We start from the raw sequence: 57,671 nt of genomic DNA, 5'->3' as shown, positions 1-57,671 counted from the left end.
CTGGCCGCGCCATCCGTCAAGACGATGGAAAGCTCGAAGGGGCAGGTTCTGGCAGGCGCCAAGGATATGACGCTCTATACTTTCGACAAGGATAGCAAGGGCGAATCCAGCTGCTATGATACTTGCGCCAAGAACTGGCCGCCCTTCATGGCGATGAAGGGAGCAAAGGCTTCCGGCGCATATACGCTGGTCAAGCGCAAGGATGGCAGCGAGCAATGGGCAAAAGACGGAATGCCGCTCTATTACTGGGTGAAGGACAAGAAGCCCGGCGATGTCACCGGAGACGGCGTTAATGGGGTCTGGCACGCCGCAAAGCCATGAGGCCGATGTGAGCCATCCTGCTCCCGAAAGTTTCGAGGGCCAGCTTCTGGCCCTCCTGCCGGTGATGCGGCGCTATTCTCGCAGCCTTGCGAAGTCCGATGCCGAAGGCGAGGACCTTTTGCAGGACTGCGTGGCGAAGGCGCTGTCGCGGCGCGGCCAGTGGCGTGGCCTTAATCTGCGTGGGTGGATACTCACGATGATGACCAACCTCTATCGCAATGGCTATAAAAGCCGCGCCCGGACCCGACATGAAACGCTGGATGCTGCGGAAAATGTCAGTGTCGCGGCGACGGAAACCGATCCGTTCCAGTTGCAGCAGCTTGAAGAGGCGATCAACTCCCTGCCGGAAGATAACCGCGCGGTGCTGATGCTTATCGTTGTTGAAGGCTACAGCTATGGCGAAGCGGCTGAAATGCTGGGCATACCTGTCGGAACCGTCATGTCGCGGCTTTCACGGGCGAGACATCGCCTTGCCGAACATATGAGCGGTTCGAATATCGTAACGCTTCGGAGAAACCGATGACAGAACGCAATTCTCCCATAACCGAAGCGGAACTGCTTGGCTTTGTCGATGGGCAATTGTCCGATGCGGAACATGCGCGTATTGCCGGGCTTCTTGAGAACAACCCCGAGCAGGCGGCGCTGGCTGCCGAGTGGCGCAGTCAGAACGACGGTATCAGGCAACTCTTTTCCGGTTATGCCAAGGCGAAGAATGACGATCCCGCATTGATCCGCTCAGCGGGGATACGCCAGTCGCGAACCTATCGCGGGGCCGTTGCAGCAGCGGTTCTGGCAGCGTTATTGATCGGTGGCGCAGGCGGCTTTGCAGGTTCGCGCCTGCTTGCGGAAGCCGAGCCGCAAATAGCGAGTGCGCAAACCCTGCCGCAGCAATCCCAGGCGGCTTATCTCATCTATGCCAGCGAAGTGCGGCATCCGGTCGAGGTGTTTTCCAATGAAGAGGCGCATCTGGCGACATGGCTCGGCAAACGGCTTGATATACCCGATCTCCGCGTTCCCGATCTCCGTTCGCTCGGTTTCCAGCTTGTCGGTGGGCGTCTGTTGCCGGTTGACGGCAAGGCGGGCGCCTTTTTCATGTATGAGGACGAGGCTGGAAAACGGCTTTCGGTGATCGTCGGCCGCAATCCGGATAACCGCGACACGAGCTTCCGGTTCGCCTCAAGCGACGGTGTCGAAACCTTCTACTGGATCGACAACGATCTTGGTTATGCGGTGAGCGGAGAGATCTCGCGCGAGCGGCTGCGGCAGGTGGCGGAAGAATGCTACCACCAGTTTCCGGGTTGACCCGCTTATCGGTCGTCGCTGAAAGCGTGGATCATCGCATCCTTGGAACTACCGCTGGCGATCAATGCAGCAAGCAGGATGCGGGCCTGACCAGGGCGAAGCGTATGTGCGTGAATGGCTCCGGCTTCGCCAAGATCATATCCGCCGCCGCCTCCGCCATAGCCGGGTGCCAACAGGCCTTCCGGCACGCGGCTTGAAACTGCAACGGGAATATTGCGGCGCGAGCATTCGCGGACAGCTTCGACAACGCAGGGCGTAGTGTTGCCGGAACCCAGTGCAGCAAGAACGATGCCGCTGGCACCGGCTGCAATGCTCGCTTCGATGTGGAGGGCGTCGCAGCCCGGATAAATGGCAATCGTGTCGATCCGGCGGTCACCGACGGGCGCTGGAAGCACCGGGCTCTGGCTGTGGATCATACGGGCAGAGCGGAAGGCGTCGGCACTGTCGCTGCTGAACTTGTATGCACCCCAGGCCGGAACGATCCGCCCGCCGAAGACAATAAGGACACCTTTGTCGGCATTGGCCGGATCGCAGGCAAGACGAATGGCGGTAGCTAGATTTTCCGGCCCATCGGCCTGCGGATGATCGGCGGTAAACTGCGCGCCGGTGAAGATCACCGGCTTGCCGATGTGGCGCTGCAGATGCACCAGCAGCGCCGTTTCTTCCATGGCATCCGTGCCGTGCAGGACGACGATGCCATCGACTTCGCTATCCTTGAGACCGGAGGCGACGGCATCGCTGATGCGTTGCATGTCGGAAAGGGTGAGGCTTGCGGAATCCTTCGCCATCAGGTCGACCGGGCGAAGCTCCGCTTCAAGGCCCGGCACGAAGCCGAGCAAATCCTCACCGGACAGGACCGGTGTGCTTGCTCCGTCTTCCCCGCGCTTGCTGGCGATGGTGCCGCCAGTGGCGATCACCGCTATGGAAGGCTTTGCAAGCGTCATATTTCCGAATCCTCTCACTTACCGGGAATGCTGGCGTCTACAGCACGTTCGGCAGCAAGTCGATGGATGCGTTCACGCATCATATACCAGCCAAGGATGAGGGCAGGGCCGATGATCGCCAGCGAAGCAATCGTCCAGGTGCCGACTGGATAGTCGAGCGCCATCAGGACAAGTACGCCGAGCAGGAATGCGAGTGTGAGGATGCCGGTGTAAGGCGCACCGAACATGCGGAAATCCGGACGCACGATTTCGCCGCGACGTGCGAGATGCCACAGTTTCAACTGGCAGAGGACAATGACGCCCCAAGCCGTGATGATGCCAAGCGCGGAGAGATTGAGCGCGATTTCAAAGGCTGCCGCAGGCACGACCGCATTGAGAACGACACCGATGACAGTGACCACGGCGGTAACTGCAATACCCATATAAGGAACGCCGTTCTTGTTCATCTTGGCCAGCGAAGCAGGTGCAGAACCGGATACAGCCATGGAATGCAGGATGCGTCCGGTGGAATAAAGCCCGGCATTCAATGACGACAGAACTGCCGTCAGGACGACGAGGTTCATGATGACATCCGCGCCCTCGACGCCGATCTTGCCGAAGAAGGTCACAAACGGGCTCTCGCCAGCCGAATAGGCGGTGTAGGGGAGAAGCAGCGAGAGCAGCAGAACCGAACCCACATAAAAGACGAGCAGGCGGAAGACCACGGTGCGGATTGCACGGGGCATGACCTTGCGCGGGTCTTCGGTTTCTCCCGCTGTGGTGCCCAGCAATTCGATGGATGCATAGGCGAAAACCACGCCCTGTATGATGATGAAGGCCGGCAATATACCGTTCGGGAACAGACCTCCGCTATCCGTGATGATGCTGAAGCCAGCAGGATGACCGTCAATAGGCGTGCCGGAGACGACAAAGTAAATGCCGACCACCAGAAAGGTCACGAGCGCGATCACCTTGACGAGGCTGAACCAGAATTCCAGCTCGCCGAAAACTTTCACCGACATGAGGTTCATCGCCAGCACGATAACAAGCGCCGTCAGGGCGAATACCCATTGGTCGATACCTTGCAGCCAGGGCACATAATGCTTGAAGAAATTCATGTAGAGCGCAACAGCCGTTACGTCTGCCACCGATGTCATCGCCCAGTTGAGCCAGTACATCCAGCCTGCCACGAAAGCCAGCTTTTCGCCGTAGAACTCGCGGGCATAGGAGACGAAGGAACCGGAGCTGGGACGATGCATGATGAGTTCGCCCAGTGCACGCAGTACCAGAAACGCAAAGAAGCCGCACAAGGCATAGACGAAGACCAGAGCCGGACCTGCCAGTGCCAGACGTCCGCCTGCGCCGAGAAAGAGCCCGGTTCCGATTGCGCCGCCAATCGCGATCATCTGAATCTGGCGCGGTTTCAGGGCTTTGTGATAACCGCGGTCCTCTTCAATGAACACTTCGCGTTCGGCCGGGGTGGCTTTCATGGTTTTGATCGGCATTGCTCCTCCCTGAGAGCGCGGTTTCTACAGGCGACCGTTCGGCGTGAAAGGCCAATTAGGGCGCACCGCCGGTCATTCAATGAGGGTATGGAATTCATCCCTATTTGATGGGTATTCTGTAAAGCTGCATGACAGATTTTAGAGGCGGTTTTAACGCATATCGCAGAACGCACGTCAAGTATTCGGCTTCAAATGAGAAGCTCGACACCCAATTTCAGAAAAGGCTGGTAGGGAAAAAATCAGCAGGAAGAAAGTGTTACGGGCTTGTGCTTATTCGGCAGGAAAATGCTGCGCCAAGGCGGATTGGCACGAATAATCTGCGCGAATCCTGTGCAAAGCCACCGCCTTGTGGCGTCAGACTTCATCCTTGCCGATGATCGTCGTCACGGCTGTCTTGACCTTGCTCAGATGGGCTTCCATCGCGGCACGGGCTTCGGCTTCCGATCCAGCCTCAATGGCCTCGACAATACGGCGATGCTCGACATTTGACGCTTCACGGCGACCAGACATCAGATTGACGAGTTCGGATTGCTGGATCAGTGCTTCGCGGGCATCGGCGACGATCTTGGAGAAGACTGTGTTTCCGGAAGCCTCAGCAATAGCGCAATGAAATTCGGAATCGAGCAATTCCCATTTCTGTGGGTCCGTCTGGCGGTCCATCTTGTCGCAAAGCTCAAGCAGGTGGGCGAGTTGCCCGGCGCTGCGGCGCAGTGCTGCCCAGCCCGCCGCCGGTACTTCGATGAACGGGCGCGCCTCGATCAGATCACGCGCCGAATAGCCGCCATAACTCAGTTCGCTCACGGGGGAAGTATTCAGGACATAAGTGCCACTACCTGTCCGGGTCTGGGTTAGCCCTAGCGTCTGTAGCGACCGCAGCGCCTCGCGCACGATTGGGCGGCTGACGCCGAACCGACCAGCAAGCTGGGCTTCTGAGGGCAGGCGGGTTCCAACTGCAAGGCGACCGGACGTGATGGCCGAGCGAATATCGTCGAACACAACTTCTGCCGCATTCTTTCGTGTGATCGGATGGGTGTCCGATAGCCAGTCGGCCAATTCGCTCATGTCCGAACCTCAGTCAATTGCCTCGCTCCTGTCAAGCAGCTAGGCAATTTTCGGAAGGATATCAATCCCAAAGCGGTTCAAAAAGGTTCGACCAACAGATACAAAAAGCCCTGCGCTCTAACCGGAGTGCAGGGCTTTCCGAATGGCAATTATCAGGCCGCCGTGGCGGACGTATTCAACTTGTTGGCCGACAGGATGCTGATGAACGCTGCACCATAAGCCGTGAGCGGCGCCATCTTGGCAAGCGCGCTCGCAATGGCGTCATGGTGGCTCAGTTCTTCCTCTGAATTGTGGCGGAAGGATACGCAAACAGTTTCGCCATCTTCACCGATGAATTCTACCAGATAGGAATTTTCCTTGTCGCATCTTTTGACCAGAGCATCGACAACTTGCATGCAATCATTCTCCTTCCGAGCCGCATGAACGTGCTGGAATGGATATGGTTCCATAAAATTTTATCTTTTTTCCAATGTCAGTCCCGGTTTGACAGGCGGGCTGCACCCAATGCCGCCGCGAACGCAATGGCAAGCATGACAAAGGTGAATTCGGCAACCGCAGACCATCCATCCGCAACCCAGAAATAGCCACCTGCTGCACCGGCGACACTGGAGCCGAGATAATAGGCGAGCAGATAGAGTGATGATGCATGTCCCTTTGTGTGGAGTGCCAGTCGTCCGACCAGAGCGCTGGCGACCGAATGGCTGACGAAGAAGCCGACAGTCACGAGGATGATGCCTGCGATGATGACTGGCAGCGGCGCAAACAGGGTCAGAAGGCAGCCCGCCGCCTGTATCGCAAGGCCGATGGGAAGAACGGTGAAATAGCCGAGCCTGTCGCCCATCCTGCCAGCAAGCCATGAAGCGGCAATGCCGAACAGATAGACCGTGAAAATGGCGCCGAGCGCTGTCTGGCTGAGGCTGTAAGGCGCTGCGACAAGACGGAAACCGATATAGTTGTAGATGGTGACGAAGGAACCCATCACGAGAAAGCCAATGGCAAAGAGCAGCGGCAGGGCCGGGTTGCGGATGTGGCCGATCCATGCGCCGAGGTGAAACCGTGCATTGAAGCCTGGACGCGGGACGAAGTTCTGCGAGGCGGGCAGCAGAAAGAGGAAGCCAATGGATGCGGAAAGTCCAAGCAGTCCCATGCCTGCCAGACCGACGCGCCAGGAGAAATACTCTGCGAGCGTTCCGGCAATGACACGGCCCGCCATGCCGCCGAATGCATTGCCAGCAATATAAAGCCCCATTGAAGCGCCAAGGCCGCGCGGGTCGATTTCTTCCGCCAGATAGGTCATGGCGACTGCCGGAACCCCGCCCAGCAACAGGCCCTGCAGGGCGCGGATGACGAGCAGCATATGCCAGTCCGGCACCAAAGCACTGGCTATCGTGCAAAGTGCTGAGCCGAGGAGCGAGACGAACATCAGTGTCCTGCGTCCGAAGCGTTCAGATACGGCGGCGGCACCGAAAATTGCAAAGGCGAGAAAGCCTGTCGAAACGGAAAGCGATAAGGAACTGGCCGCAGGCGTGATGTTAAAATCATGCGCGAAAAGCGGCATCAGCGGCTGGACACAGTAAAGCAGGGAGAAGGTTGCGAAGCCGGAGAGGAACAGTGCAATGCTCGCATTGCGAAATGCCGGCGTGCCCTTGACGAGATACTGCTTTTGTTCGGTTGCCGTGGGAGCTGAAACGAGCTTGAGCTGGCTTTCCGGTGTTCTTACGCTGTCGAGGCTGCGTTCTGCGAGGCGTGACATGACTTTGCCTTTTCAAATCCTCCCGCTTTTTGATCTAGTCAAATGCCCTTCATTTGTCCAATATATGGAAGTGACGATTGCAATAGCTTTTGGATATAGCGATGGAACTACGTCATCTGCGTTATTTTCTGGCCGTGGCCGAAGAGGGCAATTTTACCCGCGCGGCTGCGAAACTCGGTATCGGCCAGCCGCCGCTCAGCCAGCAGATACGCGACCTCGAGAACGAGATCGGGGTGGCGCTGTTTCATCGCGTGCCCCATGGAGCCGAACTAACGGCAGCCGGCACGGCTTTTCTTGGTGAAGCGAAGGCCTCCCTTGCCGCCGCCGAGAAAGCGAAGCTTGCAGCGCAGGGCGCGGCGCGTGGAGAAACCGGCAGGCTCGCGCTGGGTTTCACTGCATCGTCCGCGTTCAACCCGACCGTCAGCGGTACGATCCGCAAGTTTCGGGCCAGATGGCCCGATGTCCGGCTGACCCTGACGGAGATGAACAGTCATTTGCTGATGGAACAACTGGTCAGGGGAGAAGTGGACGCTGCCTTCATCCGGCCCGGATTGGAAAATCCCAAGGACGTACGCATGAAGCGGCTGGCTGATGAGCCGATGCTGATCGCCCTGCCGAGCCATCATCCGCTTGCCGTTCATCCCAAGCTGCCGATTTCAGCTCTGGCAAATGAGGCATTCGTGCTTTTCCCGCGCATTGTGGGGCTTAGCCTTTACGACGATGTGGTTGAGGCTTGCCGGAATGCGGGCTTTGAAATGATCGTCGCGCAGGAAGCGCCGCAGATGCCGTCCGTGGTCAATCTGGTCGCAGCCGATCTGGGCGTCTCGATTGTTCCAGCCGCCATTGCGCAGATCAAGCTGGCCGGGGTGACTTATCGTCCAATCGAAGGCGAGCCCCTTCTGGCGCGATTGGGGCTGGTTTCGATGAAGAACAACCGGTCGCCGCTTATCGATAATCTGATAAGCCTGTTGCCGGATCAGTAAGGACGATCCCGGAATATCCTTTGTGTCCTCACAGCGGAGCCTGCGAGCTCATATGCAAGAGCCTTGCATGAACAGGGCTTCTCCGGTTTGATGATGGGATAGAATGCATATTTTGCTTTACGTACCTCAAAACGAAAGCTAAGCTTTTTATCGTGGCGCTTTGGGAGGAGTTCACGTGCAGCCAGAACTATCGGCAAAGAGCATATTAAAGACGCACCAAATGCGGCAGCCCGCCATGGGCGGTTGCCTATGAGTGCGCAGGAAAAAAATGGCAGGCCTGCACTGCTGGAGGCTGTGTCGCTTTCCAAATCATTCGGTCCTGTCCAGGTTCTGAAGAATATCGATCTGCGCATCTTCGGTGGCGAAGTTCATGCGATTATCGGCGAGAACGGCGCCGGAAAATCGACGCTGATGAAGCTGCTCGCGGGCAACGAACGCCCGACGAGCGGGGAAATCCGCATTGACGGCAAGCCTGTTGCTTTCTCGGGGCCGGTGGAAGCCGAAGCGCAGGGCATTGTGCTGGTGCATCAGGAAATTCTCCTCGCACCCGATCTGACCGTCGCGCAGAATATCTATCTTGGTCGCGAGCTTAACCGTGGGCTGGTCGTCGATGACAAGTCGATGCGCGAAGGTGCGCGCAAGGCCATCCGTGATCTTGGTGCCGATATCGATCCGGATGCAGTTGTCGGCTCCCTGTCGATCGCACAGCGCCAGCTCGTGCAGATTGCGCGCGTGTTGCTGGTGCCGCATCGTGTGGTGATTTTCGACGAACCGACCGCCTCGCTGACGCCGTTCGAGACGGAGGCGCTGCTGAAAGTGATCCGGGATATTCGTGCGAAGGGTGTCGCGGTCCTCTACATCTCGCATCGTCTGCCGGAAGTGAAGGAAATATCCGATCGCGTGACTGTGCTTCGCGATGGCAAGCTTGTTTCAGCGCATTTGTCTTCGGAATTGCAGCCATCGGACATGGCTCGGCTAATGGTCGGTCGTGACGTTTCAAAGCTTTATCCTGACCGCGCAAGCCAGCATGACAACGCTGCCATTCTTGAAGTCCAGAACTTCAGCGTGCCGGGCTATGTGCAGAATGCGAGCTTTCATCTGAACCGGGGCGAGATACTTGGCTTTGCCGGTCTGGTCGGCGCGGGACGCACGGAACTGATGGAAGGTATTGTCGGACTGCGCCCCGGCAAGGGGGATGCGCGTCACAATGGCAAGCCGGTCCATTTCCGCAACGCGCATGAAAGCCAGAAGGCTGGGATCGTTTATCTCAGCGAGGACCGGAAGGGCAAAGGGCTGCTTCTGTCCAAGGACCTGGGTGTAAATCTGACACTCGCCTCGCTGACGAAATTCGTGAGCGGTTTGCAGATCGACCGCAACAGGGAACGCACTGCACTCGATGATGCGATCCGCGAGTTCGATATTCGCACAGGCCGCAAGGACATTCTGGCAGGTCAGCTTTCGGGCGGGAACCAGCAGAAGCTTTTGCTTGCCAAGATGATGATGCTCGATCCGTCCATCGTCATCATTGATGAACCGACACGCGGTATCGACGTTGGCACAAAGGAGCAAATCTACCAGTTCATTGCCAATCTGGCGGATGAAGGAAAATCGATCATCGTCGTTTCGTCGGAAATGCCGGAACTGATCGGTATCTGCGACCGCATCGTCGTGATGCGGGAAGGGCGGGTTGCCGGTGAGGTGACAGGCGACCGTATGACGGAACATGACATCGTCGTGCTTGCAACCGGCGTTGAAGCCGAAAATGCCGCATAAAAACAATAAAGTGGAAAGTAGATGACACAGGTTGCGACCGATAAAAGCTCAGTGGCGAGGACGTCCAAGGATTGGGATCTGCGGGCAATTGCCCCGTTCATCGCGCTCGCCCTGCTGCTTGTTCTGGGCACGATTGCCAATCCGAACTTCATCAGCATCGACAATCTTCTCAATGTCGCAACGCGCAGCGCTTTCATCGCCATTATCGCTCTCGGCGCCACCTATGTGATTTCATCGGGCGGGCTCGACCTTTCCGTGGGCGCAATGGTGGCTTTCGTCGCCAGTATCATGATCCTGTTCATGAATAGCGGGGTGATTGCCGATCCGGTGATGATGCTGATTGCGGCCGTGATGCTGGCGCTGATTGTTGGGGCAGCCTGCGGCCTGTTGAACGGGCTGATAACGACGGTAGGCGGCATCGAGCCTTTTATCGCCACGCTTGGCACCATGGGCATCTATCGTGGTCTCACCACATGGCTGTCGCAAGGGGGGGCGATCACCTTGCGCAACCCGGACATTCAGGCGCTTTATCGTCCGGCTTATTTTGGTTCCATTCTTGGCGTGCCAGTGCCGGTTATCGTGATTTTCGTGACGGCAGCGCTTGCCGCATTCGTCCTTTACCGGACCCGGTATGGCCGCCATGTCATTGCCGTGGGATCGAACGAGGATGTGGCGCGCTATTCCGGCATTTCAGTCAAGAAAGTGCGCACTATCGCCTTCGTCATTCAGGGCCTTTGCGTCGCTGTGGCTGTGCTCCTCTATGTGCCGCGTCTGGGTTCTACGTCGGCGACGACCGGCCTGATGTGGGAATTGCAGGCGATCACCGCCGTCGTTGTCGGCGGTACAGCTTTGCGCGGCGGCGTGGGCCGTATCTGGGGCACGATCTGCGGCGCGTTCATTCTGGAGATCATCGGCAACATCATGATCCTGTCGAACTTCGTCAGCGAGTATCTGCTCGGGGCAATTCAGGGCGCGATCATCATTATCGCCATGCTGGTGCAGCGTTCGCTGTCGCGAAGATAGGTCTAATGCATGTCTGCCAAAAGCTGGAAGCGGTTTTGGGATAAAGACATGCATGAAAACAAAAGCTTAAAGCGTGTCTTATGAGTACGATGAGATGCGGCACGCTTTAAGGATTGGCGGAATTGTTGGGGCGATTCCAGCCTGAGAGGAATGAGAGCCCCGTGTTTACTGGGAGGAAGACTATGCGAGGGAATTTGATGAAGCTTGCTTTCGCCGCTTTGACGGCGGGCGCGCTTGCCTTTGGCAGCGCAGCAAGCGCACAGGACAAGAAAGTGACGATCGGCGTGTCGATCCCGGCTGCCGATCACGGCTGGACGGCAGGTGTCGTCTATCACGCCGAACGCGTTGCGAAGCTTCTGATGGCTGAGCATCCGGGCCTCAACGTCATCGTCAAGACGTCGCCCGATGCGGCATCGCAGGCCAATGCGTTGCAGGATCTGGCCGTACAGGGCCTCGACGGGCTCGTTGTTCTGCCAACCGATCCAGATCCGCTTGTCAACGCCATCAAGGAAATCAAGGACAAGGGAACCTTTGTCGCTCTGGTCGACCGTGCGCCGAGCAGCAACGACAACTCCATCCGCGATCTTTACGTGGCGGGTAACAACCCGGCGCTCGGACAGGTGGCTGGCGAATATATCAAGAAGACCACGCCCGATGCGCAGGTCGTCGTCATTCGCGGTCTGCCGATCCCGATCGATCAACAGCGTCAGGACGGTTTCGACAAGGGCATTGAAGGCTCCAACGTGAAGGTTCTGGACCGCCAGTATGGCAACTGGAACCGCGACGATGCTTTCCGCGTCATGCAGGACTTCCTGACCAAATATCCGAAGATCGATGTGGTCTGGGCACAGGATGACGACATGCTTGTCGGCGTTCTCGAAGCCATCAAGCAGGCCAACCGCAGTGACATTCAGTATGTCGTGGGCGGTGCAGGCTCCAAGGACATGATCAAGAAGGTGATGGATGGCGACAAGCTTGTGCCGGTTGATGTTCTCTATCCGCCGGCAATGGTTTCGACGGCCATGGAACTCGCCGCCGGTCATTTCTATGACCAGATTCCGGTGAGCGGCAGCTACATCCTCGATGCTACGCTCGTTACCAAGGACAATGCGAAGGATTTCTATTTCCCGGATTCGCCGTTCTAAGGTGCTTGAATACCGTGCGCCTGTCTGAGCAGGCGCACGGCTTTTCTTTTCATTCCCGATATGCAGCGCGAAGCGCGCTCTCAAATTGCTCGATGCCGGTTGATGGCGGGGTTCGAGCATATTCAGGAGAAATTTGATGAAGACGATCAAGGGTCCCGGGATTTTTCTTGGGCAGTTCGCAGGCGATGAAGCGCCGTTCAACACATGGGATGGCATCACCAAATGGGCTGCCGAAAAAGGCTATGCCGGGGTGCAGGTTCCCACATGGGCCAGCCAGTTGATCGATCTGAAAAAGGCTTCTGAATCGAAGGATTATTGCGACGAATTCGCCGGAGTGGCTCGCCAGAACGGTGTCGAAGTCACGGAGCTCTCGACCCACTTGCAGGGCCAGCTCGTTGCGGTGCATCCCGCCTATGACGAAGCTTTCGATGGTTTCGCGGTGCCGGAAGTGCGTGGCAATCCCAAGGCGCGTCAGGCCTGGGCGGTCGAACAGGTAAAGATGGCAATCCGCGCCTCACGCAATCTCGGCATTGGCGCGCATGCGACCTTTTCCGGCGCACTGGCCTGGCCGTTTGTCTATCCATGGCCGCAGCGTCCTGCCGGTCTGGTCGAAACCGCATTTGAGGAACTCGCCCGACGCTGGACGCCGATCCTCGATCATGCTGACGAACACGGCGTCGATATATGCTATGAAATCCATCCCGGCGAAGACCTGCACGACGGCGTGACCTTCGAGATGTTTCTGGAGCAGGTCAAAAATCACCCGCGGGCCAACATGCTTTATGACCCGTCGCATTATGTCCTGCAGTGCCTCGATTATCTCGACAATATCGACATCTACAAGGACCGCATCAAGATGTTCCACGTCAAGGATGCGGAGTTCAATCCGACCGGGCGACAGGGCGTCTATGGCGGCTATCAGGGCTGGGTCAACCGTGCAGGCCGCTTCCGCTCGCTCGGTGACGGGCAGGTGGATTTCGGCGCGGTCTTCTCCAAGATGGCCGCGAACGACTTTGACGGCTGGGCCGTGGTTGAATGGGAATGCGCGCTGAAGCATCCTGAAGACGGAGCGCGTGAAGGCGCGGAGTTCGTCAAGGCGCACATCATCCGCGTCACCGACAAGGCATTTGACGATTTCGCAGCCGGCGGCACCGATGACACTGCCAATCGCCGCATGCTTGGATTATGAGGACGCAATGACCATCGAAGCTAAAACTACGGAAACTGCTGCTCCCCGTATCCGCCTCGGCATGGTGGGCGGTGGGGCTGGCGCGTTTATCGGCGGCGTGCACCGCATGGCGGCGCGTCTCGACAACCGGTTTGAACTGGTGGCAGGCGCTTTGTCGTCATCGGCGGAAAAGGCGCAGGCCTCGGGGCGCGAGCTGGGGCTGGCCGAAGATCGCATTTATTCCAGCTACAAGGACATGGCCATTCGTGAGGCGCGGCTGAAAAACGGCATTGAGGCCGTTTCCATCGTAACGCCGAACCACGTTCACTATGAAGCTGCCAAGGAGTTTCTGCGGCGCGGCATTCACGTCATCTGCGACAAGCCGCTGACCTCGACGCTTGCCGATGCGAAGAAGTTGAAAAAGGTCGCCGATGAAAGCGGTGCCTTGTTTGTTCTGACTCATAATTACACGGGCTATCCGATGGTGCGGCAGGCGCGCGAGATGATCGCTAATGGCGATCTTGGCGATCTTCGTGTCGTACAGGTGGAATATGCGCAGGACTGGCTGACCGAAGCGGTGGAAGCGACAGGTGCCAAGGGCGCTGTCTGGCGCACCGATCCGGCACAATCGGGGCTAGGCGGCGCGACCGGCGATATCGGCACGCACGCGTTCAATCTCGCCTCCTTCGTAACCGGCTTGACGCTCGACAGCCTTGCCGCCGATCTCGACAGTTTTGTCGAGGGACGTCGCCTGGACGATAATGCGCATGTGATGCTGCGTTTTGCGGGTGGTGCCAAGGGCATGCTCTGGTGCAGTCAGGTTGCGCCCGGCAATGAAAATGCGCTGCGCCTGCGCGTCTATGGCACAAAGGGTGGCATTGAATGGGCGCAGGAAGACCCGAACTATCTCTGGTTCACGCCTTTTGGCGAACAGAAGCGGCTCATCACGCGGGGCGGTGCTGGTGTCGGCTCTGCGAGCGCCCGCGTGACCCGCGTACCGGCTGGGCATCCTGAAGGTTATCTGGAAGCTTTTGCCACGATCTATTCGGAAGCGGCCAATGCTATCGAAGCCCACCGCAACGGCAAAAAGCCGGATAGTGCCGTGATTTATCCGACCGTTGATGACGGCTTGAAGGGCGTTGCTTTCATTGATGCCTGCGTGCGCTCGGCACAGAAAAACGGTGGCTGGGTCAAGCTTTAGAAGTCGATATGTTATAGAAGAAAGGGCGCCGGAGGCGCCCTTTTTTATCCGTCGATTTAATGGCTTCAAACGTAACGATTGACGACGTTTTCGAGATATTCCTGACGGCCGGATTTCGGCTGCGGATTGATGTCCTTCGCTTCGACTTCAGCCGTGATCTGGTCCAGCGAGAGACCTGTCAAAAGCTTCTTGCCGAAATCGCCATTCCAGCCTGCATAACGTTCATCGAGCGGCTTGGACAATGCGCCGTCTTCAAGCATTCCAGCGGCTGCTTTCAACCCGCGCGCACAGCAATCCATGCCACCAATATGGCCGATCAGCAGGTCCTGCGGATCGAGCGACTGGCGGCGCAGCTTGGCGTCGAAATTCGTGCCGCCGGTGGTGAAGCCGCCTGCAAGCAGGACCTGATAATAGGCGAGCGCCATTTCCGGCACATTGTTCGGGAACTGGTCTGTATCCCATCCTGACTGATAGTCATTGCGGTTCATGTCGATGGAACCGAAAATGCCAAGCGCACGGGCAAGCGCCAGTTCATGCTCGAAGGAGTGACCGGCGAGAATGGCATGGCCCTGCTCGATATTGACCTTTACCTCGTTTTCGAGGCCGTAGCGCTTCAGGAAGCCATAGACAGTCGCGACGTCGTAATCATATTGATGCTTGGTCGGCTCCTGCGGCTTTGGTTCGATCAGGATCGTGCCCTTGAAGCCGATCTTGTGCTTGTATTCGACCACCAGATTAAGGAACCGTCCCATCTGATCGAGTTCGCGTCCAAGATCGGTGTTGAGCAGCGTTTCATAGCCTTCGCGACCGCCCCAGAGCACGTAATTCTCGCCACCGAGCCGTTTCGTCGCGTCGATGCAGCTTTTCACAGTTGCTGCCGCAAAGGCGAACACATCCGGATCGGGATTGGTTGCGGCACCGCCCATATAGCGGCGATTGGAGAACAGGTTGGCTGTGCCCCAAAGAAGCTTTACGCCGGTTTCGGCTTGCTTCTTCTCGAAAATATCAACGATTTCGTTGAGATATCGCGTGTTTTCCGCAAAGTTGCGTCCTTCGGGCCGCACATCGGCATCGTGGAAGCAATAATAGGGCGCGCCAAGCAGGGAGAAGAACTCGAAAGCCACGTCGGCCTTGAGTTTTGCCGCATCCAGCTCGTTGGAATACCAGGGACGGTCGAAGGTGCGTCCGCCGAACGGGTCGCCACCCTCCCAGGCAAAACTGTGCCAGTAGGCGACCGCAAAGCGCAGATGGTCTTCCATGCGCTTTCCCAGCACAATTTCATCCGGATTATAGTGGCGGAATGCCAGCGGGTTGTCGCTGTCCGGTCCTTCATATTTAACCTTTTGAATGTCGCCGAAAAATCCGGTGCTCATTGTGTCCTCCCGTTCGAATGTCGTCATGTCTGGTTGTTTGCGGCAGCGTCACTAACCGGCGAGGGCGTGAAGTGCCGGATAAAGGGCGTGATAACGCTGATAGGCTTCCTCATAGGCCGGGAGCAGGGCGGCTTCCGGCTCTATCGTGCGTTCCGTGCGCGGCGGCGTGCAGACGGCAAATGGATCAGCGCCGGTGGCCGCAATGAGACCCAGTCGCGCGGCGCCAAAAGCGCCGCCGAAGTCGCCTTCTTCCGGCAAGGCAATCGGTACATTCAACGCGGTCGCGATTGCCTTCAGCCAATAAGTGGAACGCGAGCCGCCGCCGACGGCGGTAAGCGACTTGATATCTGTACCAGCCGATTGCAGCGCGGCGAGATTGTCGCGGATCGCAAAGGCAACGCCTTCCAGAACGGCTTGCGTCAATGCACGCTGATCGGATTCATGTTCCAGACCTGAAAACACGCCGCGTATCTTCGCATCATTATACGGGGTGCGTTCGCCGGAAAGATAAGGCAGGAATGTCGCGCTGCCCGGTGCATTCACCGTGTCGCCGAGCTCCCTATCAAGCTCATGTGCCGTTTTGCCGACAAGCCGTGCATACCAGTCGAGTGCGCTTGCCGCGGACAGGATGACACCCATCTGGTGCCAGGTGTCCGGCAGGGCGTGGCAGAAGGCATGAACTGCACTTTCAGGCTTTGGCTGATAGGCGCCGTTTGCTGCAAAGAGCACGCCTGATGTGCCGAGCGAAACGAAGGCATGGCCGGGCTTGACCGTGCCCATACCGCAGGCGGAAGCCGCGTTGTCGCCAGCGCCCCCCGCCACGACCGGCTGACCGGCAATGCCCCATTCTGCGGCAAGTTCAGCTCGCAGCCGTCCGGTTGCGTCCGTGCCTTCGGCAAGACGCGGCATCTGGTTTTCATCGAGACCAGTCTTGTCCAGCAGTTCTTGAGACCAGCGGCGTGCACCGGTATCGAGCCAGCTCGTGCCTGCTGAATCCGACATATCGGAGACATATTCACCGGTCAGCCAGAGGCGAAGGTAGTCCTTCGGCAACAGCACCTTGCGGATGCGCGCAAAAATCTCCGGTTCATTATTGGCAACCCAAACCAGCTTTGGTGCGGTAAAACCGGGAAAGACAATATTGCCGGTGATGGCGCGAAAAGCCGGATCGGCATCGAGCTTCGCCGCTTCGCGATAGCTGCGCGTATCGTTCCAGAGGATGCAGGGACGCAAAACCTGATCCTGTTCGTCCAGCAGGGTAGCGCCATGCATCTGGCCAGAAAGGCCAATACCGGCAATAGCTGAAAACTCCTTTGGGTGGGCAGTGCGCAAGCCATCGATTGCAGTGCGACAAGCCTCGATCCAATGTGCCGGCTCCTGTTCACTCCAGCCCGGATGGGGACGGGAAACATCCAGTTCACCATGGGCCGAACCGATCACTGTCTGCGCGTCGTCGATCAACAGCGCCTTGACACCGGATGTTCCTAGATCGAGCCCGAGATACATATTTGCTCCTGTTGGAAAGGCATTGTTGCCCGCGCATCAAACGAAATGCGGCAGGTTGTCTTTAAGGAAAATTTCGATGCGGATGTGTTCCTGTCCCGGAACAATGGCCAGACGATCCGCAGATGCTTTGAGAACCCGGATGGCGCTGCGGATTTCATGGCCTGCATCCTGCGCCAGCACCGCATGGATGATGCCGTCTGTCAGTGCTTTCGAGGTCACGTTATCGCGTTCATGCGCGATGACGAGCGGTCGATAGGAGCTGTGTTTGGCGAGTGCCTTCACCAGACCGCTATTGCCAGCACCAAGACTGTAAATTCCCGCGATGTCACTACGCTCGTCAAGCAGCTTGTCGACAAGGTTTTCCACACGCGGGCCTTCATCGAAGCCTTCCAGAACAGGCAATATCTCGCGGCCCGGAAAGTCTGCTTTCATGGCCGCCGTAAAACCGTCGAAACGTTCCCGATGATCGCGAACCTTCAACGAACCGGCGACGACCGCTAGCGCGCCTTCTGTCCCATTCGCGAAAAGCCCCAGAAGCCGCGCTGCCGTGCGCCCGGCTGCACCATTGTCGACGCCGACATAATGCGTTCGCGTTGATTGTCCGAGATCGGATACGAGCGTGACGGCGTGAATGCCTTGTTCATCCAATCGGGCGCAGGCTTCACGTACAGGATCGGTGTCGACCGCCACAAATGCAACGCCGTCAGGCTTGCGCGTGGCGCAATCGTCCAGCGCTGCGACAAGGGCTGCCTCATCGAAGGCGGGGACAAGCACGACATTGACCAGCACGCGCTCGGCCAAAGCCCGTTCAGTCGCGGATTGCAGTTCCGCGCGCAGGCTCAGCATGAAGGTATTTTCATTGTCCGGCAAAATAAAATCGAACTGATAAAGCTTGCCGCGCGCGAGGTTGGCAGCACCCACATCGCGCACATAGCCGAGCGTGTTCATTGCGGCCATAACTCGGTCGCGCGTCTTCGCTCTCACACCCGGACGTTCGTTCAGCACACGGTCTACCGTGGCGAGACTGACGCCCGCTGTTCTGGCTATATCATGGACTGTAGGTTTCATCCTCGCTCCTCGACGCGGACCATAAGATCAAAAATGAGGTACGTAAATCAAAAAATGCTTGCTATTCATTTTTCTTCACGTATCAATGGTCTCCGAGGATGGGGCGGTGTGCCTTTTGCATGCTGTCCCGATGGAGTGATCTTGGCGTAGAACGCCTTTGGGAGGATCAGCCATTCAAGGAATAAGCAGCTCCAAAGTGGGCTGTTTTGTCGTGCCAAACTCCGGGGGCGGAATACGTTCGGGGGCGCGGATTAGTATCAGCCGGTAGCAAGCCGGTGTTGTTTGGAGGAGATTTGCATGAAACGTCGTAATTTTCTGACCGGCGCGCTGGTTGCCGCAGCTTTGGGCATTGGCGCCATGGCGTCCACGCCGGTCTATGCTTCGCCGGAAAATCCGGTCATCGGCTTTTCCATCGACGATCTTCGCGTCGAGCGCTGGGCGCGTGACCGCGATTATTTCATTGAGGCTGCAGAAAAGCTGGGCGCCAAGGTCAATGTGCAGTCGGCTGACGGTAACGAGGAAAAGCAGGTCAAGCAGGTTGAAAACCTGATTGCGCAGGGCGTTGACGCCATCGTCATCGTGCCGATGAACTCCAAGGTCTTCGACGCAGTTGTGGCTGATGCCAAGGCATCCGGCATCAAGGTTTTGTCCTATGATCGTCTGATCCTCAATGCGGATATTGATGCCTATATCTCGTTCGACAATGAGCGCGTCGGTTTCATGCAGGCGGAAGCCGTCCTGAAGGCCAAGCCGGAAGGCAATTATTATCTCCTTGGCGGCTCGCCGACGGATAACAACGCCAAGCTTCTCCGGGCCGGTCAGGAAAAGGCGCTCAAGGAAGCTGTCGATTCCGGTAAGGTGAAGGTCATTGGCTCGCAATGGGTGAAGGAATGGAGCCCGACTGAAGCGCTCTCCATCATGGAAAACGCTCTGACGGCTGCGCAGAACAAGATCGATGCGGTTGTCGCTTCGAACGACGGCACCGCCGGTGGCGCTATTCAGGCACTTGCCGCACAGGGGCTGGCTGGAAAGACTGCCGTTTCCGGACAGGACAGCGACCTTGCCGCCGTCAAGCGTTTGATCGACGGTACGCAGACCGTGACGGTCTACAAGCCGCTGAAACTTATTGCTTCGGAAGCTGCCAAGCTGACCGTCCAGATGGTCAAGGGCGAAAAGCCTGAATTCAATTCCAAGCTCGACAACGGTGGCAAGCAGGTCGACACGCTTCTGCTGACGCCGACTGCCGTGACCAAGGACAATATCGACATCTACGTTCAGGACGGCTTCTACACCAAGGAGCAGATCTACGGGAAGTAAGCCTTTCCGATGGGTATCGCCGGAATTGGTTCCGGCGATTTAAGCCTGTGTGAATAGTGGGGCCGGAAGTCTGGAAACCATGATCCAGCTTCTGGCCCCACCGAGTTGTCGATGCTGTCTTTGACAGCGTTGTCCGGACTATTTCCGCCAGAAAATGGTGTGGTTTGAAACCGGGCGGCTCATTCTGCTGTGTTACTGCAAGGTCATATGCGATGTCCGAATATCTTCTAGAAATGCGCAATATAGGTAAGGACTTCAACGGCGTGAAAGCGCTTGACGGTATCTACCTGAAAGTGCGCGCGGGCGAGTGTGTCGGCCTTTGCGGTGAGAATGGCGCGGGCAAATCCACGTTGATGAAAGTGCTTTCCGGCGTTTATCCCCATGGCACCTGGACCGGGGAAATTTTCTGGGAAGGTCAGGAACTGAAGGCGACGGGCATCCGTGATACGGAAGCCGCGGGTATCGTCATCATCCATCAGGAACTTATGATGGTGCCGCATCTTTCGGTTGCGGAAAACATCTTTCTGGGATCGGAGCCGACAAGCGGCGGTTTCATCGATTATGACCAGATGAATGCGCGTGCGACGGAACTTCTGGCGCGCCTCAATATCCATGACATCAATGTCGCGCTTCCGGTCTATCATTATCCGGGCGGCAAGCAGCAACTGATCGAGATCGCAAAGGCGATCAACAAGAATGCGAAGCTGCTCATTCTGGATGAACCGACATCGGCGCTGACGGCATCCGAAACGCGCGTCCTTCTCGATCTCATCAAGGACTTCAAGGCGCAAGGCATGGCCTGCGTCTATATCTCCCACAAGCTGGATGAAGTGGCCGAAATTTCCGACACGGTGACGGTCATTCGCGACGGAACGCATATAGCGACCAAGCCGATGGCGGAACTCACCACGCCAGCCATCATCACCATGATGGTGGGGCGCGAGATGAAGAACCTGTTTCCGCGCGAGCCGCACGATATTGGCGAGGTCATTTTCGAGGCGCGCAACATCGATTGCTGGGATGTGACCAATCCCGATCGCAAGGTGGTCGACAATGTCTCGTTTGCGCTTCGGCGCGGGGAAATCCTCGGCATTGCCGGGCTTGTGGGCGCGGGGCGGACGGAACTGGTGTCCAGCCTGTTCGGCGTCTGGCCCGGAGCGCATGAGGGGCAGGTCTTTCTGGAAGGCCGGGAACTGAAAATCCGCACACCGCGCGATGCGGTTCGACAAGGCATCTGCATGGTGCCGGAGGACCGCAAGAAGGATGGCATCCTGCCGATCATGCCGGTGGGCTATAATATGACGGTCTCGGTGCTGGATCGGTTCTCCTTGCGCGGATTGCTCGACAAGGAAGCGGAACTGGCCACGATCCAGCGCGAAATTCTGCGCCTCAAGGTGAAGACGGCCGATCCAATGCTGGAAATCGCATCCTTGTCCGGTGGAAACCAGCAGAAGGCGGTGCTGTCGAAGATGATGCTGCCGGACCCCAAGGTGCTCATTCTGGACGAGCCGACGCGGGGCGTCGATGTCGGCGCGAAATATGAAATCTACAAACTGATCTTCGCGCTCGCGAAACAGGGTGTCGCAGTGCTGATGGTCTCTTCCGAAATGCCGGAAGTTCTCGGCATCAGCGACCGTGTTCTCGTGATCGGCGAGGGCAGGCTGCGTGGTGATTTCCCCAATGAAAATCTTACCCAGGAGAAGGTGCTTGCCGCCGCAATCGGCAAACCGACAACCAATGCGGCCTGATCCTCGAATAACTCTTTGTTTTCACGCATTTTCCTTATGCAAAACCGTTTCACATCTTTGCTGGAAATGCTCAAATTTGACCGGTGCATGATATGACATTGACGGGCAAAAGCCTTCGGAAGTTTCTGGCGGATTATAAGATTGTCGCGCTGCTGATAGTGGTTGCGCTCATCTGGGCATTATTTGCGATCCTCACCTATGATCCCGAGATGGGGCGTTCGCAGTTCCTGACTGCACGCAACTTCTCCAATCTCCTGCGCCAGATGGCCATTACCGGAATGCTCGCATCTGCGATGGTTTTCGTCATCGTTGCTGGCGAAATCGATCTTTCGGTCGGCGCGCTGTTAGGGCTTTTGGGCGGCGTCGCCGCTGTCCTCGACGTGATCTACGGATGGCCATTATGGGCGACGATCAGCACGGTTCTGGTTCTCGGTGTGGCGCTTGGCGCCTTTAACGGCTGGCTGACTGCCTATCTCGGCATACCGTCCTTCATCGTCACGCTTGGCGGCCAGCTTGTGTTTCGCGGTATCGTGCTTGGCATCATGGGTGGCGTCACCATTGCGCCGATCTCGCCGGAGTTCAAATATATCGGGCAGGGTTATCTACCGGGCTGGCTTGGCAATCTCTGCGCCATTGCGCTGTTCGGTGTGCTGATCCTGATGACGCTGCGCACGCGGGCCAGCAAGCGCAAGCACAATCTCCAGACGCTTACTTCCGGGATGGAAGTCGCAAGGCTTCTGGGTATCGGTGTCCTGATCCTTGGCTTCATCCTGATCCTCAACAGCTATCAGGGTGTGCCGGTTCCGGTCTTGATCCTGCTGGTGATCCTCGGTGTCTTCACCGTGATCGCAAAACAGACCGTGTTCGGTCGTCACATCTATGCGGTCGGCTCCAACACAGAAGCGACACGCTTTTCCGGCGTGAACGTCAATTTCGTCAAGATGGCGGTCTTCGCTCTGATGGGACTGATGGCGGCGGTGGCTGGTCTGACAACAACCTCGCGCCTCGCAGCGGGCACGCCTTCGGCGGGCATGGGCGGCGAGCTCGACGCCATTGCGTCATGCTTTATCGGCGGCACCTCTATGCGCGGCGGGGTTGGCTCGGTGCTTGGCGCACTGGTCGGCGCGCTCATCATGTCGAGCCTCGATAACGGCATGTCCATGCTCGGTGTCGATACGTTCTGGCAGCAGATCATCAAGGGCAGCATTCTTGTTCTTGCCGTCTATCTCGACATTGTATCTTCCGGCACGCGGCGCGGATGAGTGTCGGTCTATATATTAGGCAAATAAAATATATTGAGCCCTACCAATCAGCTTGCTAAATTGCGGCCATGACGATGCTCAAGGATATCGGCGGTCTGCTCGCTCTGACAGCCCGTCTTCTGGCTCGGTTCTGGCCCCAGCTGTTGCTTATCGGTACGCTGGGCTATATCGCGCGCGACCTGCTGCTCGATGCTGCGGTGAGCGCGGGCGGATATTTTCCGCTCGCCGGAATGGTCGTTCTTTCGCTGGTCGTGCTGGTCAAGTTGCTTGTGGTGGTGACGATGTTCGCCACGCTGCGGCCTGGATTACCTGCGCTCGCTTCGTTGCGTCAGACGGCGACCGTAGGAGATACCGCATCTTCGCCCGACAATCGCAGGGCAGACCGCATGCTGATGGTGACGGCGGCTGTCATCTTGCCGTTCTTCGCCTATTACGCCGCATGGGGTTTTCTCGGCGATACGGTTCGCGAATATTCCCGGCTTGCTTTTGAGCGCACTGCCTTTGGCGAGAAGATGCACATATTCGACCTGGTGCGCTCCGGCAGCCTGATAGCGGCAATTTTCGTCTGCTGGCTGATCCGCTGGATTGCCAAACGCGCCAATGAAAAAGTTCAATCGCCATGGTTGCGACTGCTCATTGTCGCTGCGGATGCAAGCTGGATATTCATCGGTCTGTTTGCACTCGACAAGTGGAAAGACGATCTCATTCATTGGATCGGGGCCGGGTCTCTGCTCGACAGTTTCGATGTCAGTGCGGCATGGTTTTCGATGAGCGCATACGCCGCCGAAAATTTCGTGCCTGTGGAGTTCCAGCAACCGAGCTTCTGGGTACAGGCGCAAAATCTGTTCTTCTACGCGCTCTTGCCGATGGTCTGGCTGGTTATGGCCGCTATCATCTACGGCTATGATCTGTCCGCCAAGAAAGCGCCTGTGCCGCCAGCCCCATCTCGCGGAACAACCTTCCGGAAGTGGCTGAGCGACTTCGCCGCGCATTATCTGGGCGGTTATCGCAGCCGTTACCGGCCCGTCTGGACCTGCCTGAAACTGGTCGCCGGGGCGGGGCTCGGAACCCTGCTGTCGTTTGTCGTTCTTTATCGTGCGATAAGCTGGATCGGTGCGTGGATCTGGTACAGCACGACCCATTATCTCGGACCATACGATATCGAAATCTGGCAACGTATTGCCAATGTTCTGGTTATTTTTATCGGCAGCCCGACGGAGCTTGATGGCGGCATTCTGCTTGATGCAATACGTATTGCGCTTCTGGCCGCAGTTCTCGAATATGCGTTGGTAAGCCAGAAGAGCAGGGCTATTTCAGAACCAGATGCTCAGGTTGTTTCCCAAGCATAGTGAGCAATAGCGAAAGCTCTCCAGCATCTGCAGGTACAAGAAAGCTCTCGACGATACGAACTGGGGCGCTGCCGTTTTCATTGGCCAGATCGTAACATTTCGGCTTGTCGGCGGCTTCCGGTTTCAGTTTCTGGATTGTTTGGTTGGATACATATAATGTCGACCAGCGGCGGTCCTCAGTGTCCGTCACGGTCATGAAACAGGGTATCATCTGTTTTAATTGTTCGGCATCCTGAATAGTCACTTCGATTTCAGCGAGCACAATGTTTGTTTCCGGCAATGTGCCCGGAAACCTGTCCAGCGCGACCAGTTTCCAGTTGCCGCCTCCATAAGCCTGCACATCGCCACGGGGCACGATAACCGGCTCTTGCAGCTTCTGCTCTATCCATCGTAGTAAACCGCCGTCGGAACGAACGAAAACGGCAAGGGGCAGGGCGATAATCAGAAGGGCAAAGCATATCCAGAACGACTTCCGCTCGCCTGAAGAGGTCGCTTCACTCATTGGCTGACCTCCAATTCCCAGGGCATGATGGTCCCCATGCGTTTGATCGCGATTGACCGGCTGACATTGTCCTGTGCCGTGGGATTCATGCTGATCTGCACCTGTTCTGAAAGAGGTGTCATTGAAGATTCGGCAATCAGCAGCTTTCCGCCTGCGATCTGGTCGCGCGGCAATTCAAACACCATCAAGATTGGACGCGGAATTCCTGGCTCCAATCGCTCGGAGCCGACTATGCCGGGTGCATAGGTCGGACGGCTGCTCATGGCATAGCGGATACCATTCGACCCAAGCCATTCAACAGATGCGAGGCCAAGGCTTTCGATCTTTGCTTTCGCAGCCGCTTCGATGACCAGCCATTCGCCGTCCGTATCATAAACATGAGTGTTCCCGATGCCAGGTGTCGTCACTTGCCGGGTTCGATAGGCATTGACAATGCCGACGACGAAACGGCTGGTTTCTGCTGGCTTTCCCTGCTTTCCTTCAACGGTTACCGAGGAAAAAATATTGCTGTAATAAGGGGTTGAATGCTGCATGCCGTAAAGCGCGGCGATGGCCACGCATAACATGACGGCGCTCTTGAGCCAGCCTGTCATCCTTCGCCCTCGGCGGATGATATACGTACTGGCAATTGAATGACGGCGATGGGGTCCCGATCGAGCCATGTAGAGGCCCCATAGAGATTATCCCGCTTCTTGTAGATTTCGCTGCCAATGAGGAGGCGAATTTCCTGGGGCGGAGCTTCGCCTTGCGGCCATTCCCACGCCGCCGTCAGCTTTTCGGGCATGCCGGGATTGACCCGGCCAGCAATCCACTTGTCGCGGATGATATAGAAAGTTGGATCGGTCAGAGCTGGGTTCGGCGGGTCGAGGGTCAGAAGCTTTCGCGACGCATAGGCTGAAGATGCGGAACGATTGTCGAGACTGACATCGACCATGAGGTAGTTCTTGGGTTTGTAAGGTTTCACGCCGGTTGGCGGAACAGGGCCGAAGCGTGCCTCAGTGACGGCCACATGCCAGCGCCCGGTATCGACCGTCTCGCCGGGGCTCGCCTCGCGCATGGGTTCGGGATTGGCTGCTTCATAGATAGCCGTTGCGTAGGAGAATACGCTTGCGGCAGCCGTGCCGATACCTGCGATGACGATGGCAGCCAGTCGCTGCCGAATGCTTCGACGCTGTTCGTCCGCCATGACACCTCCCTCTGTGCTGGCGATTCAAACGACAATCTAAGCCCCCGGCTAAGCCATTAGCTCCTATAGCATATCAATGTTCCATCGTCATCTTTTGGCTTAATCTATGTTAGCTCTCCTCGACAAACACCTCGTCGCGCTTCTTGCGTACCGATGGAAGCAGCACGACCACGAGAACGGCAGCAGCTATGGCAAGCAGAACGGCGCTGATTGGCCGGGTGAAGAATGTTGCCGGGTCGCCGCGTGACAGGATCATGGCGCGACGCAGGTGTTCCTCCAGCAACGGGCCGAGAACGAAACCAAGCAGCAGAGGAGCCGGTTCGCAGCGCAGTTTGGCCAGCAGGTAGCCGATGAAGCCAAAAAAGGCGACTGCGTAGAGATCGTAGACGTTCGAGTTGACGCTATAAACGCCGATAGAACAGAAGGTCATGATGATGGGGAACAGCACATAATAAGGCACTGTCAGGAGCTTCACCCATAAACCGATCAACGGCAGGTTCAGGACGATAAGCATGAGATTGCCGATCCACATCGACGCGATCACGCCCCAGAACAACGCAGGCTGTTCTGCCGCAACATTCGGACCGGGCACAATGCCTTGAATAATCATGGCGCCGATCATCAATGCCATGACCGGATTGGCTGGAATTCCAAGCGTCAGCATGGGAATGAAGGATGTCTGCGCACCGGCATTATTGGCGGATTCCGGTCCTGCAACGCCTGCAATCGCACCTCTGCCGAATTCCTCCGGCGTTTTGGAGATGCGCTTTTCCACTGTGTATGAAGCAAAGGATGCCAGGATGGCTCCACCACCCGGCAGGATGCCAAGTGCCGAGCCGATGGCGGTTCCACGCAGGATCGGCGCTGTCATGCGCTTGAAATCGTCGCGCGTCGGCATCAGCCCTGTGACTTTCGCCATCAGCACTTCGCGCGTATGCTCGCTTTCAAGATTGCGCAATATTTCGGCGATACCGAACACGCCGACCGCAACTGCGACGAAGTTGAGCCCGTCGGCATATTCCGTAATACCAAGCGTGAATCGTGGTGCTCCGGTGTAGATGTCCGTGCCGACAAGACCGAGCAGAAGCCCCAGAACGACCATCGCCAGTGCCTTGATGATCGAACCGTGAGCAAGCGCCACAGACGACACCAGCCCGACGACCATCAGCGAGAAGTATTCAGCAGAGCCGAATTTCAGGGCAATTTCAGTCAGCGGCGGAGCGAATACCGCTACCAGAAAGGTGGAAACAGTGCCGGCGAAAAATGAACCGATTGCTGCAATTGCAAGTGCTGCACCGGCTCGCCCTTGGCGCGCCATCTGGTAGCCGTCGATGGCGGTCACGGCGGATGAGGATTCCCCCGGCATGTTGATGAGAATTGCGGTTGTCGAACCGCCATACTGGGCACCGTAATAGATGCCAGCGAGCATAATGAGTGCAGAAACCGGATCACCGATCTGGAACGTGACCGGAAGAAGCATGGCGATTGTGGCCGTAGCGCCGATGCCAGGCAGGACGCCGATCAATGTGCCAAGCAGCACACCGATGAGGCAGAACCCAAGATTGGCAAGCGTCGATGCGGTTGAAAAGCCAAGCGCGAGATTGTTGAAAAGTTCCATGCTCATGCCCCCTTAGAATGGCCACCAGGGCCCGAAACGCTGATAGGGCAGCGCGAGCGCGTAACTGAACACAATGACGGAGAAGACCGTGATTGCAGCAGCTAGAATGATTGCAGCAAGCGGTTTCATGCGCATCGAGGCGAACGAGGCGATGAGGCAGGTCAGAAACAGCGACGGCACGAAACAGAGGCCGCGCACGGTCAGGCCAAAGAATATCGGGGCAGGCAGAATGAAGAACAGGCCGCGCCAAGCAATCGGCCCCATTGGTTCGCCAGATACATGTGTGGCCTGGACGAGAATGACCAATCCAAGCAGGATCAGGACACCCGACAGGACAAGCGGGAAATATCCCGGTCCCATGCGAAGCGATGTGCCGATGTCCAGACCTAGCGACTGGTAGGCGAAAAAAGCGCCGGTCAGTGCGAGAAGGGCGCCGCACAATCCGTTGGTCGGGTCGATTGAAAATTTTCTTGAGGGCTCGTTCATGGGCCAATCATCTTTCGGATTTGCCGTTGAAAGGGCTATACCGGATGCCCGGCATGTGAAGTCGGTCACTTATCCCTGTGGCTGCGATTTTGATGCGCAACAAAGGGAAAACGACAATCAAGGCGCGTCAAACGACACACCTTGATTGCTTGCGATACGGTCAGTCTGCGTATTGCCCGGCGGCTTCGATGACCGGCTTCCAGCGTGCGACCTCGGATTCGAGCTTTGCTTTCAACGCTGCCGGTGTTGCATCGGAATCCGGTGACGGCTTTGTGCCGAGTTCGGCGAAGCGGGCGACCACGTTCTGGTCTTTCAGAGCCACCTGAAGCGACTTCGAAAGACGCTCGGTAATTTCTGCCGGGGTTCCTTTGGGCGCATATATGCCGTGCCAGATACCCACTTCCATACCGTCCAGGCCTGCTTCCTTGGTGGTTGGAAGGTCTTTCAGCACGTCCAGGCGTTCGGGCGAGGTGACGGCGTAAGCCTTGATCGTGCCTGCCTGAATCTGCTTCGTCGTATTTGTGGTCTGGTCGCACATGATGTCGACCTGCCCGCCGAGCAGATCGGTCATGGCCGGGCCTGTTCCCTTGTAAGGAACCGTGACGAGCGGAGTTTCAATCGCACTCATGAACAGCATGCCGCACAGATGCGATGCCGCGCCGATACCGGCATTGGCGACCGTTGCGGTATCCTTGTTGGCCTTGGCATACTCGATCAGTCCCTTGAGGTCGGTCGGTTCAAGGTCCTTGCGCGCAACGATTGTCATCGGAACTTCCGTGACGAGGCCGACATATTCAAACGCATTCAGCGTGTCATAGGCGAGCTTGCGATAGAGTGTGGCGCTTGTAGCCATGCCGATATGGTGAAGCAGCAGCGTATAACCATCGGGGTCTGCTGTGGCGACGCGCCCCGCACCGAGTGTTCCGCCTGCGCCGCCAACATTCTCGACGATCACCTGCTGCCCGAGATCCTTGGACATGGATTCAGCAACAAGTCGCGTCACGGTGTCAGTCGGCCCGCCTGCGGCGAAAGGCACGACCATGGTGATCGTCCGTTCCGGATAGTTTTGTGCGTGTGCGGTGAAAGCTGCGGTGGAAATAGCAAGTGTTGTCGCCAGTGTGGCGATAAGCTTCATCATAGCGTCCTCCCAGACTATGTTGTGGCGGGCTGGCCCGTATTCTGAATTTAGTTCCCCACACCTCTTCGGGCGCTTCGGGCAATCTGATTTGATATTATCAAGTCACTGCAATAAAAAGATTTTACACCGATGTTGCTCTTGAATCGGCATGATTATCCGGTGCATTCTGAAAAGAATGTAGATGTATCCTGACGGCTTGCCAATGCCCGAGCTTCAATGAAAGCGCTTATACTACCAAAGTCTGGGTAGCTTACTCATCATGCTTTAACGGCCCGGCGAAATCGTTCACGCACATTGTCTGGCAGGTCACGTTATGACCGAGGCTTAATCTAGCGGTCTGCTTTCGACATTTGCATCCCTCGGATATGAGCGCCGAGCAAATGTCAGAATCAAAAAGACCACTAGTAACTTTATGAATCTCGTGGATTTTTCGAATTTGACGTTTGAAACGAGAACTATATCGGACGGGTATCAAACGTCAAATTCAATCCACTAGCACAGTTTTGCCCGCGAGTGGCCGGACCTGCTTGGCGAGGTGATCGACAAAGCTTCTTGCAGGTGCGGTTAAATCTTCCAGAGATCGCACTGCGATTACCAGGTTTCTTTTTGCCCATGCGTCTGCAATTGCTGCCGTTGCAATAGGGAGTGTTTTTCTGAGACGTCGTGCAGCCGTCTGTGGAATGATCGCAATGCCCACATTGGCAGCAACCATATTGCCGACGCCCTCGAAAGTGCGGAGCCTCGTCCTGATTTTAAGCCTGCCGCCCAGCCGTGTTGCTTGAACTTCTAGGTGTTCCTGCAAAGCGCCAGAGGAAAGGCCGATGAATTGTTCCTGCAGAAGATCGGAGAAGCTCACCCGCTTATGCTCGGCCAAGGGATGATGTCTGGCCGTGATCAGCATCAGATGATCTGTCGCAAAGGGAACGAGTTCCAATCCGGTCGTTTCTACGGCATCCGATAGAATGCCGATTTCAACGAAACCGCGCAAAACGGACCGGGCAATATCGCTGCTCTGCCGTTCTTTCAGTTCCACATCAATGCGGGGATTATCAGCCATCCAGCTCGCGAGCCTTACCGGTAGATATTCGGTGATGGCAGCGGTATTCGCCGCGACGCGAATGGCTGTTCGCATGGCTTTGGCATGCAAACCCAATTCACTATGCATGTCCGCCATCTGCCGCATCACTGCCCTTGCATGATGGACGAGGGCTTCCCCCGCTCCCGTAAGGGCAACGCCGCGTCGTCCACGCTCCAGAAGCAAGACTTGCCCCGTCGCCTCCATGTCGCGCAGGCGCTCGCTTGCTGCTGGAAGCGACAGTCCGACTTCAGCCGCACCATGGGTGATGCTACCGGTATCGGCGACGGCGAGGAAGAGGCGAAGGTCGGTAAGATCAAAACGCATAAGCGATGTTAGCGCGAATTCTGCCTATGGGAAAGCCGAAGGCTGGATAAGGAACTTCCGCATTCCGTCCGATGAACAGGTCGTTATAGCAGGGGCATGACTTATTCTTTTTCCTTGATCCTGACGATTGCGGTTACATTCCTCGGTGCTGGCTTTGTCAAAGGCGTGACGGGAATGGGACTGCCCACGGTCGCGATGGGCGTATTGGGCGCGCTGATATCACCGCTTGCAGCAGCAAGCCTGCTGATTATTCCGTCCTTCATCACCAATCTTTGGCAACTTCTGGTGGGGCCTAGCTTCGGCCAGCTTATGCTTCGACTCTGGAGCATGATGATTGCCATTGCAGTCGGGACCATTGCGGGAACTGCGGTTCTGGTTGGCGGAAACATTGCAGTCACCACATCGATGCTGGGTTCCTCGCTTGTTATCTACGCAGGCTATACGTTGTTTGCCCGCCAGTTGCAGGTGCCAGAAAGGCTTGAGCGCTCGCTGTCTCCTGCCATCGGGCTGTTGACTGGCTTGATTGCAGGTGCAACGGGAGTATTCGTCATTCCGGCTGTGCCTTATCTGCAATCGCTGGGTTTCAGAAAAGACGATCTCGTACAGTCGCTCGGGCTTTCCTTCACTGTCTCCACCGCCGCACTTGCGCTCGGGCTTTCTAGCAGGCAGGCCTATTCACACGATCTCCTGCTGGTGTCCGTTCTGGCGGTCGTTCCTTCACTGGTCGGCATGTTCATAGGGCAGGCTTGCCGCCGCAAGATCCGACCGGAAAACTTCCGTCGATGGTTTCTGATCGGCCTTATGATTCTCGGGCTTGAGATGGCGTTGAGACCTTTGTTCTCGATGAGTTGATGAACGGGGAACGATTTTTCCCTTCTGACACGCGGATACGGATTTGCTTTCTTGTTCGAATCCGGCAAGGGCAGGATATTGTCTCACCCCCAAGAGAACAGTCTTTAGCTTCAACGGGCTTTCGCTGAAGCTTCCCTATCATCGGCCTGATTGACGGAATGACCCAAAGAAATCCAGAACAACACCAGTCGCGCGCGTTCCGGCTGTTCAAGCCGGTTCTTGCCGGTGCAACGCTGCGAGAACGTTCGATTGGTTGCCTTGGCGCCCTGATCGGTATTGCGCTAACCGGTTTCATATCGAGCATGTTGCTGGGGAGCGGTCCGCATCTGCCTTTGATCGTAGCACCAATCGGCGCTTCGGCCGTTCTGCTCTTTGCTGTTCCAACAAGTCCGCTGGCCCAACCATGGTCGATCATCGGCGGCAACACGATTTCAGCCTTTGTGGGGCTGGCCGTCACCCAGTTCGTTGATGATCCGGCTTTGGCGATCGGCCTTGGCGTGGCGCTTGCCATCGCGGCAATGTCGGTTACCCGCAGCCTCCATCCGCCCGGCGGCGCAGCGGCGCTGACTGCAGTTCTGGGTGGTTCCGCAGTTGCCAAGTGGGGATTGCTGTTTCCGCTTGTGCCGGTTGCGCTGAATTCGTGCCTTCTCGTTGGCCTTGGTATCCTGTTCCACAAACTGTCGCGCCGGAAATATCCGCACGTAGCCGCTGCCGTTCCTGTAAACAAGCATAGCACCGAAGATTTGCCGCCTTCGGTCCGGATGGGTATCCGCGAGGAAGATATTGATCGCGCCTTGCTTGCTCTGGATGAGAGCTTCGATATCGATCGCAACGATCTTGGACGTCTGCTGCGGCAGGTGGAGCTTGAAGTGTCCATTCGTTCCCACGGTGACCTGACCTGTGCCGACATCATGTCTCGCGATGTCGTCAGCATCGATGAAGACGCAACGGCGAGCCAGGCGCGCGAGCTGATCCTGCGTCATAATCTCATGACATTGCCAGTGCGTGGGCTCGATGGCCGCCTGAAAGGCGTGGTCGGCCTGCGCGAATTGATGCATCCGGGCGATGATTTCAGAAACTATATCGTGGAGGCTCCAACCGCTTCGCAAGCCGATCCGGCGATGAGCCTTTTGCCCAGCCTGACCGATGGATTGGCGCACGCTGTCGTGGTCGTCGACGAAATGCGCCGCATTATCGGTTTGGTGTCGCAAAGCGATCTTCTGAGCACGCTTGCGCGTTCACTCCCCAACGAAAAACTGGCGCCTCTGAAAGCGGCCTGAATCGCTCGGCCTGTGCTTCTCTATTGAATTGAAATGGTTTTCCGGGCAGGGTTTCCTGACCCGGAAATCTGTAGCAGGTGATTATGTCCGTCCAGCGCGCGAGCTTTTATATTTTATTGGCACTGGTCACTATCGCCTTTGCATGGCTTCTGCTGCCTTATTATTCGGCAGTTCTCTGGGCAGTTATCCTGGCCGTGGTTTTCTCGCCGGTACAGCAGCGGCTTGAACGTCTGCTTGGTGGCAGAAAGAATATTGCCGCTTTGCTTTCGGTGCTGATGTGCATCTGTTTGGTCATCATTCCGATGCTCGCAATTTTCGGCTCGCTGGTACAGGAGGGGAATTCCCTCTATCAACGCCTGAGCAGTCGGGAGTTCGATCTGAACAGCTATATCTCACGGATTCTGGGCGCCTTGCCGGATTCACTGGAGGAGTGGCTCACCCGATTCGAGCTGGGCGATTTCGCGGAATGGCGGGCGCGTATATCTTCTGCGATTATGCAGGGCAGTCAGCTTTTTGCGGGAAAGCTGGTCAGCTTCGGCCAGAACACGCTGCAATTCTTCATCGGCTTCGGCATCATGCTCTATCTGCTGTTCTTCCTTTTCCGCGACGGTGTGGATCTTGGGCGCAAGATCAGGCAGGCCATTCCGCTCAACGATGATTATACGCGGCAGTTTCTGGAAAAGTTCATCGCTGTCATCCGGGCCACCGTGAAGGGCAATATCATCATTGCCATCATTCAGGGTACGATCGGCGGCGTGACTTTCTGGTCCTTGGGCGTCGAGGCGGCTTTGCTCTGGGGCGTATTGATGACGTTTCTCTCCATGCTGCCAGCAGTCGGCGCTGCACTGGTCTGGGTACCGGCAGCGGCGTGGTTCTTTGCAAGCGGAGAATGGGTCAGCGGCGGAATTCTGGTTTTCGTCGGTGTATTCGTGATCGGACTAGTTGATAATCTTCTGCGTCCGCCTCTCGTTGGAAAAGGCACCCGCATGCCGGATTATGTCGTCCTCATATCCACTGTCGGCGGTATTTCATTGATCGGGATCAACGGATTTGTGGTCGGGCCCCTGATTGCCGCGATGTTCATCGCCGCATGGTCGCTTCTGGCAGAAGAGCAGAAGAGCAAGGGTTCCGCCCAACTGCCAAAGAACTAAATCTTACGCGACCTTCAACTCCGCTATGGGCAGTCCGGTGTCGGTCATCTTGTTGTCGACACCATTTTCATCAAGAAACTGCTTCATCTCGGCATAAGTCTCGAACCATGCCCGGTTATATTTATCGAACAGCGATTGATCCCAATAGTCTTCCAGTTGGAAAGGCTTGTCGCTGAAGACGTCATAGCTTGGTATCTTGTAGGTCTCGGCGAATTCGGCCGTGCGGCTGTCATAGGTGAAATAGATGGACGGTACGCCATTGGCCAGCGCCATCAGATTACCATGCAGGCGATAACCGAGAACGAGCTGTTGCCTGCGCACCAGTTCCTCGTAATCAGCAACGACATCTGAATAGAACATACGATGGCGATAGAGGTTTTCTATCGTCTCGTCGAAATACCAGTCCGCTGTCCAACGATGGTTCTTGAGGGCAGCAATGGCCTCCTCCTTCTGCTCCGCGGTGCCGAAGACCATCTTTTTTTCATCGACTTCGCCCTGCGCCATCAGCGTTACATTGAAGCGTGCGGCCATGGATTTGATGAGGTCGCGGTGACGGGTCAGATATTGTTCTATGTCTTGCGCATAGGCAGGTGAAACCTCGCGGCGAACCGTAACACCGACCTGGGCAACGTTTTCGAGCGGCGGCAACTTGATACGCAAATGCTGGTTGTTGCGGCGAAATGCGGTCGGGCAGCCGACGATCCGGACATTGCGGATGCCGATATCGTTCAGCACCTGAGCGGTATAAGCGCCGCGCACACCGATGGACGTCGTGGAATCTGCAATGATGCGCAGGACCGCCTTGGTCTCTTCGGAAAGCTGTATTTCCCCTCTGACCGGTGCTTGGGCCCCAACGCCGAATGCAATGACCGGCAGTTTCAGCCGCTGCAAGACCGGGATCGTGTCACGCCAGTTCATATCCTTGTTGATATAGTTCGAGCCGCGCAGGATCACATAATCATATTCTTCGCGCAGTTGATCGATCTTCTCAGGTGAGAAATTGGTGATCGGAAGTTCGGAAGCCTTTTCGTAATTCATCAGCTTCAACGACGACTCGAAAACGAAGGCATCACCGATATTGTGATAGTGATTGATGCTGCCCTGAACGTCGGTGTGACGATACCAGCGGACATTGTCGTGATCGTACATTTCTCCCGCAGGGATCATGACGAGGGCGCGTGCCATACGGTCTTCCTTCTGTTTCACTAAGGTCAAGCCAGGCTCAGCTTGCCTGAGAAAGAGCAGTTTGCGTAACTGCCGGTTTCTGTCTGCGCGGTTTTGACTCCCGCAGTCGCTTATAGAGATCGAGATGTTCCCTGGCGCAGTCGACATAGTGGACCGGATTGCGGATGGAATGATGCAACCTGTCCCATATGCTCGGCTCGCTCAGCACTTCTGTAAAGCGGTCGGCCAGATCCTCGGCGCTGCGAACACGGAAATGCAGGCCGTCTTCGCCATCGCGGATTTTCTCGGCCATGCCGCCAATATTCGAGCAGATGACCGGGCGGCGATGATGCAGTGCCTCCTGAATGACAATGGGTGAGTTTTCCCACCAGATCGAAGGCATGACCACCCAGTCGACCGACTGCATGAGGCGTGGCATTTCAGCATTCTGGTAAGCACCATAGAAACGCACGCGCGGGCCAGCCTCTTCAATCAGCTTCTGCATGCGCTCCTGAAAAGCGGGCGGCTGCTTTTCCAGATTGCCGCCGAAGATCATCAATCGGGAATCCTCACCCCAGACCTGTTCCGGTACACGCGATACGGCATCGACCAGAACGTCTATCCCCTTGAACGGGTTGATCTGACCGAAAAAGGCGAACCGGCTGCGACGCGGGTTCGGGCCGGTCAGCTCACGCGGAGGGGTAACATCGCGGATGGCGACGCCGTTCTCGATGACCGCCATCTTGTCAGGATTGAGGCCCCATTCGAGATAGCGGTTGGCAAGGAACTCGCTCGGCGACACGAATGCATCGGCCAGTTCCAGCATGCCACGCACAAAGCGCTCGCGCTTGAGAAAACGCGCTGGCGGTATTTGCGGGAAGCAGGCATGGCAGTCGATAGGGGACGCCTCATTGCAGAGCTTGGAGGTGCCAGCTTTGACCATCTGGCCATCATTGTTGCAGATGGACAGGAATTCATGAAACGTCACCAGAATGATGCGGTCTGGCAGCGCCTCACGGATGGCATAGAGCGTTTCAAGCCCGAGGCCTAGAACGTGATGGAAATGCACGATGTCCGGGTCGAAGTCGCGGACAAAGCGCAGCAGGTCACGGCGGATTTCATCAGTGTTCTTGTTCGACAGATAGAAGTGGTCGTATTCGTCGGCATGGAACAGGATTTCGTCGCTGGCGCGCCGCATGCTCATGAGCGCCGTTGTGCCATGCCGGGGGATCGGGTGGGCGGTTCGCGCCAGATAGACGGACTGCACATCGGTAATGCTGTTCAAACCCTTGTGCAGATTGTAGGAAGCGATTTCACCCCCGCCCAGCGAAATCGACGGGTGAGCGTGCGAGATGACGAGAACACGGAGTTTGTCGCTCATGCAGGTTCCTCCGCCTGTACCTTGCGTCTGCCAGCGAGAATGGAGGACCAGCGTGCGTCGAAGACTTGCCGATCGATGCGCTCGATGAGCGCGATAGTCGATGCCCTGTCTGTTACGGATGTATCGTCTGCTCCCAGCATCTGCGCTGACGGTAACCAATAGGAGCGCAAGCCCGATTGTTTCAGTTTCAATCCGAGATCCAGTCCCTTTTCATGGGTGCCGAGATAACCGCGCGTGAAGCCGCCGACGGAAAACAGGGCTTCGCGCGGAAGGATGCAGCACTCGAACGTAGCCGTTGCGACTTCCGTCAAGGACATTCCTGAAACGGCGTCGATGGGATAACCGGCATAGCGACTGATCAGAGCGCGATCCGCCGACATGCCGGATTGTGGTCCCGCGACCCAGGTTCCCGCCCAGCGAATTGAGTCGTCTTCATAGGCAAGGGTGGGAGACAGAACGCAGTCCTTGTGCGCTTCATATGCGCTGACGAGCTTGTTCAGCCATCCGGAGCGGCGCGGCAGCAGCGAACCGGCCAGAAATATGACCTGATCCGTTGAAACCGTGCGGGCGCCGACTTCCAGCGCATCGTAGAGGTCTTCCGATCCCGTGGCCGAAACGAGCCGGATACGCAGCCGGTAGAAATCCGCAAGACGCCTGATTTGTACGCCGATACGGTCGATGATCTCGGTCGCAGCCGCGATCACAATCGGCGCAATACGGGTTTCGGGATCGAGCGCAAGAAGTGCCACCAAAGGTTCGATTTCCTCGACGCGCTCGTCGATACCAATGATGATCGCTGGCCCTATTGCATCTTCGAAAGGCCCGAGATCGACCACGCCAAAGACTTCCGGGGCAGGACGGTTGACACCGCGCAGCAGCGGCACGAGTTGCTGGTCGACAATATGGCGCAGCGCCCATGCATTCGGATCGGTCGCGCGGATTTGCCGTACGATAGCGTCACGCGACGTGACGCGGGTTGGCGTCAATGGAAAGAACGCGCGTCTGCCATCGCTGATCGCAAGTTCGAGATAGAACGGCGAGGTGCTGTCACCGGCAAGTTCAGGCGCGAAGGCGACGAAACCATGGGCGTGACGGCTGGGGTCAAGGCCTGCATTGAATGGCGGCTGATTGTCGAATTCTCTTGTGACGTCGGGCCGGTCGATACGGGTCCAGCTTGTATCGATCTGGATTTCACCGCGGTGACGACGCAGCTTCACGCTTTCTACGTGGCTGTCGGGATCGAGCAGCCAGCCCGAAACCAGCATGCCGCTGCCTTCGACCCGAAAGACATTGTCTAACCCCATCCGGACAGGAAAGGGGAGGCCGGATACCGTGTCAGCGCCATCGAAACGGTTTGCGGCGGAACGCATGCGCAGCAGAATGTCAGTCGAGCTTCGTACTCGTGGCAGGATTGCCCGAATATGACCCGGCGTTTCACGCGAACCAGACAACAGCCTGCGGTCATAGACTTCGGTAAAACGCCAGCCCCTTCGCCCGCGAAACAGAAGCCGTTCGATATCAGTTGGTTCCACCGGCTCATTGGCAAGCAGAAGGCCTGCAAATCCGGAAGCTTCATCGTTCAGGTCGGGACGGGCAAAAACGCTGACTGCGCATTCTGCAAGCGAAGGGTTTTTGCCGCTGATCAGCAGCCGGGTGACAGCGGGCGTCAGATCCTGTGCCCAGCCCTGAACGAAAATCTCGCCTTCATCACTGCCGCCGATGAGTTCGATGCAGCCGTCGGAGCGGGCTCCCGCCTGCAGCAGAACGGTGATGGCCGAAAGTTTTTTCCGGCTGATAGGGCCAGAAATCAGGCCTTCGACCAGCTCATCAATGACGCCTGGCAAACTCGGTCCGGCTAGATCGCTGATCATGGCGACAAAATCGGCAATGGAAGCAGAGCGCGATGCGAAATTATAGCGAGCGACTTTTGCGCGGTGCTGAAACATGATCGTCTTGAGAGTGCCACGGCGCAAAGCAGCCGTTGGCACAATGGCGACGAAACCATGAGTTCCAGCGGGTGAAGGCTCTTTGAGCGGCCATGTGATCAGGTTCGTCTTCACACTCACGGCAGGATCGCCATTGAGAAAAGCTGTTACCTGATCGCTTGCAGCGCTGCCGATCCCGAGTACCAGCACCAGCGTGTCTTCGATCACGCTGCCGACGACCATTTCGCCCTCCATCATCATGGGAGGGCGATCCGGCGTGCGTACCTGTCTTGAGGCGGTTTTTGGTGTGTTGGGGCGTTCATCTTGAACCATGCGGCTCGTCCTCAGGGCATGACCGCAAGCGTGAGAAGCGCGCCAGCGACGAACCCCGTCAAGACCGCGGCCAGCAAGAACAGGAACTTGAGGTCCCCGCCGCTGCGCTTGCGAACGTCATCGATGCGCTGTTCCAGCCCTGCAACAACGCCGTCCATACGCATGATATGCACGTCGAGTTCAGTCATGCGCTGATGAAGATCGGTACGCAGCCCATCGACGGAACTTGCAATATCGAGCAATTCCGCCGGAGCTGCATTGCCGGATGCATCGAGCGTTGGCGCAACACGTTGCAGTGAACGTTGGTTGACCTGAAGCTGACGCTGCGCCGCCATCAGCATGTCAAGCTTGTCCAGAATGCGTGTCATGGGCGCGGCGATAAGCGCTTCGGCGGCCTGTTCGTCGGGTTTTGGCACGCGCAGTTTCTGCTCCGTGCCAGCCGAATTGGCGGCAACCACCACAAGTTCGCCAGCTCGAACGGCGGCAAATTGCGGCAGCATCACCTCAAAAGCGTGTTTGCCATCACCAATGCCATTGCGCTTCAGGTCGGGGCGATCCTTGTCGGCAGGTGCTTCAGCAATAGGCTTTTCGTCCAGCAGGACGCGGATCAGAAGCCGTTCCGTTGGAACGGAAGGATCGAAGGCCCAGCCGTAAAGGCGGCCTTCCTCAATGGCGTCAACGCGTCCTTTCATGGCTTCGGTCCTTTGAGGCCCGGCGGCGGCATTGGGTGTCGCTGCCTGCTTGGTTTCCCCCTCGGATGGAACTTTGGTCGCGATGTTCATGATTTACCTCTTATGCTGCCTCGACACGTGCGACACGCAATGTCCCGATCAGATCGAGATAGCGTGCGGCGGTCGTGTCGATGGTGTCCGGATGGCGTGCGTTCTCGCTGAGTGACTGGCGCAAATCCGGGTTTTCCGCCATTCGGCGCATCGCCTGGGCGAGCGCGAGCGGATCATTCGGCGGAACGGTGAGGCCATTGACCTCGTTTTCAATCATTTCGGCCATTCCACCGATGTTGCTGCAAATAACGGGACGGTTCTGTCCCTGTGCTTCCTGAATGACGAGCGGGGCATTTTCCCACCAGATTGACGGCATGATCGCGCAGTCGACAGACTGGATCAACTGGGCGATGTCATCCCGTCGATAAGCACCCCGACGCTGGACGAAGGGGTATGTCTCTGCAAAGAGCCGCTCGATTTCACTGACAAAGCTTTCGCTTTGAAATGGTGCTGCGCCATGTACGCGCAATTCAAAATCGAAACCTTCTGAGATAAGCTGCTGTGCTGCTTCGAGCAGGACGGTTGCGCCCTTCCACGGATTGAGGTTTCCGAAATAGCCGAAGATCGGCTTGCTACGCTCGACCTGCCGCGTTTCGACTGCGGGGCGTTCCGGTTGACCATTGGGAATGACACTGATCAACTCTTCCGCAAGGCCCCATTCAACGTAACGTTGTTTGAGAAACTCGCTCGGTGAAACGAAAGCATCAACAGCGCTCAAGAGCGATTTGATATGCCTTTCGCGCAGTACGAATTTATCAAGTGCGATGTCCTTGAAACAGGCATGGCAGCGGTCTGGGCCAGCTCCATGGCACAGTTCCTTGCCTGTGGTGCGCACCATCAGCCCGTCGTGATGGCAGATGGGATAATAATCATGCAAAGTCAGAACAATACGGCAGTCGGGTAAAGTACGACGCACGATATGCGGGAATTCGGCGCCGAGCAAAAGCAGGTGGTGCAGGTGGACAACATCAGGCCTAAAGTCCTGCAATAGTTCAACAATATCAGGAACGATCCCGTAAAGGTCGATCTGGCTCATGTAGAAGCGGTCGAAATGGCCCGACCAGAGCAGGATTTCGTCCCCGCCATTGCCGATGCTCTGGAAGCTCGTACCGGGACGGGCTTCGCGGTGCACCTTGTTGGTGGCACCCATGAACATGGCTTCGCAACCAGCACGCTGATAGGCGCGGAACAGATCATGCGCGAAGATTTCCGTTCCGCCGGGGTGCAGAGAGGGGTGGTTATGGGCTGCTATGAGGACGCGCTGAGCCATCAGGCAACACCTCGCGAGGCGATGAAAATATCCTGATAGTGATCCGCATCAATGCCGCGCCAGTGACCAAAGGATTTTGTTTCGAGCGTCAGTTTCGCTCCTGCAAGCGCACGATCCAGAAAGCCGTTTTCAAAGCCCACTGCCGCAAGCGGTGGGAGTTCCGGCACAAACCAGCACGGTCCGCTGCCATGCCGTTCAAATGCAAGTCGTTTGTCGCGTTTGCCATGACGGTCGCGCGCGGCAACATCATCCACGACGAATGCCGTCATGAACAATTTTCCACCGGGAGCGAGGACACGGGATACCTGATCGAGATAGGTCTTGACTTCATCTGATGGCAGATGCGTGACCACAGATGTCATGATGATGAAATCGAAACCCTTGTCCGCGAATGGCAGAGTAAGAGTGAGCCCGTTTACCGCCCCTTTGGGGTTGTAGAGGTCATGGGCGATATCGATGTGGCGAAACTCGAAATTAGGGTAGCGCGACGTGATGTTCTGGCGGCACCAGTTCACGCCGCCCGCTACGGGATCAATCCCCGAATAGCGGGCTTTTGCCGGATCGAGATATTGGGTCAGCGGCACGGCCATGCGACCGATACCTGAACCGATGTCGAGCACGCGCGCATCGCGGCGAAGTCCGCCCTTGCGAATGAAATGGCCGAGAAACTCGGCACCGACCGCTCGATAATCACCATCACCGACGAACACGCTGTTCGGATCTGGCGAGGGCAAGAAACGGTTCTTCAAAACAGACTGCATCAGCCAGTCGATCTGCGCATCCGGTATTGCTGGTTTTGCTTCAAATGCTGGCTGTTTCAGCGCTACCACGTCCGTCAAGCGGCGCTCCTTTCAGATTTGGTCATGATCACATTGGACAGGTCGGCGGTACCTTCCTGTTCCTGTGGCAGGACCATCAACTCGGTAATGTCATCATCCCAGCGCTGTGTATGGAGCCAGGAATTATATTGGCTTGCGAGGCCGCGCATGTAATCCGCGCTGCGGCGGATCGAGCGCCGTTCGAAATGGTAAAGTGCCACGGAAGGCTCATAGAATATCTGGAAGCCGAGTTGCCTGATCTTCAGGCACAGATCGCTGTCCTCATAGTCGCCGATGACGTAGTCTTCAGTATAGCCGCCGACGAGGTCGAAGATATCCTTGCGCGTTATCAGGCAGGCGCCGGTGATGCCCGGCACTTCCCGTGAACGAAGCGCTGGCGGATAGTTACCCGGCATGCCTTTGTAATAGTGGTGATTTAACCAGATACCTTGACGGTCGCGGACAAAATAAAGCCCCGCATGTTGAAGCGAACCATCTTCAAACAGAAGGCGAGGGCCGATTGCTCCGAGCTTCGGCTGATCGAACAATGGCTGGATGAGTTGCTGCAACCAGCCATGTTCGGCAGGCACGACGTCAGAATTCAACATCACGATGGTCGTTCCTGTCGCAATGCTGGCACCCGCATTACAGGCACGTGCATAGCCGCCATTGCGGTTCATGATGGCGAGTTTGAACGGCATGTCATGCAGAATGTGCAATCCGCCAAGCATATGCTCGGTGTCGTCCTGAATTTCAGGAGAATCCAGCACGAATATAAACTCTGCGTTTTCCACCAGCCAAGGGTCCGTGGCCATGGATGAAAACTGGAAACGTAAGAAATCGAGGTTGCGGTAAAGCGGAATAACGATGGACGCGAGCGGAGAGGCAGGCGTCGCTCCGTAGTCCTTCACCTCGGAGATCCGTACCGTTGCAGCGAGCTTCTTCTCAACTTCGGTAAGAGCGGGTCCCAGAATGTGCGAGAAGACGTGAGGCTTTGCCTGTTGTGGCGGTACAGACCGCAAGATGCGATTGCGCTGCGCCGATGGTTCGAAGGGTTGCGGTGCTGGCACGAGCGGGGCGGTCGTGCCGGATGCAAGGCGCATCTGGAATCGCGGCTGCAAAAGAGGCCCAAGATTCTGCACCGAAGGAAGCCAGGCGACAAAGCCCGTCACATCCTGCTGCGGCGCATCTTCCCGCTTAGCAATCTTGCCGGGAAATTTGTGAAAATTGGGTTTCAGCGACAAAGCGCTGCCATTTTCCGGAAGATATTCGATGTCTGCGAGCATGGCGGCCGGGTCATGCATCCATCCTCCAACAATCAGCCCGCCGTCGAGCGCCAATGCAAGATCGATTTCCGCCGCCGGATGAGTGGCAGACTGCGCGATCTGGCGGACGGGCAGTGGAGTGCGCGTTTGCAGGTCGATGGCGACTGCAGCACCGGAAGGACTTAGTTTGCCGAGCTGGCGAACGAGAAACTCCCGCAATGCGCCATTACCCTGCCATTTGGTCCACCATTTGGCAAAATCCGTTTGCTCGCCTGTCATTGGCACAAGCTTGCGAACGGCAACGCCTTTCTGACCCGTGAGCACCAGCAGCAGCGATGACGGCAGGTCTTGTGCTGCTTCCAGCAGAAAATGGCATGGCTGCCAGGCATTGCGAGCTTGCTTGCCCACCACAAATCTTGGTGGAATGACCATGACACTGCCGGAAGTGATGCCATAGATAGCCGAAATCTCACCCAGCATCGGGTCGACCGCTGTTTCAAGGAGATGATGTCCCTGAACCGGTTCACCGCAATGCTGGGCCTCGCGCGGTTCCGGCGTCAACGCGAAAGTCAGTTCACGCACGAGGGATGCGAAAGTCTGGTTTCGCGAGAGCCGGAAAGTGCTGCGCCACGTGGTCAGTAGATTGGTAAGAAGCTTGATATGTCCGGGCAAAGTGAGTTCGCTGACGACATATTCGACGTCGAAGGGCGCAAGTTCGTTGGCCGGATAGACGATCGCCTGAGCAGTGGGCCCAAGGGAGCCAGCAGACAGCGATAGCTCGACGGGTTCACTGCCGGTGCGCAGTGCCCAGAACATGCGCAGGCCGCCGTTCTCGAGCGGAATGCCAACACTCAACAGCGGGACCGGCTGAACCGGCATTTCAAATTTGCATTTGGTTGTTGTGCGAGCCGGGCCCGGGATATCCCAGATGACCACAGCGACATCGGCGCAGAGACGGCAAATGGAGAGGTTCTCGGTTTTGCTTTCAGTGTCCGCCGAATGGTCGAGGTTCAATGTGTGGCCCTTTCATTCTTGCAGGAATATCGGCTTGCATGGATTCAGCTTGCCGGAATGCCCAGGCACGCAAAGCTAGGGAAAATGCGTGCCCGGTAAAGACGAAACGTGCCCGGCGGGAGGACTGCCGGGCACGCTCTCAATTGTTCAATTAGTGAACAGTGAAGTACTGGTCGGGATGAGCCTGTACGTCGTCTGCATTGGTGTTCACGAGGGTAACGGTATCGCCATTGCCGAGATCGACAACGACATTGCCACCAACCTGCGTGACACGGTCGGCAAGATCGTCTGCGGAAGCGATATCAAGACCATTGATACCCTTCTGGATTTGCAGAATGTCTTCGCCGGGATTGAAGTCGAGAATGACGTCGTTTCCGCCGCCACCATTGAACAGGAATGTATCGCTGCCATTTCCGCCGATAAGGATATCGTCACCGGCACCGCCATCGAGGATGTCGTTGCCGTTGCCACCCTGCAGGATATCGTTTCCGTCGCCGCCAAAGAGAAGGTCTGCGCCATTGCCGCCCTGGAGAACATCGTCTCCAGCACCGCCAAACAGCACATCATTCCCATTGCCGCCGCTCAGGACGTCGTTTCCTGCATCACCGAACAGAATGTCATTGCCATTTCCGCCGAAAAGTAGGTCATCACCATTTCCGCCGAAAAGGGTGTCGTTCCCGTTATCGCCGAAGATGGTGTCATTGCCATCACCTCCGAATACGAGATCATCACCGCCATGGGCACGGATGAAATCGTCAAAGCGGGAGCCGAACAACACGTCGTCGTAGGCGCCGCCTTCTAAAGTGGCCATCTGCTTCTCCTTGTGTTCCTGTATGGGGTTTCCACAAGCCGGAATGCTCCGACCATTATGCTCTTAGTAGTCTGCTCTGCATTAATTGGAATTGCAACATTGGTAATTGGTATAATTGCGGCAACTATAAGTAACAAATTATTACCATTAATTTATATTGCAGTTGTGTAAACACAAATATGAAATATATTTGTCATCATTATAATTTCTATTTACATTGTATTTATATTAAAACTAATTCAAAATTTGAATTTTTTTGATTGGTGGAGCGGGAATTGAAAATTATTTCAATAAGATGACGCCGCACATGAAATTTCACGCGCGGCGTTTCTGTCTTTTGGAATTTCAACCTATTATCGAGTTTTACTTTGAAATTCTCTGACTATTAATCTTCGCGGAATGCGCGGTTCAAGCTATCTGTGATAGGTGAAACCAAGTAATCGATAGCGCGACGTTCCTTGTGGACGATGATTATTTCAGCAGGCATGCCAGGATAAAGTCGCGCAGTTGGATTTGCTGCAAGTGACGCCGGAGTAATTTCAGCTCTTGCGACGAAGAATGCGGTATCTGTCTTTTCGTCGAGCGACTGATCGGCGGCGATATAGGTCAGTTTGCCGTCGAGCGGTGCCATTGAGCGTTGATTGTATGCCGTCAACCGGATCTGTGCCCCAGCGCCAACCGAGATACTGTCGATATCGCGTGGGCTGATTTTCATCTCAACGACGAGAGGCTCATTTTCTGGAACGATATCCATGATCGCTTCGCCCGGAGCGATGACGCCACCCGGCGTGCGCAATCGAATATTGGCGACGATACCGTCCTGCGGCGAGCGAACCTCCACGCGCCGCATCACGTCCTTGGCGGCAACGATACGTTCCTGCACATCCGAAAGCTCGACCTGGCTCGATGTGATCTCGCCAGCGATTTCGGACTGTAGATCGCTTTCGATTCCTGTCAGGGCGAATTCTGCGCCGGCTTTTGCTTGTTCAGCCTTCGCTTTGTCACCGGCATATTCGCCACGATCACCCGCAAGCTGGCTGAGGCGTGTATCGATTTCCGTGAGCTTCGATTTCTGGGCAAAGCCTTTCTCAACGAGACTGGCAATCGCCTTGCGTTGATCGCTGATGAGTTCGATCTGCCGGTCGGTGGCCGCAATCTGCGATGTGGAGGCCTTGGCTTGCTCCGTATATTGCTCGATAGTCTTCTGCTGTATGTCAATCTTGCTCAGTTTCTGTGCAAGTCGCTTCTGGAAAAAGATGTTCTCGGCGCGGACGGCGTTTTGCGCGTTTTCACCGCCATCGGCGAAACCTTCCGGGAAGCTGATTTCTTTTTCGCCGGATTGCTCGGCACGCAGGCGGGCCAGTTTTGCGATCAGGCCGATACGCCTGCTTTCCAGAGACTGGAGATCAGAACGGGCCTTGGTGTCGTCAAGCCGGAGCAGGGGCTGACCGACCTTAACGACATCGCCTTCCTGTACGAGCAACCGATCAAGAATGCCGCCTTCAAGATGGCTGATCGTCTTGCGCTTCGAATCGACGATCACAGTGCCCATTGCGACTGCCGCACTTCCCAGATTGGCAGAATAAGCCCAGGCGAAAAAACCGCCGAAAGCGACGCCGATTGTGGCGAGGCCAGCAATGATGAGACCGCGCAATGGTGATCTCGAATCCTCCCGCTCCAGATCGAGCGCCCATTCAGGTTTGACGCTTCCGAAACGAGTCAGGGTTTTGTGATCCGACGATTCTGCACGCGGTGCGAGCAGGCTGGAAACACGACGAGGAATGACCGATTTACCCATCATGCGTTTGCTGCTCCCATTTGCGGGCCGTTATTGACGGGTGTCAGTGACGCGACGACATCGGTGCGCGGGCCAAACTGTGAAATGCGCCCGTTTTCGAGGACGAGCAGTTTGTCAGCAACCTGCATGATAGACGGCCGATGTGCGATCATAATGACAATCGCTCCATCGTCACGGGCATGCTCGACGGCACGGATCAGGGCGCGTTCACCGACAGCGTCGAGATTCGAATTCGGCTCATCGAGAACGATTAGGCGTGGGCGATTGTAGAGGCAGCGGGCCAGCCCGATTCTCTGGCGCTGACCACCAGACAAGGTCAGGCGACCGTCGCCGACCGGCGTATCGTAGCCAAGTGGCATGCGCCCGATCATCTCGTGCACATCCGCAAGACGTGCGGCTTCAAGTACGCGATGCGGGTCGCTGTCACCCATGCGAGCGATGTTGTCCTTGATGGTTCCGTCGAGAAGCGAGACAGACTGTGGCAGGTAACCGGCAATCTCGCCGAACGAACCGCGTTCCCATAGATAAACGTTATTGCCGTCGAGGAAAACGCCGCCTGACGTGGGTTTGACGATGCCGATCAGCAGACGGGCAAGCGTCGATTTGCCTGCTGCCGAAGGACCGACGACGCCCAGCACTTCACCTGGCGAAATCGAGAACGAAATGCCCTTGATGATCGGAACATCGACGCCTGGAGCAGCATAGATCAGCTTGTCGATTACGAGATCGCCATTGGGGCGCGGTGTCGGCATGGTCTGTCGAACGGCCAGATTTTCCGAAAGCAGGGATTGGACACGCTTCCAGCTAGCAATAGCGCTGACCCACTGACGCCAGTTTTCGACGATTCGATCGAACGGCATCAGCAAGCGACCGATGATGATGCTGGTCGCAATCATCGCGCCGGGGGTGATTTCCTGCTGCATGGCAAGCAATGTGCCGATGCCGAGCGATCCGATCTGGATGATGAAACGCGCTGTGCGGGCAATTGAGGAGAGGGCGCGGGCGCGTGTCCCCCCAAGGTCGAGCACCTCCAGCGCCTGAACCTGCATCGTGCGCCAGCGGCGCGCGAGTGCTGGAAGCATGCCCATGGCTTCAATGACTTCAGCGTGGCGCAAGCTGCTGCCGATTTTGGAAACCGCTTCGATATTTGCTTGATTCGCTTCCTGAATCAGATTTCGGGTCAGGAGGTCGGTCAGCAGGCCGCATGCGACCAGGATAATCACGGCGACCAGGCCGATCACACCCAGCATCGGGTGAAGCAGGAACAATACGCCAAGAAAGATAGGCGACCATGCCGCATCAAGCGGAGCATTGATGGCAGGCGACGTAAGGAAACTGCGCAGCTCATTGAGATCGCGAAGCGTCTGTGTCGCTTTCGGCATGCCCTGATTCACGGAGGCCTGTACCGCTGCTGTCAGAACCGCGAGGTTAAGTCGACGGACAAGCGCGCTGCCCATGGCCTGGAAGGAAAGCGAGCGGATATATTCCAGAACGCCGAACACCAGCATGGCTCCGATGGCGAGCACCGTCAGCATGGTGAGCGTGTCCATGCTTCGGCTGTTCAGCACCCTATCATGAACCTGCAACATATAGAGAGGTACAGTGAGTTGTAGCAAATTGATACAGGCGCTCAGCAGCACCGCATAAAGTAGTCCGGACAGGAAAACGCGGCGGGCCTTGAAAATCAGGCCTTTGGGCGTAGTCACCGAATCGTCTTGCCCCTTTTTGTGCGCAGGGCTCTTGCCAATCGATTTGAATTCGCGAGTATCATTCATACGCTATCTGCCTTGGAATGGTCACAGGTGGCGGATATCCCTAAAAACTGTGTTCTAGTTCTCAAGATCAGTAAAGTAATACTGCAGAGAATGTGACAGAAAAAAGGTTCTTGCGGCGGGGAAATGCGAAAGGAGCAAAGAAAATATAACTGCAAATTTCTTCAAAATTTGAAGTAAAATTGAAAATGGAGAGCAAAAGATGCAAAAACTTCTACACGAGGGAGTGGAAGTCGAAACATCAGTCGATGGCTTTACTGCCGTTGATTTTCCTGAAGTTACCGCCGAAAAACAGGAACGCAGACATCCGGTCCATACAGTCGTTATCACGCATTTCGAACTGGCCCGGATGATAGAACGAGTGAACCGCCGCTTTGTGAGCTTGCTGAAAACCGAGCTGACGAAGTTGGGTGTGGAAGATATCGGTCCGGCCCAGACCTTGGTTCTGATGGCTATCGGCGATGTCGAGCTCACTGTGGGTGAACTATTGGATCGCGGACATTATGTCGGTTCCAACATTTCCTATTATCTTAAACAGCTTACCGATGGTGGGTATGTTGATCGCGTCGCCTCGCAGAGGGACAAACGGTCGGCCCGTATCCGCCTGACGGACAAGGGTGAGCGGCTGTGTGCAAGCTTGCGGAATGCAAGTAGGGCCTACAACCATATCCTTACCCGGGATGATGACGATCTCAGAAATCTCGAGATTGCCTATCAGACTCTGCACAGACTGGAACTCGTGTGGGGTAACGCCGCACGATTTGGCATTTGATGTGTTGCGATGCTTTTCGGCCGCTAGCCGAGCACGTTTCGTAACATGCGTATAGCATTTGTGCACAGGCGTGGTTTCGGCCAGTTCGCTGCGCTAGCTGAGAATCTGGCTACCAGCGGACATGATGTAAGCCTGATCTGCGAGACAGTGGACCGTCGCCTCCCAGCGGTCCGCGTCATCCGCCACAGAGTGGAATCTGGTCCTCGCACAGGCGGTGCGATGGCCAGATATCTTGAAGTACCCGATCACCACACGAGGATCGGGTACCGTGTGGCCGAAACCCTGGAATCCATGGCTCGTCAGGGCCAGGCACCCGATATCGTCGTCGGTCATATTGGTTGGGGCAGCATGATGTTCGTCAAGGACGTGCTGCCCTCAGTGCCTGCACTCGGCTACTGCGAGTTCTTCTATCGCGCCAATGGTGCGGATGTAGGCTTTGCGCCGGGCGACAGGCCGGACATCGAAACGCGGAAGCGTCTGCGTCTGCGCAACACGGCGCAGCTCGTCACCCTTGAGGCTATCGACGGCGGGCTTAGTCCGACACATTGGCAGAAAAGTCTCTACCCGCGTTCCGTGCAGAATCGCATCGCTGTCGTGCATGAAGGGGTGGATACGAAACTTTTCTATCCAGACCGTCACGCCACGATTCAGTTGCCCGATGGACGAACGCTTAAGGCAGGAGAATCGCGCGTGATTACATTCGTTGCGCGCGATCTCGAACCTTATCGCGGTTTTCCCCAAGCGCTTGAAGCTGCAGCCAAGGTCATTCGGCAGAACGACGATGCGATCTTCGTATTTGTTGGCGGCGATGGCGTAAGCTATGGAACGCCACCACCCGGTGGCGGATCGTGGCGCGAGCATCTGGTCAAGAATTTCGATCTGCCGCCGGATCGTATCGTGTTCGCAGGTACAATTCCGCATGCCCAGTTGCGCAAACTTTATCAAATATCGACGGCCCATATCTATCTGACTTACCCGTTCGTTCTGTCATGGTCGGTCGTGGAGGCGATGGCCTGCGGCGCGCTTGTCATCGGTTCGGATACGCCGCCTGTGCGGGAAGTGATCCGCTCCGGTCAAAACGGGCTGCTCGTACCGTTTTTTGAGCCGGGTGTACTGGCGGAAGTGATCATGAATGTCCTTCGCGATCCCGATGCATGCCTTCAGATGCGGGCAGCGGCGCGCCGGACCGTCGAAAATCGGTTCAGGTTGTCGGATTGTTTACAGCAGCAAAAAACCTTGATCGATGCAGTATTGAATGGCAGGTAGCCAGTATGTGGCGATAATCGGGCGATTAAACACTGATAATGAAATATAAAATCCCGTATTTCTGCGTGTTTACGCTGTATACGCAATATACATGAACATTATTTCAAAATTTGAATTAAACTCATTCCAAATATTCGTAATATTATCATATAGTTGATGCTATAAGCCTGTTGACAATACATAGCCTGTATTTTCTCATTGCAAGTGCAGGCCGAGACTCCCAAGTCGGCCATCACACAATGGATGATTATGTTGAGCACACCACTTCCTGCGATCTCGGCGCGGAAATCCCGCCGATATGCCATTGCTTCGATGCGTGATCGTGAAGCGCTGGAAGCGACGTCTCTGGGCGAGCTGACTACCTTTGTCGAAGGTGATGGAAAACGTCTTCGACTGGCGAACACGTTTCCACTCATCGCGGTCGCCGCTTCGCAAGAGGGCGAGAACGAGCTGAAGACGATTCTGCAGCAGGTTTATCGTCTAAGCACCATTCCGGAACTTCCCGTTGTGCGTATCGACGACGCGACGCCTGAAGCCGTTCCTTTGCTGGTTACGCAATTGCTCGAAAGCAGTCTGGATCGTCTCGTCGGTCACGTCAGCAAAATTCACACAGAGCTTGCGATGCTGCGTCGCGAGCGTGAAACCATGTTTGAAAACTACCGGGCAATCGAGGATGCATTTCACGCACGCAACTGGGATTCCTCAACAGAGATATTCAGTCATTCCCCTCTGGTCGACCCGAAGGATGAAGGCTTTGCACGTCTGCTGCGCGAATCGGAGATCGAACAACTTTTTCCGGTTTCGAGTTATGCAGTTTCCGGTTTTGCCCTGCATTTCCGTGACTTGCCTGCCAATCGTAACGGCCAGTTGATCGTTACGCTGGACTATCTTGAAAACGGCGAAGGGATCGCTGAATGGTTGGTACCCTACGGTATGCTGCATCCAGAGTGGAACTTTTTCTCGCTTCCCAAGGCATGTGACGGCAGCCATCGGACATTGCGTTTACGGATTTCTGCATCGGGCGGGGTTCCTCCGGAATTGTCGCTGGGCAACGTGATCGCCAATGAACGCTACGCGGCACGGGCGCGCATCCCACATGCCGACCTCGACATGCGCCCGCTGGCATTGCGGATTTTCACTGGCCTGCCGGGCGTTCGTCCGGCATCGCTGCCAAATGCCATCGCGCCGACGGCGCTGATCAATGGTCGCAAGGTCGATGATTACCGTCTGCCGGTCGAATTGCTGCGGAATGTGACCAATGTGTCCGTAACACCCATTACGCCTGACTTTCCCACTGTGCGTTTTCTCGAACATGAAGACGCCATCGGCTGTCACCCGCTTGAGGAGGGTATAACTGCGGCTGCAATCCGCCGTGTGGTCGCACCGGGCACTGTGCGGGTTTCTGCGCGCGCCGTTATTGACCATCCGGAAGGCCAGCCCTGCGCGGTCGGCTTGTTGCTGGTCAATCTGGCCTCGGATGTGAAGGATGAAATCGATGCGATTTCCAATCTCGACCGCCGCCGTCAGCAGGTATTGTTTAGTGGCTGGTCGGAAGTGGCGCCTAGCCGTCCGATCGATATCAATTTTATGCTTGAAGAACCGATCGATCGCACGATGGATCTCATCGTCTTGAGCAAGGCGGCGGCGGACTCGGTGGACTTCTCCTGGCTCAAGGTTTTCAACTTCCGTCTGGTCAAGCACGTCGAGGCGCGCTCGAGTCAGGAATTAGTCAAAGAGGCCGCGAATGTACGATAGGTCCAAGGATTTGATCGTCGTTGCCATGCCGCTTTATGGGCATGCGGCGCTGGCGCTCGAAGCGCTGGAGACAGTGCTGGCGTCAGAAACGGTTTTCCGCACACAAATCGTGGTGTCTGTCGATGGCGATCCGCGCCGCGAAGTGTTCGACAGTCTGACCCTCTATGCGGCAGCTCACCCCAATATTCACATCATCTTTGGGGAGAATGCAGGCCCCGGTGGCGCGCGCAATCGCGCTGTTGACTATATTCTCGAAGAGATGCCCGATGTGAAGGCAGTCTATTTCGTTGATGCTGACAATCGTGTGCAGCCGCACACCATCGATACGCTTTATCGAAAGCTTCTGGCGTCGAATGCGGGCTGGGTCTACACCAATATCGACACCTTCTCTGTTAATTGGCGCGCTCATTATGGTGATAGCTATTCGCGACTGATCCACTGCATCACTGACAACATCTGTGATACCGGATCTATGATTTCTGCGGATGTTTTCCGCAGTGGTGTCCGTTTCGATGACGACCGTCAAAATGGCTTTGAAGACTGGGAGTTCTGGCTCTCCGCGATTGAGGCGGGTTTTGTCGGCACACCTTGCCATGATACCGGCTTCGAATATCGCCTGCGAGCGGAAAGCCGTTTCAAGGAAGCCAATCGCGACCGTTCCGGGTCGATCAGTTTCTTGCGCAAGCGGCACAAGGCGCTGTTTCGGCGCCCGACACTCGTTGGATTCGAGCATGAGGAATGTCCGCGCTATGGCGTCATTCGAGCAGGTGAGGGAACAGTCAGCCTTTTCACCGACCTCAGCCTTGGCACCTCCGACCTTAAATTCGATGATGCTATCCGAGCATTTTGGGGCAGTGTCTCCGAACCGGATAATTTTCACTTTCCGCCATTTCTCGCTTCGTCAAATACCGAGACACTGAAGCTTCTGGCGCGTTCACGACTGTTGCCGAATATCCTGTCGCGGCTCGAAAAACTTTCTGAACAGGCCAATATCGTCTTTGTGGAACTTACCAATGTCGAAGACGAGCGGCGGATCGATACCGAGATCATGCCGTCCGGCACGCGCCAACCTCACGCTGACCTGATTTTCGTCTCAACGAAGCTGATCAAGGACATCATCGAAAACGATGCGCTGGATTGGTTTGCATCGTTGGGCACGCAGCAATTGTGGCCCACATCGGCGCGGATGAAGGTACGCTTCCCGTTTCCGCGCGTGCGTCAGCGCCGGGCCTTGTCACGGCCTGAGCAATCCATGCTCAATCTGGTGACATCAATTGCGACGAGCCCGCTCAAGCAAAGTGCGGCCATGCGCTGGACATGGCGTCCGCGTCGCCTGCCTGCACTTTCTGAAATGTATCAGGTGCTGCGTAACGAGCTTGGCGGCGGTCCCGTTTTGCCGCTTGCTCATAATGCGGCAAGGAAGAAGACGGCTGCCGTTCTGGTACCGAATGCGTCGTTCGGCGGTGCCGAAAAAGTCGCCTATGCCGCCGGACGCGAATTGAAGAACCAGGGGTTTGAAACTCATCTTTTCGTACTCGGAAATGAGCGCATGGATGTGCTCGACGAGTTCGACCAGTCCTTCGATTATCTGCATTTCTGGAAGGACGGCATTCCGGCCTGGGGAGACACAAACCGGTTTCTCGGTCAGGACTTCATCACCGACGATCACCCGCTTGACTGGAGCATCCTGCGTGGCCAGCTTTCAGGCTTCGATCTTGTCGTAAACAATCACGTCATGGCGGCGCATCCTCTGATGGGGAAGCTCCGTTCCGAAGGTACGCGCACCGCTTGTTACCTGCATGTGGTGGACGAAACGGTCTTCCGCAGACAGGCGGGGCAGCCCTATGCGGCGATTGCGTTCGAACACGCCTATGATGCATTTCTGACCTGTTCTGATCAGCTGAAAATCTATCTGCACAGCTTTGGCGTTCCTTATGAAAAAGTGTTTTCCGTGCCAAACGGGGCCAGTTTTTCAATCGATACAAAACTGCGTACGCAGGTCACCGCAGCGCGCAAGCAGGGCCGCAAGGGCGAGCCGATGCGAATGCTCTATATGGGGCGCCTCGACCGTCAGAAGGGTATCGACCGGCTGCACGACGCCATCGTCAAGCTGAAAGAACAGGGTATTCCCTTCGAAGCGCAGGCAATTGGCGGCGAAATCCTCTCTGATGATCCAAGCGCATCTTGGATGACACGCTTGAAGGATGCGGGTGTGAAAGTTTCGCCGCCGGTTTTCGATGGCAAGGACATCGCGAACCATCTCGCATGGGCCGATGTTCTCTTGATGCCATCACGCTGGGAAGGTGCACCGCTGATGATTGCTGAAGCACAGCAGCTTGGCTGCGTGCCGGTTGCCACAGCCGTTGGTGCAGTCGATGAGCTTATCAATCATGGTCGCGATGGCATTCTCATCCGCAATGGCAACGATGCACAGATCGTCTCCGACATGACGCGCATTCTGACCATTCTTGCGCAGGATCGTGAAGCCCTGATGCGGACCGCTGAAGGTGCGCTCGCCTCCGCTGCTCACCGCACATGGAGTTCGGCTTTCTCCGAATTTACCGATTGGGCGAATGAAATACGCCCCGCTTATCCGAAATCCCGGTCTTCCCAGCCGGATGTTGCAGACGCTGCCAGCACGATTGCCGCTCTTCCCGGCCGTGCAGTTGCCTGATTATAGCAGAAAGGTCGACCTATGAGCCGCCCAACCAATCCAAGAATCCTTGTCACGGGCATTCCGAGCCATCTGACGCGCCTTATCCAACGTGCGGATAAAGCGCAGGTCCATTACTCGGAAAAACAGCGTGATTCAGAATCCAGGGATAATTTCATCCAGGAGCTGAAGAACATCAGCAATACGGGCAATTATCTAATCGGCGAAGGCGCGATGACGGCGCTGCTACCGACAGCCAAGCACATTCCGTTCTGGCATCTCTACAATTGCGTGAACAATGGAACTGGTCTCGAAGAGGTCAACAAGGAATTTGATATCTGCGTCTTCACTTGCGCAAACCTTCTGCGCAAGGGCTTGTCGGCAGATGCCGAAGCGCTCGTTCTGTCCAAACTCGACATGCCGGTGGTGATGCTTGGTATAGGCATCCAGAACCGTCCTGACATTGAGGGTGAAGACGGCCTGCCAGCGGGCACGAAGAAGCTTTTGGACGTTCTCAAATCCCGCGAACATTATTTTCTCACGCGCGGTGAAAATGCAGCCGGATATCTCCGTGATCAGGGCTTTTCCTATGTCCGTCCGGTCGGTTGTCCGTCGCTTTATTTCCGCCCGGACAATATGCGCAAGGCGATCAGCCGTCTGCCGGATGTGAAAGTGGGTGAGGGGCGCACTGTCTTCACCGGATATATGGGGGCAGAACTTGAAACCATCGGCGACATGAATGCGCTGAGTTCTGATGATGGCCGTTCAGCCTATGTGGTTCAGGACGAACTTCTGCATTTCGATATGCAACTTGAATCCGATGCCAATGGCCGCGCCTACGATTCCACCACTGGCGAACTTGTCGGTCCACTCACCTATAAGGGCTCGGGTGATCTCAAGAAGAAGATCAGCGTTCACGCCTTCCTCGATACAAATCAATGGCGGGCCTGGTGCTCGACCATGGATTTCTCCTTCGGTCGTCGGTTCCATGGCAATGTTATCTCCATGCAGGCTGGTGTGCCGAGCCTGATGGTCGCCGTCGATGACCGTATGCGCGAGATGTTGAACTTCTCCGGTCTGCCGAAGATCGATGCCCGTGATCTTAATGCGGCCAATGACCGGAGGGCATTCGTGAGCGACCACATCGCCGCGATGAACATTCCCGAAGTCATCGAAAACTACTCGGCGCGCGAACGCAATTTCCGAAGCGTGCTTTCAGAAATCGGCATTGGATAACTCTCGATCCAAGCCGGTCTGAAGCAGGCTTCAGATTTTTGTTACTCGCATGTCTCCCAAAACCGGTTCCCACTTTTGGGAGACATGCCTCAACTCCAGCGAAGATGGATCACCATGCGCATAATGATCACCGGCATTCCGTCATATCTGATGCGGACCGTCGAAAGTGTGTCCGGGGCGAGTGTTAAGCATCGCCCCTATTTCGAGCCCATCCGGACTAAGAAGGATGTGATCGATCAGGTCAAGAAGATTGCCAATACGGGCAATTACCTTATCGGCGAGGGCGCGGCGAACGCCGTGCGCGGCCACGATGTTACCTATGTACCGTTCTGGCATCTGGCTAACAGCCTCAACTCACCGGATACCTATGCGAAGTTGAACGAAAGCTTCGATCTCTGCCTGTTTGCCTCAGCCAACCTTTTGCGTCCCGGCTATGCGGCAACGACGGAATCCTTCGTCTTTGAAAAGCTGAATATGCCAATTGTGGTCATGGGCATCGGTATTCAGAAGAAGGAAAATCTGAAAGCGGAGTTGCCGGAAGGCACGCGCCGATTCCTTGAAATTCTGCGCCGCAAGGAGAGTTTCTTCCTCACGCGCGGGCATTTTACCGAGGAGTTTCTCAAAGATGCGGGCATGAAATATGTCCGTCCGACAGGTTGTCCATCGCTTTACTATGCGCCGGACCAGATGAAGCGCTCGTTGACCCGCCTTGCAGATCCAACGCTGGCCGATGCGCAGAAGATCTCCTTCGGCGGTTATCTCGGCAGTGTGGCAGATACGATAGTCGATGCTCATGCGCTGCTCGAAAAGGATAGTGTTGCAAGCTACGTCATTCAGGACGAAGTCATCGTCTACAATATGAATATGGCTGGCGAAGATCATTCCGAAGCCTATGATCAGGCCGCAAGCCGCATCACTGCACCTGTCGATTACAAGCATATGGAAAAATGGCAGCGCAAGAACGAGTTGCTGGTGTTCTTCGACACGCACAAATGGCGCAGCTGGATTTCCAGTCAAGATTTCGGCCTGAGCCGTCGCTTCCATGGCACAATCATCGGTATGCAGTCCGGCGTTCCGGGCTTGATGATTGCCGTCGATGATCGCATGCGGGAGATGCTCGGTTTTATCGGCTTTCCGCATATTGAGGCGAGCGTCTGGAACCGTGAACCGCAGAAGAAAGCTTATCTGCGCGACTTCCTTTCCAAGATAGACGTACCTGCAGCCATCAACCGCTATTCGGAATGCGAGGCCAATTTCAATGGCGCGTTGAAGGATATCGGTATCCGATGATGAAAAGCCGCAAGGGCGTCAGGGGCAAGAAACCGGCAATCGTAGCCTTGCTTGGTGCTGCCTTGCTAGCTATCGCGCCTATTGGTGCCCCTGCCGATACGCGCTTTGGCGTCAACCGGGTCAATATGGCCTGGCTCAAGCCGGCAGAGCGCGAGCAAATCTTCGATCAGATGGTTGAGAACGGTGTGGTGGCGGTTCGGCTGTCACTCACACGACCGCTCGATCAAAGCATTGATGCGGTGCGTCTTGCACATGAGAAGGGCCTGGCCATCCTGCTCGAAATATCGCTCAACAATGCAGACTTCTATCCTGAAGGAACCAAGCCTCGTTCCGGGCGCGGGCGCATATGGGATATGTATCGGCTTTCCGACATATCTCCGGAGCGCTTTCAGCAAGCGGTTGCAGATGCCTTGCAGAAGATTGATGCGTTGGGTGTACCTTTGGTGGCCGTGGAACCCGGAAACGAGATCAACTGGGGGGCTTATAATGGCGATCTTGCCATCCTGCCCAAGGAAAAGATGAAGACCGCACGCTCCTTAGGCGAGATGGAGGAGCTTCCTCTGGTCGAAAAAGGTGCGGAGAAATACGTTGAACTTTTACGCATTGTCCGGGTGGAGCTGGCAAAAACCAGGCACAGCACCAAGGCAAAGGTCGTATCTGCGGGGTTGTCTGATATCCCCTTCATCGATGCCGACCGGCGCGGGATAGACACTGTCGAACCCGGCGACTTTACCGATCTTCTCAAGAAGTATGGTCTCGATGGTGCTGCTGACGGCTATGGCATTCACATCTATCCGGGAAGCAGCGGTACGCGGGCAGCACGTGCAAAGCATATCAACGACGCGCTTTCGTTCTGCGGCGGTACTGATGGCAAGCCCTGCTGGATCACGGAATGGGGCTTCGCCAATACATCAAAGGCCTGTCCAGCCAATGACAATAATCGCGAACAACTGGTCGAGAAGGCACGCG

Annotated in this window: 48 protein-coding genes (2 of these 48 cut by a window edge); 23 read left to right on the top strand and 25 right to left on the bottom strand. The window is 56.3% G+C overall.

What is annotated here, in order from left to right; all coding sequences use genetic code 11:
- The 3 genes in view from F9K91_RS14765 to F9K91_RS14755 are tightly spaced (each overlapping or abutting the next) and all read left to right on the top strand, a layout consistent with a single transcriptional unit that may run on beyond the window.
- Nucleotides 1–321, top strand: the 3' portion of a protein-coding gene (locus F9K91_RS14765) for a COG4315 family predicted lipoprotein (RefSeq protein WP_151555860.1). It extends 60 nt beyond the left edge of the window; the window shows 321 of its 381 coding nt (coding positions 61–381); its start codon lies off the left edge, out of view; the stop codon is at nt 319–321.
- Nucleotides 293–844: an RNA polymerase sigma factor gene (locus tag F9K91_RS14760; protein ID WP_061347816.1), complete on the top strand. Its 552-nt coding sequence runs from the start codon at nt 293–295 to the stop codon at nt 842–844. Before F9K91_RS14765 ends, F9K91_RS14760 begins: the two co-directional genes overlap by 29 nt.
- Nucleotides 841–1,623 (top strand): anti-sigma factor family protein, encoded by a 783-nt coding sequence (locus F9K91_RS14755; protein ID WP_151678070.1) that lies wholly within the window; start codon nt 841–843, stop codon nt 1,621–1,623. The genes F9K91_RS14760 and F9K91_RS14755 overlap by 4 nt, the downstream gene beginning before the upstream one ends.
- Before the next feature lie 5 nt (nt 1,624–1,628).
- Here F9K91_RS14755 and F9K91_RS14750 read toward each other — a convergent pair whose 3' ends face one another.
- From F9K91_RS14750 to F9K91_RS14730, 5 genes are all read right to left on the bottom strand, one after another.
- The gene (locus F9K91_RS14750) at nt 1,629–2,567 is read right to left on the bottom strand and encodes an asparaginase (RefSeq protein ID WP_151678069.1); all 939 of its coding nucleotides are present in this window, start codon (nt 2,565–2,567) and stop codon (nt 1,629–1,631) included.
- Between the two features lie 14 nt (nt 2,568–2,581).
- On the bottom strand, nt 2,582–4,051 hold the full coding sequence (locus F9K91_RS14745; protein ID WP_151651577.1) for an amino acid permease: 1,470 nt from the start codon (nt 4,049–4,051) through the stop codon (nt 2,582–2,584).
- Between the two features lie 354 nt (nt 4,052–4,405).
- A complete protein-coding gene (locus F9K91_RS14740; RefSeq protein WP_151555855.1) occupies nt 4,406–5,113 on the bottom strand; it encodes a FadR/GntR family transcriptional regulator in 708 nt (235 codons plus the stop codon).
- A 152-nt stretch (nt 5,114–5,265) separates the two neighbouring features.
- Nucleotides 5,266–5,508, bottom strand: coding sequence for a hypothetical protein (locus F9K91_RS14735; RefSeq protein WP_151555854.1), 243 nt, complete (start codon nt 5,506–5,508; stop codon nt 5,266–5,268).
- Between the two features lie 77 nt (nt 5,509–5,585).
- Entirely contained in the window at nt 5,586–6,866 is a 1,281-nt protein-coding gene (locus tag F9K91_RS14730; protein ID WP_151555853.1) for an MFS transporter, read from the bottom strand.
- A 101-nt stretch (nt 6,867–6,967) separates the two neighbouring features.
- On the opposite strand from F9K91_RS14730, the gene F9K91_RS14725 reads away from it, so the two are divergent.
- The 6 genes from F9K91_RS14725 to F9K91_RS14700 all read left to right on the top strand — a co-directional run bounded on the left by F9K91_RS14725 (nt 6,968) and on the right by F9K91_RS14700 (nt 14,159).
- The gene (locus tag F9K91_RS14725) at nt 6,968–7,849 is read left to right on the top strand and encodes a LysR family transcriptional regulator (RefSeq protein WP_151678068.1); all 882 of its coding nucleotides are present in this window, start codon (nt 6,968–6,970) and stop codon (nt 7,847–7,849) included.
- 249 nt (nt 7,850–8,098) lie between these two features.
- Nucleotides 8,099–9,622, top strand: a complete 1,524-nt coding sequence (locus tag F9K91_RS14720) for a sugar ABC transporter ATP-binding protein (RefSeq protein ID WP_151651574.1) — start codon at nt 8,099–8,101, stop codon at nt 9,620–9,622.
- Nucleotides 9,623–9,643: 21 nt separating this feature from the next.
- A complete protein-coding gene (locus tag F9K91_RS14715; RefSeq protein WP_151555850.1) occupies nt 9,644–10,645 on the top strand; it encodes an ABC transporter permease in 1,002 nt (333 codons plus the stop codon).
- Between the two features lie 182 nt (nt 10,646–10,827).
- Nucleotides 10,828–11,790, top strand: coding sequence for a substrate-binding domain-containing protein (locus F9K91_RS14710; protein WP_012092835.1), 963 nt, complete (start codon nt 10,828–10,830; stop codon nt 11,788–11,790).
- Between the two features lie 136 nt (nt 11,791–11,926).
- Nucleotides 11,927–12,979 (top strand): sugar phosphate isomerase/epimerase family protein, encoded by a 1,053-nt coding sequence (locus F9K91_RS14705; protein WP_151678067.1) that lies wholly within the window; start codon nt 11,927–11,929, stop codon nt 12,977–12,979.
- A 7-nt stretch (nt 12,980–12,986) separates the two neighbouring features.
- A complete protein-coding gene (locus F9K91_RS14700; RefSeq protein ID WP_151678066.1) occupies nt 12,987–14,159 on the top strand; it encodes a Gfo/Idh/MocA family protein in 1,173 nt (390 codons plus the stop codon).
- A 65-nt stretch (nt 14,160–14,224) separates the two neighbouring features.
- Here the strand turns inward: F9K91_RS14700 and xylA are convergent, their stop codons facing one another.
- Genes xylA through F9K91_RS14685 form a run of 3 tightly spaced genes read right to left on the bottom strand, consistent with a single transcriptional unit; the run spans nt 14,225 to nt 18,106 of the window.
- Nucleotides 14,225–15,532, bottom strand: a complete 1,308-nt coding sequence (xylA, locus tag F9K91_RS14695; RefSeq protein ID WP_061347827.1) for a xylose isomerase — start codon at nt 15,530–15,532, stop codon at nt 14,225–14,227.
- Between the two features lie 51 nt (nt 15,533–15,583).
- Nucleotides 15,584–17,038, bottom strand: coding sequence for a xylulokinase (gene xylB / locus F9K91_RS14690; protein ID WP_151651570.1), 1,455 nt, complete (start codon nt 17,036–17,038; stop codon nt 15,584–15,586).
- A gap of 36 nt (nt 17,039–17,074) precedes the next feature.
- Nucleotides 17,075–18,106: a LacI family DNA-binding transcriptional regulator gene (locus F9K91_RS14685; protein ID WP_151678065.1), complete on the bottom strand. Its 1,032-nt coding sequence runs from the start codon at nt 18,104–18,106 to the stop codon at nt 17,075–17,077.
- 297 nt (nt 18,107–18,403) lie between these two features.
- Here F9K91_RS14685 and xylF point away from each other — a divergent pair, with 297 nt between their 5' ends.
- From xylF to F9K91_RS14665, 4 genes are all read left to right on the top strand, one after another.
- Nucleotides 18,404–19,423, top strand: coding sequence for a D-xylose ABC transporter substrate-binding protein (gene xylF, locus F9K91_RS14680; RefSeq protein ID WP_061347830.1), 1,020 nt, complete (start codon nt 18,404–18,406; stop codon nt 19,421–19,423).
- Nucleotides 19,424–19,635: 212 nt separating this feature from the next.
- Nucleotides 19,636–21,171 (top strand): xylose ABC transporter ATP-binding protein, encoded by a 1,536-nt coding sequence (locus tag F9K91_RS14675; protein WP_151678064.1) that lies wholly within the window; start codon nt 19,636–19,638, stop codon nt 21,169–21,171.
- Nucleotides 21,172–21,263: 92 nt separating this feature from the next.
- Nucleotides 21,264–22,433 (top strand): sugar ABC transporter permease, encoded by a 1,170-nt coding sequence (locus tag F9K91_RS14670; RefSeq protein ID WP_151555843.1) that lies wholly within the window; start codon nt 21,264–21,266, stop codon nt 22,431–22,433.
- Nucleotides 22,434–22,501: 68 nt separating this feature from the next.
- Nucleotides 22,502–23,782 carry a hypothetical protein gene (locus tag F9K91_RS14665; RefSeq protein ID WP_151678063.1) on the top strand — a complete coding sequence of 427 codons (1,281 nt, stop codon included), beginning with the start codon at nt 22,502–22,504 and terminating at the stop codon, nt 23,780–23,782.
- Here F9K91_RS14665 and F9K91_RS14660 read toward each other — a convergent pair.
- From F9K91_RS14660 to F9K91_RS14630, 7 genes are all read right to left on the bottom strand, one after another.
- Nucleotides 23,742–24,284, bottom strand: coding sequence for a hypothetical protein (locus F9K91_RS14660; RefSeq protein WP_151555841.1), 543 nt, complete (start codon nt 24,282–24,284; stop codon nt 23,742–23,744). The genes F9K91_RS14665 and F9K91_RS14660 overlap by 41 nt on opposite strands.
- Nucleotides 24,281–24,877 carry a hypothetical protein gene (locus F9K91_RS14655; RefSeq protein WP_151678062.1) on the bottom strand — a complete coding sequence of 199 codons (597 nt, stop codon included), beginning with the start codon at nt 24,875–24,877 and terminating at the stop codon, nt 24,281–24,283. Before F9K91_RS14655 ends, F9K91_RS14660 begins: the two co-directional genes overlap by 4 nt.
- On the bottom strand, nt 24,874–25,470 hold the full coding sequence (locus F9K91_RS14650; RefSeq protein ID WP_151678061.1) for a hypothetical protein: 597 nt from the start codon (nt 25,468–25,470) through the stop codon (nt 24,874–24,876). Before F9K91_RS14650 ends, F9K91_RS14655 begins: the two co-directional genes overlap by 4 nt.
- 109 nt (nt 25,471–25,579) lie before the next feature.
- Nucleotides 25,580–27,088: a tripartite tricarboxylate transporter permease gene (locus F9K91_RS14645; RefSeq protein WP_151555872.1), complete on the bottom strand. Its 1,509-nt coding sequence runs from the start codon at nt 27,086–27,088 to the stop codon at nt 25,580–25,582.
- Between the two features lie 12 nt (nt 27,089–27,100).
- On the bottom strand, nt 27,101–27,574 hold the full coding sequence (locus F9K91_RS14640) for a tripartite tricarboxylate transporter TctB family protein (RefSeq protein ID WP_151678060.1): 474 nt from the start codon (nt 27,572–27,574) through the stop codon (nt 27,101–27,103).
- Nucleotides 27,575–27,734: 160 nt separating this feature from the next.
- Entirely contained in the window at nt 27,735–28,712 is a 978-nt protein-coding gene (locus tag F9K91_RS14635; RefSeq protein WP_167522218.1) for a tripartite tricarboxylate transporter substrate-binding protein, read from the bottom strand.
- A gap of 484 nt (nt 28,713–29,196) precedes the next feature.
- On the bottom strand, nt 29,197–30,114 hold the full coding sequence (locus F9K91_RS14630; protein ID WP_151651564.1) for a LysR family transcriptional regulator: 918 nt from the start codon (nt 30,112–30,114) through the stop codon (nt 29,197–29,199).
- Nucleotides 30,115–30,210: 96 nt separating this feature from the next.
- Between F9K91_RS14630 and F9K91_RS14625 the strand changes: the two genes are divergently transcribed.
- The 3 genes from F9K91_RS14625 (at nt 30,211) to F9K91_RS14615 (ending at nt 33,397) form a co-directional block, all read left to right on the top strand.
- A complete protein-coding gene (locus F9K91_RS14625) occupies nt 30,211–30,966 on the top strand; it encodes a sulfite exporter TauE/SafE family protein (protein WP_151678059.1) in 756 nt (251 codons plus the stop codon).
- 158 nt (nt 30,967–31,124) lie between these two features.
- Nucleotides 31,125–32,246, top strand: a complete 1,122-nt coding sequence (locus F9K91_RS14620; protein ID WP_151678058.1) for an HPP family protein — start codon at nt 31,125–31,127, stop codon at nt 32,244–32,246.
- An 83-nt stretch (nt 32,247–32,329) separates the two neighbouring features.
- Nucleotides 32,330–33,397, top strand: a complete 1,068-nt coding sequence (locus tag F9K91_RS14615; protein ID WP_151555834.1) for an AI-2E family transporter — start codon at nt 32,330–32,332, stop codon at nt 33,395–33,397.
- 3 nt (nt 33,398–33,400) lie between these two features.
- Here F9K91_RS14615 and F9K91_RS14610 read toward each other — a convergent pair whose 3' ends face one another.
- The 10 genes from F9K91_RS14610 to F9K91_RS14565 all read right to left on the bottom strand — a co-directional run bounded on the left by F9K91_RS14610 (nt 33,401) and on the right by F9K91_RS14565 (nt 47,733).
- Complete coding sequence (locus F9K91_RS14610; RefSeq protein WP_151678057.1) at nt 33,401–34,582, bottom strand: polysaccharide pyruvyl transferase family protein; 1,182 nt, start codon at nt 34,580–34,582, stop codon at nt 33,401–33,403.
- A gap of 37 nt (nt 34,583–34,619) precedes the next feature.
- Entirely contained in the window at nt 34,620–35,942 is a 1,323-nt protein-coding gene (locus tag F9K91_RS14605; RefSeq protein WP_151555832.1) for a glycosyltransferase family 4 protein, read from the bottom strand.
- Nucleotides 35,939–38,200, bottom strand: coding sequence for a glycosyltransferase family 2 protein (locus tag F9K91_RS14600; protein WP_151678056.1), 2,262 nt, complete (start codon nt 38,198–38,200; stop codon nt 35,939–35,941). The genes F9K91_RS14605 and F9K91_RS14600 overlap by 4 nt, the downstream gene beginning before the upstream one ends.
- Before the next feature lie 11 nt (nt 38,201–38,211).
- Nucleotides 38,212–38,982: a hypothetical protein gene (locus F9K91_RS14595; RefSeq protein ID WP_151678055.1), complete on the bottom strand. Its 771-nt coding sequence runs from the start codon at nt 38,980–38,982 to the stop codon at nt 38,212–38,214.
- 10 nt (nt 38,983–38,992) lie between these two features.
- Nucleotides 38,993–40,252 (bottom strand): glycosyltransferase family 4 protein, encoded by a 1,260-nt coding sequence (locus tag F9K91_RS14590; protein WP_151678054.1) that lies wholly within the window; start codon nt 40,250–40,252, stop codon nt 38,993–38,995.
- A complete protein-coding gene (locus tag F9K91_RS14585; RefSeq protein ID WP_151678053.1) occupies nt 40,252–41,091 on the bottom strand; it encodes a class I SAM-dependent methyltransferase in 840 nt (279 codons plus the stop codon). Before F9K91_RS14585 ends, F9K91_RS14590 begins: the two co-directional genes overlap by 1 nt.
- Nucleotides 41,088–43,349, bottom strand: a complete 2,262-nt coding sequence (locus F9K91_RS14580; RefSeq protein ID WP_151678052.1) for a glycosyltransferase family 2 protein — start codon at nt 43,347–43,349, stop codon at nt 41,088–41,090. Before F9K91_RS14580 ends, F9K91_RS14585 begins: the two co-directional genes overlap by 4 nt.
- Before the next feature lie 151 nt (nt 43,350–43,500).
- The gene (locus F9K91_RS14575) at nt 43,501–44,160 is read right to left on the bottom strand and encodes a calcium-binding protein (RefSeq protein WP_061347851.1); all 660 of its coding nucleotides are present in this window, start codon (nt 44,158–44,160) and stop codon (nt 43,501–43,503) included.
- A gap of 385 nt (nt 44,161–44,545) precedes the next feature.
- Nucleotides 44,546–45,961: an HlyD family type I secretion periplasmic adaptor subunit gene (locus F9K91_RS14570; RefSeq protein ID WP_151555827.1), complete on the bottom strand. Its 1,416-nt coding sequence runs from the start codon at nt 45,959–45,961 to the stop codon at nt 44,546–44,548.
- Nucleotides 45,958–47,733 (bottom strand): type I secretion system permease/ATPase, encoded by a 1,776-nt coding sequence (locus F9K91_RS14565; RefSeq protein WP_151678051.1) that lies wholly within the window; start codon nt 47,731–47,733, stop codon nt 45,958–45,960. The genes F9K91_RS14570 and F9K91_RS14565 overlap by 4 nt, the downstream gene beginning before the upstream one ends.
- A gap of 199 nt (nt 47,734–47,932) precedes the next feature.
- Here F9K91_RS14565 and F9K91_RS14560 point away from each other — a divergent pair, with 199 nt between their 5' ends.
- From F9K91_RS14560 to F9K91_RS14530, 7 genes are all read left to right on the top strand, one after another.
- Entirely contained in the window at nt 47,933–48,502 is a 570-nt protein-coding gene (locus tag F9K91_RS14560; RefSeq protein ID WP_010658636.1) for a MarR family winged helix-turn-helix transcriptional regulator, read from the top strand.
- Between the two features lie 45 nt (nt 48,503–48,547).
- Entirely contained in the window at nt 48,548–49,768 is a 1,221-nt protein-coding gene (locus F9K91_RS14555; RefSeq protein ID WP_151555826.1) for a glycosyltransferase family 4 protein, read from the top strand.
- A gap of 249 nt (nt 49,769–50,017) precedes the next feature.
- On the top strand, nt 50,018–51,523 hold the full coding sequence (locus F9K91_RS14550) for a DUF6212 domain-containing protein (protein WP_151651554.1): 1,506 nt from the start codon (nt 50,018–50,020) through the stop codon (nt 51,521–51,523).
- Nucleotides 51,513–54,197 (top strand): glycosyltransferase, encoded by a 2,685-nt coding sequence (locus F9K91_RS14545; RefSeq protein WP_151651553.1) that lies wholly within the window; start codon nt 51,513–51,515, stop codon nt 54,195–54,197. Before F9K91_RS14550 ends, F9K91_RS14545 begins: the two co-directional genes overlap by 11 nt.
- A 21-nt stretch (nt 54,198–54,218) precedes the next feature.
- Nucleotides 54,219–55,412 (top strand): polysaccharide pyruvyl transferase family protein, encoded by a 1,194-nt coding sequence (locus F9K91_RS14540; protein WP_151555823.1) that lies wholly within the window; start codon nt 54,219–54,221, stop codon nt 55,410–55,412.
- Between the two features lie 114 nt (nt 55,413–55,526).
- Nucleotides 55,527–56,702: a polysaccharide pyruvyl transferase family protein gene (locus F9K91_RS14535; protein ID WP_151678050.1), complete on the top strand. Its 1,176-nt coding sequence runs from the start codon at nt 55,527–55,529 to the stop codon at nt 56,700–56,702.
- A protein-coding gene (locus F9K91_RS14530) for a glycosyl hydrolase (protein ID WP_412842167.1) crosses the window boundary here: on the top strand, nt 56,702–57,671 show its 5' portion. It continues 134 nt past the right edge of the window; only the first 970 of its 1,104 coding nucleotides appear in the window; it begins with the start codon at nt 56,702–56,704; its stop codon lies off the right edge, out of view. Before F9K91_RS14535 ends, F9K91_RS14530 begins: the two co-directional genes overlap by 1 nt.

The sequence above is a fragment of the Brucella tritici genome (assembly GCF_008932295.1).
Lineage (GTDB): Bacteria > Pseudomonadota > Alphaproteobacteria > Rhizobiales > Rhizobiaceae > Brucella > Brucella tritici.
This window is presented reverse-complemented; position numbering and strand designations above follow the sequence as displayed.

Bases quoted from the DNA above. Each gene is read 5' to 3' on its own strand.
- F9K91_RS14740 (WP_151555855.1), bottom strand. From the start codon at position 5,113: ATGAGCGAATTGGCCGACTGGCTATCGGACACCCATCCGATCACACGA.
- F9K91_RS14745 (WP_151651577.1), bottom strand. From the start codon at position 4,051: ATGCCGATCAAAACCATGAAAGCCACCCCGGCCGAACGCGAAGTGTTC.
- F9K91_RS14575 (WP_061347851.1), bottom strand. From the start codon at position 44,160: ATGGCCACTTTAGAAGGCGGCGCCTACGACGACGTGTTGTTCGGCTCC.
- F9K91_RS14705 (WP_151678067.1), top strand. From the start codon at position 11,927: ATGAAGACGATCAAGGGTCCCGGGATTTTTCTTGGGCAGTTCGCAGGC.
- F9K91_RS14700 (WP_151678066.1), top strand. From the start codon at position 12,987: ATGACCATCGAAGCTAAAACTACGGAAACTGCTGCTCCCCGTATCCGC.
- F9K91_RS14620 (WP_151678058.1), top strand. From the start codon at position 31,125: ATGACCCAAAGAAATCCAGAACAACACCAGTCGCGCGCGTTCCGGCTG.
- F9K91_RS14685 (WP_151678065.1), bottom strand. From the start codon at position 18,106: ATGAAACCTACAGTCCATGATATAGCCAGAACAGCGGGCGTCAGTCTC.
- F9K91_RS14625 (WP_151678059.1), top strand. From the start codon at position 30,211: ATGACTTATTCTTTTTCCTTGATCCTGACGATTGCGGTTACATTCCTC.
- F9K91_RS14595 (WP_151678055.1), bottom strand. From the start codon at position 38,982: ATGAACATCGCGACCAAAGTTCCATCCGAGGGGGAAACCAAGCAGGCA.
- F9K91_RS14665 (WP_151678063.1), top strand. From the start codon at position 22,502: ATGACGATGCTCAAGGATATCGGCGGTCTGCTCGCTCTGACAGCCCGT.
- F9K91_RS14555 (WP_151555826.1), top strand. From the start codon at position 48,548: ATGCGTATAGCATTTGTGCACAGGCGTGGTTTCGGCCAGTTCGCTGCG.
- F9K91_RS14730 (WP_151555853.1), bottom strand. From the start codon at position 6,866: ATGTCACGCCTCGCAGAACGCAGCCTCGACAGCGTAAGAACACCGGAA.
- F9K91_RS14600 (WP_151678056.1), bottom strand. From the start codon at position 38,200: ATGGTTCAAGATGAACGCCCCAACACACCAAAAACCGCCTCAAGACAG.
- F9K91_RS14635 (WP_167522218.1), bottom strand. From the start codon at position 28,712: ATGATGAAGCTTATCGCCACACTGGCGACAACACTTGCTATTTCCACC.
- F9K91_RS14760 (WP_061347816.1), top strand. From the start codon at position 293: ATGGGGTCTGGCACGCCGCAAAGCCATGAGGCCGATGTGAGCCATCCT.
- F9K91_RS14755 (WP_151678070.1), top strand. From the start codon at position 841: ATGACAGAACGCAATTCTCCCATAACCGAAGCGGAACTGCTTGGCTTT.
- F9K91_RS14590 (WP_151678054.1), bottom strand. From the start codon at position 40,252: ATGGCTCAGCGCGTCCTCATAGCAGCCCATAACCACCCCTCTCTGCAC.
- F9K91_RS14605 (WP_151555832.1), bottom strand. From the start codon at position 35,942: ATGAGCGACAAACTCCGTGTTCTCGTCATCTCGCACGCTCACCCGTCG.
- F9K91_RS14670 (WP_151555843.1), top strand. From the start codon at position 21,264: ATGACATTGACGGGCAAAAGCCTTCGGAAGTTTCTGGCGGATTATAAG.
- F9K91_RS14715 (WP_151555850.1), top strand. From the start codon at position 9,644: ATGACACAGGTTGCGACCGATAAAAGCTCAGTGGCGAGGACGTCCAAG.
- F9K91_RS14660 (WP_151555841.1), bottom strand. From the start codon at position 24,284: ATGAGTGAAGCGACCTCTTCAGGCGAGCGGAAGTCGTTCTGGATATGC.
- F9K91_RS14675 (WP_151678064.1), top strand. From the start codon at position 19,636: ATGTCCGAATATCTTCTAGAAATGCGCAATATAGGTAAGGACTTCAAC.
- F9K91_RS14535 (WP_151678050.1), top strand. From the start codon at position 55,527: ATGCGCATAATGATCACCGGCATTCCGTCATATCTGATGCGGACCGTC.
- F9K91_RS14720 (WP_151651574.1), top strand. From the start codon at position 8,099: ATGAGTGCGCAGGAAAAAAATGGCAGGCCTGCACTGCTGGAGGCTGTG.
- F9K91_RS14565 (WP_151678051.1), bottom strand. From the start codon at position 47,733: ATGAATGATACTCGCGAATTCAAATCGATTGGCAAGAGCCCTGCGCAC.
- F9K91_RS14560 (WP_010658636.1), top strand. From the start codon at position 47,933: ATGCAAAAACTTCTACACGAGGGAGTGGAAGTCGAAACATCAGTCGAT.
- F9K91_RS14725 (WP_151678068.1), top strand. From the start codon at position 6,968: ATGGAACTACGTCATCTGCGTTATTTTCTGGCCGTGGCCGAAGAGGGC.
- F9K91_RS14750 (WP_151678069.1), bottom strand. From the start codon at position 2,567: ATGACGCTTGCAAAGCCTTCCATAGCGGTGATCGCCACTGGCGGCACC.
- F9K91_RS14710 (WP_012092835.1), top strand. From the start codon at position 10,828: ATGCGAGGGAATTTGATGAAGCTTGCTTTCGCCGCTTTGACGGCGGGC.
- F9K91_RS14615 (WP_151555834.1), top strand. From the start codon at position 32,330: ATGTCCGTCCAGCGCGCGAGCTTTTATATTTTATTGGCACTGGTCACT.
- xylA (WP_061347827.1), bottom strand. From the start codon at position 15,532: ATGAGCACCGGATTTTTCGGCGACATTCAAAAGGTTAAATATGAAGGA.
- F9K91_RS14645 (WP_151555872.1), bottom strand. From the start codon at position 27,088: ATGGAACTTTTCAACAATCTCGCGCTTGGCTTTTCAACCGCATCGACG.
- F9K91_RS14550 (WP_151651554.1), top strand. From the start codon at position 50,018: ATGTTGAGCACACCACTTCCTGCGATCTCGGCGCGGAAATCCCGCCGA.
- F9K91_RS14610 (WP_151678057.1), bottom strand. From the start codon at position 34,582: ATGGCACGCGCCCTCGTCATGATCCCTGCGGGAGAAATGTACGATCAC.
- F9K91_RS14735 (WP_151555854.1), bottom strand. From the start codon at position 5,508: ATGCAAGTTGTCGATGCTCTGGTCAAAAGATGCGACAAGGAAAATTCC.
- F9K91_RS14540 (WP_151555823.1), top strand. From the start codon at position 54,219: ATGAGCCGCCCAACCAATCCAAGAATCCTTGTCACGGGCATTCCGAGC.
- F9K91_RS14650 (WP_151678061.1), bottom strand. From the start codon at position 25,470: ATGGCGGACGAACAGCGTCGAAGCATTCGGCAGCGACTGGCTGCCATC.
- F9K91_RS14570 (WP_151555827.1), bottom strand. From the start codon at position 45,961: ATGATGGGTAAATCGGTCATTCCTCGTCGTGTTTCCAGCCTGCTCGCA.
- F9K91_RS14640 (WP_151678060.1), bottom strand. From the start codon at position 27,574: ATGAACGAGCCCTCAAGAAAATTTTCAATCGACCCGACCAACGGATTG.
- F9K91_RS14630 (WP_151651564.1), bottom strand. From the start codon at position 30,114: ATGCGTTTTGATCTTACCGACCTTCGCCTCTTCCTCGCCGTCGCCGAT.
- F9K91_RS14655 (WP_151678062.1), bottom strand. From the start codon at position 24,877: ATGACAGGCTGGCTCAAGAGCGCCGTCATGTTATGCGTGGCCATCGCC.
- F9K91_RS14545 (WP_151651553.1), top strand. From the start codon at position 51,513: ATGTACGATAGGTCCAAGGATTTGATCGTCGTTGCCATGCCGCTTTAT.
- xylF (WP_061347830.1), top strand. From the start codon at position 18,404: ATGAAACGTCGTAATTTTCTGACCGGCGCGCTGGTTGCCGCAGCTTTG.
- xylB (WP_151651570.1), bottom strand. From the start codon at position 17,038: ATGTATCTCGGGCTCGATCTAGGAACATCCGGTGTCAAGGCGCTGTTG.